This is a genomic window from Clostridium sp. D33t1_170424_F3 (assembly GCF_015667585.1).
Lineage (GTDB): Bacteria > Bacillota > Clostridia > Oscillospirales > Acutalibacteraceae > Anaeromassilibacillus.
Genome location: NZ_JADPEG010000008.1, coordinates 57,672 through 114,158 on the forward strand (window position 1 = coordinate 57,672; position 56,487 = coordinate 114,158).

Annotated in this window: 56 protein-coding genes (1 of these 56 cut by a window edge); 18 read left to right on the forward strand and 38 right to left on the reverse strand. The window is 56.0% G+C overall.

Translation table 11 applies throughout. The features are described 5' to 3' along the window. Positions 1-8: 8 nt before the first annotated feature. A complete protein-coding gene (locus I4V53_RS06870) occupies positions 9-791 on the reverse strand; it encodes a DUF975 family protein (protein WP_286167067.1) in 783 nt (260 codons plus the stop codon). A gap of 105 nt (positions 792-896) precedes the next feature. Continuing rightward, positions 897-2,252, reverse strand: a complete 1,356-nt coding sequence (locus I4V53_RS06875; RefSeq protein WP_195984854.1) for a DUF975 family protein — start codon at positions 2,250-2,252, stop codon at positions 897-899. A gap of 279 nt (positions 2,253-2,531) precedes the next feature. Here I4V53_RS06875 and I4V53_RS06880 point away from each other — a divergent pair, with 279 nt between their 5' ends. Continuing rightward, positions 2,532-2,708: a hypothetical protein gene (locus I4V53_RS06880; protein ID WP_195984856.1), complete on the forward strand. Its 177-nt coding sequence runs from the start codon at positions 2,532-2,534 to the stop codon at positions 2,706-2,708. An 86-nt stretch (positions 2,709-2,794) separates the two neighbouring features. Here I4V53_RS06880 and I4V53_RS06885 read toward each other — a convergent pair whose 3' ends face one another. From I4V53_RS06885 to I4V53_RS06910, 6 genes are all read right to left on the reverse strand, one after another. Continuing rightward, entirely contained in the window at positions 2,795-3,466 is a 672-nt protein-coding gene (locus I4V53_RS06885; RefSeq protein WP_195984858.1) for a hypothetical protein, read from the reverse strand. A gap of 22 nt (positions 3,467-3,488) precedes the next feature. Further along, a complete protein-coding gene (locus I4V53_RS06890; protein ID WP_195984860.1) occupies positions 3,489-5,150 on the reverse strand; it encodes a hypothetical protein in 1,662 nt (553 codons plus the stop codon). Between the two features lie 408 nt (positions 5,151-5,558). Then, entirely contained in the window at positions 5,559-6,566 is a 1,008-nt protein-coding gene (gene ilvC / locus I4V53_RS06895) for a ketol-acid reductoisomerase (protein WP_195984862.1), read from the reverse strand. A 166-nt stretch (positions 6,567-6,732) separates the two neighbouring features. After that, a complete protein-coding gene (ilvN, locus tag I4V53_RS06900; protein ID WP_050699346.1) occupies positions 6,733-7,233 on the reverse strand; it encodes an acetolactate synthase small subunit in 501 nt (166 codons plus the stop codon). Between the two features lie 12 nt (positions 7,234-7,245). Next, positions 7,246-8,868 carry a biosynthetic-type acetolactate synthase large subunit gene (gene ilvB, locus I4V53_RS06905; protein ID WP_195984864.1) on the reverse strand — a complete coding sequence of 541 codons (1,623 nt, stop codon included), beginning with the start codon at positions 8,866-8,868 and terminating at the stop codon, positions 7,246-7,248. A gap of 429 nt (positions 8,869-9,297) precedes the next feature. Further along, the gene (locus I4V53_RS06910) at positions 9,298-9,630 is read right to left on the reverse strand and encodes a DUF2500 family protein (RefSeq protein WP_195984866.1); all 333 of its coding nucleotides are present in this window, start codon (positions 9,628-9,630) and stop codon (positions 9,298-9,300) included. Positions 9,631-9,863: 233 nt separating this feature from the next. Here I4V53_RS06910 and I4V53_RS06915 point away from each other — a divergent pair, with 233 nt between their 5' ends. The 9 genes from I4V53_RS06915 to rbr all read left to right on the forward strand — a co-directional run bounded on the left by I4V53_RS06915 (position 9,864) and on the right by rbr (position 17,708). Continuing rightward, positions 9,864-11,189, forward strand: a complete 1,326-nt coding sequence (locus tag I4V53_RS06915) for an aminotransferase class I/II-fold pyridoxal phosphate-dependent enzyme (protein WP_195984868.1) — start codon at positions 9,864-9,866, stop codon at positions 11,187-11,189. Between the two features lie 52 nt (positions 11,190-11,241). Next, a complete protein-coding gene (locus tag I4V53_RS06920) occupies positions 11,242-11,565 on the forward strand; it encodes a cyclic-di-AMP receptor (RefSeq protein ID WP_050699353.1) in 324 nt (107 codons plus the stop codon). After that, positions 11,562-12,440 carry a DNA polymerase III subunit gene (locus tag I4V53_RS06925; RefSeq protein ID WP_195984870.1) on the forward strand — a complete coding sequence of 293 codons (879 nt, stop codon included), beginning with the start codon at positions 11,562-11,564 and terminating at the stop codon, positions 12,438-12,440. The genes I4V53_RS06920 and I4V53_RS06925 overlap by 4 nt, the downstream gene beginning before the upstream one ends. Before the next feature lie 48 nt (positions 12,441-12,488). After that, positions 12,489-13,382, forward strand: coding sequence for a PSP1 domain-containing protein (locus I4V53_RS06930; protein ID WP_195984872.1), 894 nt, complete (start codon positions 12,489-12,491; stop codon positions 13,380-13,382). Between the two features lie 101 nt (positions 13,383-13,483). Continuing rightward, entirely contained in the window at positions 13,484-13,654 is a 171-nt protein-coding gene (fdxA, locus tag I4V53_RS06935; protein WP_195984874.1) for a 4Fe-4S ferredoxin, read from the forward strand. A 1,302-nt stretch (positions 13,655-14,956) separates the two neighbouring features. After that, on the forward strand, positions 14,957-15,712 hold the full coding sequence (locus I4V53_RS06940) for a tRNA1(Val) (adenine(37)-N6)-methyltransferase (protein WP_195984876.1): 756 nt from the start codon (positions 14,957-14,959) through the stop codon (positions 15,710-15,712). Continuing rightward, on the forward strand, positions 15,709-16,548 hold the full coding sequence (gene rsmI / locus I4V53_RS06945) for a 16S rRNA (cytidine(1402)-2'-O)-methyltransferase (RefSeq protein WP_195984878.1): 840 nt from the start codon (positions 15,709-15,711) through the stop codon (positions 16,546-16,548). Before I4V53_RS06940 ends, rsmI begins: the two co-directional genes overlap by 4 nt. A 37-nt stretch (positions 16,549-16,585) precedes the next feature. Further along, positions 16,586-16,978, forward strand: coding sequence for a GNAT family N-acetyltransferase (locus tag I4V53_RS06950; protein WP_286167061.1), 393 nt, complete (start codon positions 16,586-16,588; stop codon positions 16,976-16,978). 190 nt (positions 16,979-17,168) lie between these two features. Beyond that, a complete protein-coding gene (rbr, locus tag I4V53_RS06955) occupies positions 17,169-17,708 on the forward strand; it encodes a rubrerythrin (RefSeq protein WP_195984880.1) in 540 nt (179 codons plus the stop codon). 341 nt (positions 17,709-18,049) lie between these two features. On the opposite strand, the gene I4V53_RS06960 is transcribed toward rbr, so the two are convergent. Then, positions 18,050-18,313: an AbrB/MazE/SpoVT family DNA-binding domain-containing protein gene (locus I4V53_RS06960; protein WP_195984882.1), complete on the reverse strand. Its 264-nt coding sequence runs from the start codon at positions 18,311-18,313 to the stop codon at positions 18,050-18,052. 537 nt (positions 18,314-18,850) lie between these two features. On the opposite strand from I4V53_RS06960, the gene I4V53_RS06965 reads away from it, so the two are divergent. Beyond that, the gene (locus I4V53_RS06965) at positions 18,851-19,078 is read left to right on the forward strand and encodes a helix-turn-helix domain-containing protein (protein WP_502709362.1); all 228 of its coding nucleotides are present in this window, start codon (positions 18,851-18,853) and stop codon (positions 19,076-19,078) included. A 104-nt stretch (positions 19,079-19,182) separates the two neighbouring features. Here I4V53_RS06965 and I4V53_RS06970 read toward each other — a convergent pair whose 3' ends face one another. The 6 genes from I4V53_RS06970 to I4V53_RS06995 form a co-directional block, all read right to left on the reverse strand. Then, on the reverse strand, positions 19,183-19,959 hold the full coding sequence (locus tag I4V53_RS06970) for a YdcF family protein (protein WP_195984886.1): 777 nt from the start codon (positions 19,957-19,959) through the stop codon (positions 19,183-19,185). 28 nt (positions 19,960-19,987) lie between these two features. Continuing rightward, positions 19,988-22,066 (reverse strand): LCP family glycopolymer transferase, encoded by a 2,079-nt coding sequence (locus I4V53_RS06975; protein WP_195984888.1) that lies wholly within the window; start codon positions 22,064-22,066, stop codon positions 19,988-19,990. Then, the gene (locus tag I4V53_RS06980; protein ID WP_286167062.1) at positions 22,063-22,533 is read right to left on the reverse strand and encodes an RNA polymerase sigma factor; all 471 of its coding nucleotides are present in this window, start codon (positions 22,531-22,533) and stop codon (positions 22,063-22,065) included. Before I4V53_RS06980 ends, I4V53_RS06975 begins: the two co-directional genes overlap by 4 nt. Before the next feature lie 127 nt (positions 22,534-22,660). Next, entirely contained in the window at positions 22,661-23,041 is a 381-nt protein-coding gene (locus tag I4V53_RS06985) for a type II toxin-antitoxin system death-on-curing family toxin (RefSeq protein WP_195984890.1), read from the reverse strand. Beyond that, positions 23,038-23,277 (reverse strand): type II toxin-antitoxin system prevent-host-death family antitoxin, encoded by a 240-nt coding sequence (locus I4V53_RS06990; RefSeq protein WP_207747861.1) that lies wholly within the window; start codon positions 23,275-23,277, stop codon positions 23,038-23,040. Before I4V53_RS06990 ends, I4V53_RS06985 begins: the two co-directional genes overlap by 4 nt. 125 nt (positions 23,278-23,402) lie before the next feature. Next, the gene (locus tag I4V53_RS06995; RefSeq protein WP_195984894.1) at positions 23,403-23,615 is read right to left on the reverse strand and encodes a helix-turn-helix domain-containing protein; all 213 of its coding nucleotides are present in this window, start codon (positions 23,613-23,615) and stop codon (positions 23,403-23,405) included. Positions 23,616-23,758: 143 nt separating this feature from the next. Here I4V53_RS06995 and I4V53_RS07000 point away from each other — a divergent pair, with 143 nt between their 5' ends. Further along, positions 23,759-23,956, forward strand: a complete 198-nt coding sequence (locus I4V53_RS07000) for a YlcI/YnfO family protein (protein ID WP_050699368.1) — start codon at positions 23,759-23,761, stop codon at positions 23,954-23,956. Between the two features lie 1,003 nt (positions 23,957-24,959). Next, a complete protein-coding gene (locus I4V53_RS07005; protein WP_195984896.1) occupies positions 24,960-25,481 on the forward strand; it encodes a ClbS/DfsB family four-helix bundle protein in 522 nt (173 codons plus the stop codon). Between the two features lie 190 nt (positions 25,482-25,671). On the opposite strand, the gene I4V53_RS07010 is transcribed toward I4V53_RS07005, so the two are convergent. The 5 genes from I4V53_RS07010 to I4V53_RS07030 all read right to left on the reverse strand — a co-directional run bounded on the left by I4V53_RS07010 (position 25,672) and on the right by I4V53_RS07030 (position 31,762). Beyond that, positions 25,672-26,385, reverse strand: a complete 714-nt coding sequence (locus I4V53_RS07010; protein WP_195984897.1) for a nitroreductase family protein — start codon at positions 26,383-26,385, stop codon at positions 25,672-25,674. A 288-nt stretch (positions 26,386-26,673) separates the two neighbouring features. Continuing rightward, complete coding sequence (locus I4V53_RS07015; protein ID WP_195984900.1) at positions 26,674-27,462, reverse strand: alpha/beta hydrolase; 789 nt, start codon at positions 27,460-27,462, stop codon at positions 26,674-26,676. Positions 27,463-27,616: 154 nt separating this feature from the next. Beyond that, positions 27,617-28,543, reverse strand: a complete 927-nt coding sequence (locus tag I4V53_RS07020) for a DUF7916 family protein (protein WP_195984902.1) — start codon at positions 28,541-28,543, stop codon at positions 27,617-27,619. Positions 28,544-28,671: 128 nt separating this feature from the next. Beyond that, on the reverse strand, positions 28,672-30,366 hold the full coding sequence (locus I4V53_RS07025; protein ID WP_195984903.1) for a phospho-sugar mutase: 1,695 nt from the start codon (positions 30,364-30,366) through the stop codon (positions 28,672-28,674). An 898-nt stretch (positions 30,367-31,264) separates the two neighbouring features. Beyond that, the gene (locus I4V53_RS07030) at positions 31,265-31,762 is read right to left on the reverse strand and encodes a metallophosphoesterase (protein ID WP_195984904.1); all 498 of its coding nucleotides are present in this window, start codon (positions 31,760-31,762) and stop codon (positions 31,265-31,267) included. A gap of 145 nt (positions 31,763-31,907) precedes the next feature. On the opposite strand from I4V53_RS07030, the gene I4V53_RS07035 reads away from it, so the two are divergent. Genes I4V53_RS07035 through I4V53_RS07045 form a run of 3 tightly spaced genes read left to right on the forward strand, consistent with a single transcriptional unit; the run spans position 31,908 to position 33,053 of the window. After that, positions 31,908-32,087 carry a hypothetical protein gene (locus tag I4V53_RS07035; RefSeq protein WP_195984905.1) on the forward strand — a complete coding sequence of 60 codons (180 nt, stop codon included), beginning with the start codon at positions 31,908-31,910 and terminating at the stop codon, positions 32,085-32,087. Positions 32,088-32,115: 28 nt separating this feature from the next. Then, positions 32,116-32,484, forward strand: coding sequence for a hypothetical protein (locus I4V53_RS07040; protein ID WP_195984906.1), 369 nt, complete (start codon positions 32,116-32,118; stop codon positions 32,482-32,484). Positions 32,485-32,537: 53 nt separating this feature from the next. Beyond that, positions 32,538-33,053, forward strand: coding sequence for a hypothetical protein (locus tag I4V53_RS07045; RefSeq protein WP_195984907.1), 516 nt, complete (start codon positions 32,538-32,540; stop codon positions 33,051-33,053). 127 nt (positions 33,054-33,180) lie between these two features. Here the strand turns inward: I4V53_RS07045 and I4V53_RS07050 are convergent, their stop codons facing one another. The 3 genes from I4V53_RS07050 to proB are packed head-to-tail and all read right to left on the reverse strand — an operon-like array spanning position 33,181 to position 36,302. Further along, on the reverse strand, positions 33,181-34,167 hold the full coding sequence (locus I4V53_RS07050; RefSeq protein WP_195984908.1) for a hypothetical protein: 987 nt from the start codon (positions 34,165-34,167) through the stop codon (positions 33,181-33,183). 34 nt (positions 34,168-34,201) lie between these two features. Beyond that, positions 34,202-35,446: a glutamate-5-semialdehyde dehydrogenase gene (locus I4V53_RS07055; RefSeq protein WP_195984909.1), complete on the reverse strand. Its 1,245-nt coding sequence runs from the start codon at positions 35,444-35,446 to the stop codon at positions 34,202-34,204. 55 nt (positions 35,447-35,501) lie between these two features. Further along, the gene (proB, locus tag I4V53_RS07060) at positions 35,502-36,302 is read right to left on the reverse strand and encodes a glutamate 5-kinase (protein ID WP_195984910.1); all 801 of its coding nucleotides are present in this window, start codon (positions 36,300-36,302) and stop codon (positions 35,502-35,504) included. A gap of 518 nt (positions 36,303-36,820) precedes the next feature. Here proB and I4V53_RS07065 point away from each other — a divergent pair. Beyond that, positions 36,821-38,122: a cation:proton antiporter gene (locus I4V53_RS07065; RefSeq protein ID WP_195984912.1), complete on the forward strand. Its 1,302-nt coding sequence runs from the start codon at positions 36,821-36,823 to the stop codon at positions 38,120-38,122. 142 nt (positions 38,123-38,264) lie between these two features. Here I4V53_RS07065 and I4V53_RS07070 read toward each other — a convergent pair whose 3' ends face one another. After that, on the reverse strand, positions 38,265-39,035 hold the full coding sequence (locus tag I4V53_RS07070; RefSeq protein WP_195984914.1) for an EFR1 family ferrodoxin: 771 nt from the start codon (positions 39,033-39,035) through the stop codon (positions 38,265-38,267). Between the two features lie 178 nt (positions 39,036-39,213). Beyond that, positions 39,214-40,203 (reverse strand): TasA family protein, encoded by a 990-nt coding sequence (locus I4V53_RS07075; RefSeq protein WP_195984916.1) that lies wholly within the window; start codon positions 40,201-40,203, stop codon positions 39,214-39,216. Between the two features lie 383 nt (positions 40,204-40,586). On the opposite strand from I4V53_RS07075, the gene I4V53_RS07080 reads away from it, so the two are divergent. Further along, positions 40,587-41,102 carry a helix-turn-helix domain-containing protein gene (locus I4V53_RS07080; RefSeq protein WP_195984918.1) on the forward strand — a complete coding sequence of 172 codons (516 nt, stop codon included), beginning with the start codon at positions 40,587-40,589 and terminating at the stop codon, positions 41,100-41,102. 170 nt (positions 41,103-41,272) lie between these two features. Here the strand turns inward: I4V53_RS07080 and I4V53_RS07085 are convergent, their stop codons facing one another. The 13 genes from I4V53_RS07085 to I4V53_RS07145 all read right to left on the reverse strand — a co-directional run. Beyond that, entirely contained in the window at positions 41,273-41,947 is a 675-nt protein-coding gene (locus I4V53_RS07085) for a hypothetical protein (protein ID WP_195984920.1), read from the reverse strand. A 313-nt stretch (positions 41,948-42,260) separates the two neighbouring features. Next, positions 42,261-44,504: a polyribonucleotide nucleotidyltransferase gene (locus I4V53_RS07090; RefSeq protein WP_195984923.1), complete on the reverse strand. Its 2,244-nt coding sequence runs from the start codon at positions 44,502-44,504 to the stop codon at positions 42,261-42,263. A gap of 176 nt (positions 44,505-44,680) precedes the next feature. Next, a complete protein-coding gene (gene rpsO / locus I4V53_RS07095; protein ID WP_050699387.1) occupies positions 44,681-44,944 on the reverse strand; it encodes a 30S ribosomal protein S15 in 264 nt (87 codons plus the stop codon). Positions 44,945-45,136: 192 nt separating this feature from the next. Next, positions 45,137-46,057: a riboflavin biosynthesis protein RibF gene (gene ribF, locus I4V53_RS07100; RefSeq protein WP_195984925.1), complete on the reverse strand. Its 921-nt coding sequence runs from the start codon at positions 46,055-46,057 to the stop codon at positions 45,137-45,139. A 104-nt stretch (positions 46,058-46,161) separates the two neighbouring features. Further along, positions 46,162-47,064, reverse strand: a complete 903-nt coding sequence (truB, locus tag I4V53_RS07105; protein ID WP_195984927.1) for a tRNA pseudouridine(55) synthase TruB — start codon at positions 47,062-47,064, stop codon at positions 46,162-46,164. After that, complete coding sequence (locus tag I4V53_RS07110; RefSeq protein ID WP_195984929.1) at positions 47,061-48,032, reverse strand: DHH family phosphoesterase; 972 nt, start codon at positions 48,030-48,032, stop codon at positions 47,061-47,063. Before I4V53_RS07110 ends, truB begins: the two co-directional genes overlap by 4 nt. A 170-nt stretch (positions 48,033-48,202) precedes the next feature. Further along, positions 48,203-48,574, reverse strand: a complete 372-nt coding sequence (gene rbfA, locus I4V53_RS07115; RefSeq protein ID WP_195984931.1) for a 30S ribosome-binding factor RbfA — start codon at positions 48,572-48,574, stop codon at positions 48,203-48,205. A gap of 60 nt (positions 48,575-48,634) precedes the next feature. Then, the gene (gene infB, locus I4V53_RS07120) at positions 48,635-51,172 is read right to left on the reverse strand and encodes a translation initiation factor IF-2 (protein WP_195984933.1); all 2,538 of its coding nucleotides are present in this window, start codon (positions 51,170-51,172) and stop codon (positions 48,635-48,637) included. A 20-nt stretch (positions 51,173-51,192) separates the two neighbouring features. Continuing rightward, positions 51,193-51,525 (reverse strand): L7Ae/L30e/S12e/Gadd45 family ribosomal protein, encoded by a 333-nt coding sequence (locus I4V53_RS07125; protein WP_195984934.1) that lies wholly within the window; start codon positions 51,523-51,525, stop codon positions 51,193-51,195. Beyond that, a complete protein-coding gene (gene rnpM, locus I4V53_RS07130; protein ID WP_050696541.1) occupies positions 51,522-51,785 on the reverse strand; it encodes an RNase P modulator RnpM in 264 nt (87 codons plus the stop codon). Before rnpM ends, I4V53_RS07125 begins: the two co-directional genes overlap by 4 nt. 74 nt (positions 51,786-51,859) lie before the next feature. Continuing rightward, positions 51,860-52,972, reverse strand: a complete 1,113-nt coding sequence (gene nusA / locus I4V53_RS07135; RefSeq protein ID WP_195984936.1) for a transcription termination factor NusA — start codon at positions 52,970-52,972, stop codon at positions 51,860-51,862. After that, positions 52,969-53,475, reverse strand: a complete 507-nt coding sequence (gene rimP / locus I4V53_RS07140; RefSeq protein ID WP_353616492.1) for a ribosome maturation factor RimP — start codon at positions 53,473-53,475, stop codon at positions 52,969-52,971. The genes nusA and rimP overlap by 4 nt, the downstream gene beginning before the upstream one ends. A 529-nt stretch (positions 53,476-54,004) precedes the next feature. Then, positions 54,005-56,487, reverse strand: the 3' portion of a protein-coding gene (locus I4V53_RS07145; RefSeq protein ID WP_195984940.1) for a leucine-rich repeat domain-containing protein. The gene runs 1,948 nt beyond the window's last position; 2,483 of the gene's 4,431 nt are visible here — the last part of the coding sequence; its start codon lies off the right edge, out of view — the gene reads right to left on this strand; the stop codon is at positions 54,005-54,007.

Sequence of the window (56,487 nt, forward strand, 5' to 3'; positions counted from 1 at the left end):
GTTTTGTTTCAGATGGTATCCACCGGCGGTTTGGAGAACGGGTTCTCCACCGCGGGTTCCGTCAGCAGCAGGCCCAGCTCCTCCGGGCGGACGGCGCCGTTCTGGATCGCGCGGTCCCGCAGGAAGATGTACAGCTCCGCCATCGACGCTTCCACATACGGCTCGACAAACAGCGTGCCAACGCCGAGGCACAGCATGCCGAGGAAATACCAGCCGATGAAGGACAGCTGCAGAATGAAGATGTTCATCTTCTCGCCGTCCGTCATCGCGCGGCTGATTTCCCGCGCACGGTCGCCCGGAAGGTTCGGGTTGTCGGAGAGGATATACGGCACCAGATAATATTGGTACGACTTGTAGATGCCCGGAATGAGGAACAGCAGGCTCCACAGGAAAATATACAGGTCCGTAACAAACATCGCCGCCACGGAGTTCTTGTAGTTCGCGCCAAAGCCGCTGAACAGCGTCTCCATCCGCACATCGCCAAAGTGGTTCTGCACAAAGTACCGCGCACGCCCAATCGACAGAACATTTACAACAAAGATACTCAGCAGCAGGCCGATCAAAGAGAACGGCACGGACCACGCGAGAAACTGCTCCGCCAGCATTTGCAGGTAAGCGCTGTTATAAAGAAAGCCATAATTCATAAACTGCTGGCCTAGGTTGCTGAACGTGGTCCCCATACCCGCGAGGCCCGCCAGCAGGGATGCGACCAAAGCGACCGCAAACGCACGCCAATACCGCCCTCTCAGTGCAATCTTAGCGTTTTCCTTCAAAATACTTCTGCTCCACATCACACATGCTCCCCTTCTCGTTCGTTTCCCGGATTCCTGATCCTGTTATGATTGTATACGCCGCATATGTCGTTTTGATGTCTTTTTCAGCCGCTTTTCTACAAATTAAAGGGAGGTCGGAACAATCGGGGGCTGCGGCGGCTCCTGTGAATCATCGGACGGGCTGCCGGGTTCCGTTTTTTCCAATTGAATCCGGGGCTGTTCCGCGTACGGTTCCGGCTTCTCCAATTGGACGCCCGGCGCTTCCGCTTTTTCCAGATTGACAACCGGCCTCTCCGGAGCGGGGGCAGCCGGAGGCTGTACCGGCGCGCCGTATGGCGGCATGTTTTGATTTACAGGCGGAACATACGGGGAAACCGGCGGCGTATACGGCGCGGTTGGCGGCGCATACGGGTTCGCCGGGGTATACGGCACATAGGTGGTCTGCGGCGGCGTGTAGACCGGCGCGGACTGCGGATTGAAGGGTGAGAACGGCGTAACCGGCGGCACGCCGCCCGCCAGGTTCAACTCCGCGGGATCAATAAAGCCGTTTTGAATGGCGCGGTCGCGCAGGAAAATATACAGCTCCGCGACGCTCGCCTCATAGTACGGATTGACGAACAGGCCGCCCAGGCCGAAGCACAGGGAGCCCAGCAAGTACCAGCCGATAAAGGACAGGTCCAGCGTAAAGATGGCGCCCTTTTCCCCGCTGGTCAGCAGGGAGCTGATCTGCCGCGCGCGGGAACCCGTCAGCGTCGGGTTATCCGCCAGCAGATATTTGACGAAATAGTATTGGTAAACCTTGATCACATACGGAATGACCAGGAACAGGCTCGCAAAGATCAGAAGCGACATCGCATATGCGCCGCCGAGGATGGCAAACAGGCTGAAAATCATGATGGCCATCATGATATACAGCCACATATCCACCAGCAGCGTCGTGGTGCACAGCGCGCCTACCGTGCTGAGGTAACCCGATTTGAACGCGCCGAACAGGTGCTCAAATTTGGTATCCCCAAACCGGTTGTGGATAAAGAACCGGCATTTCCCCATCGCGATGGGGTTGCCGACAAAGAATTGGAAGGCGAGCGCCAACCCAAATACAATCAGCAGGACGACGCCGATCACAGACAGGACCGCCATTCCGCCGTAGCCGAGATCGTCCCAGAAGTTATAGGAAGAAAACGGGCCGTCGCCGTAATAGTCGTACCGCCCGTTAAAATCATGAAAATCGTCGTAGTACCCGTAGTCGTCCCAGTTGTCGTAATAATCATAGTGTTCACTGTAGCCGCTGTACGGGTCGAGCTGGTCTTCAATATTGGAAAATGCGCGCTCCGCACCGCCCATGTTCCAGATGTTCATGCGCCCCAGGCCGGACGTCCCCGCGAGAATACAGGCGATCAGCGCCACCGCAAAGCAGAGCCAGTAACGGCCCTTCAAAGCCGTTTTCGCATTTGATTTTATAATCCTTCTATCCCACATAGGATGTTTCCTCTCTTTCAAGCAAATTTCTGTGACTTTATCCAACAAGTTGATACTCATTATAAACTTTTTTGCGAATATCTGCAAGGGAATTTGCACAAGAACCGTTTCCATTGTATGGGTTTCCATGCAATATTAGAAGGGAGCCCTGGGTGGAATGGATTTTTTATTTCTTCAATCTGCGATATAGTCGTTATATCGAACATAGACAATCGCCTGAAGGGGAAGTAAACTGTTCTTCAGATAACGGATTATTTATGGCAGAAAGGAGAATTCCCATTGGAAGCACCACAGCAGGAAAACATTTGCCAGGACTGCAAATACTACATACAGCATTATACCAAATGCGGGAAGGGCTATATGGAGACGTATTGCGGGCATTGCCGGTATCCCCGCCTGAAAACCCGAAAGCCGGATACAGAGGCCTGCCGGCATTTTCGGAAAAAACAGGGCTGAGTTTTCATGGACCGATAAAAAGCAGGGGTTTCCGTTTACACAGAAACCCCTGCAAAAATAAACCTGTTTTATACGCCGCCTGTCCCTCACTCCGCATATTTCCGCAAACATTGCACTACATACGTTTCCGCCTCGTCCAATGTGCAGTCGGGATGCAGCGCATATGCCCCCTGCTGGAATAAAACTTTACCATCGCTCTCCAGAAAGATTCCATAACGGCCTGTGAATTCATATTCCGCCAGGTCTGACAGGTACAGCTTTTCGCCGTTGACTTGCATCTGGAATTCATCCGTTATCTGATATGGAATCCAGATGCCCTCTGTACCGGTTCTGATTTGGCTGATGATTGACGTATCCCCTTCTAAGTCGTTACGCACAATTGGAAAAGGAACCAACACCTGGACAAGATCGCCTTCTTTTATCTCGCCCGCAAATACCTTTTCTGCTTTGATCGCAGCCAAGGCCATATATTTGCCGTACGTCCCGCCTTCCGTTGTCAGGGAAATATTCTGAACAGAAACCACCTTTCCCCGAAATGCAGGCGCATGATAGCGCTGAAATGCCTCCTGTTCAGTCAACTGCGCCGAGTCAAAAAGTGCGTACGGCGCAGTTCTCCAGTAATCCTTTACATAGCGCGCGGTTATCTTAGATGAAGATTTCTGCAATGGAATGATATTTCTAACAGCCAAATGTGATGATAACCCTATGGAGCCAAGTCCTATAAGAAAATAAATTAAAACAATATGCTTTTTTTTCATTTCTTAGATACCCTGCAAATTATTATATGTGAGTATATAGATAATTCAAAGCGTATTTATCATGGGCAGTTATATACGTTTTTCTATTACTTGCAAATGAGTCAGATACCATTACCGATTGATCTAAGCACTCAGACTCTCCTAACCCTAATGCATGTCCCATTTCATGGGTAAACGTAGATCTCCGTTGTTCAGCTGTATGTTCTTCCCAACCATATGGATTAAAAGTGTTTAACGCTATCTCTACTGTTCTTGAAACAAAGTATCGTCCCCCTTCCCCTAATGAAGTTCCTGCACTAGCCCCAAGATCTTCGTGTGTTACACGGGCTATCATTTTTATATCTGCATCTGGTTCTTCTGTATTCGTTATCATTGCAGTAATTTTAATTTTACGTCCACTTATAGTAACGTCATTCCATTTTTGTAACGCTGCTATAATCTCGTAATCCTTTACTCCAAATTGACCAGCGTATTGTAAAGCTGAAGGGCAAATAGCTACTGTTAAATCTGCAAGCTTATCAACAGACCATATTTTTCCATTAAACTCTAATGCGTATTCAACTTGGTACGTACTCGACCTTTTTGTATTATTGCTTTTATCGTAATCATCATTATAACTGGCAATCAAATTAAAATATGCATTACTCGTTTTTAAACCGACTGTTATATCTATAACAATCTCCAAACTATAATTTGGCTCTAAACTAGTCGTATATACAGCAATTGTATTCCCAAATTTATCAGATGTTACTACCGTATATTCTTGGACCCCCGCTCTTCCGAGATTATCAATTCTACCAAAAAATTGCTTTGTCTCTAATGCATGAAAACTTCTTGTCCCATCTTTAATATCAAAATAGGATGGATATAGGTCTGCATAATCCTTCCAATTCCGTGTTATTGAACCCACATTATTAACATAATTACTTTCTTGCATAGGTGGAATATTTCCTTGGTGTTCATTTAAAACAAATTTTATTGTATGTTTTCCCTCTGACCAATGAAATGGCATTTCCCACTCATAATAATATCCGGGCTCTAATGGATCAAGTTGCATATTCAAATCGGCAGAAATTTTTATATCATTCACATACATGTCTAAATAGATAAAATTAGCAACCGCAGTCCCTATATTCTCAATTTTAAAATATATTTGTGTATCCTTATGCGTTGGGAATGGGTATTTTTCATACGGTGCTGTTATAGAGTAATCGCTAATACATATATCTGGAAGCCCTGCTGAAGATGCTAACGGCATAGGAGAATCATAATCCTCCAAAGGCAATTTTGTATATGTTGCCTCTTCAAAAAAATCTTGACATAAACTGTACATCTCGTCTACGCTTAATTCATCTGCTTCTAAACAAAAGCGCGATAATCCAGAATCATCCTCATTGTCCTCTATTGGTACCTTAGCAATTTTAATACTTTCAACTGTACAATCCGGACTATCTTTAATTGTAAGATTAGAATCCATTTGTAAGACAGTTCCACATTCATTTTTTTCATAAATTAATTCAAATTCATCTCTGTTATCCTCTAAATCTAAACTATGCTGTGCGCTGTCTGGTCTATTGGTATCAATCAGATCATCAGAAGTATCAGCTGCATAGGCAGGAATTGAAATGAACATTACTGCACACGCTAATACAATAGCAGTCCATGTATATTTAAACTTTTTCATATTTTCCTCCTCGTTCGTAAAAATCGTATTGGCTAATTTAAATGAACTTTCCTACCTAAACTGCATTGGAATCACCTCTTACATATTAAAATTCAACATAATTACTTCTGAGCATAGATCTCTAATATTCATCAAAATAATAATACATTATATTTTTTCTCTAGTCAACATAAATCTAAGCTATTTGACTATAATTATTTTAATAAATTAGTTTTATTTATCTAAATTATTGCAGTGTTTTAATAAAGCTATCACAGCAAGCAGAAAACTTTTACTTCCAATATTACCGTTACAACCAAATGCTTAAAACTGCGCTCATACTCTGTGACAATTAAACCTCACCTAAAACACATAAAAAGCCCTTCACCGCATTTGCGGTGAAGGGCTTTCACTCTATCGCTATGTAACTTAGTCGGCGTACTTGTTCTCGCCGTTCCAGGAATACATCTTGCGCAGCTCCTTGCCGACGGCCTCCAGCTCGTGGGAAGCCTCGATGCGGCGGCACGCGTTGAAGTGCGGGCGGCCGTTCTTGTTCTCGGCAATCCAGCGCAGGGCAAAGGTGCCGTCCTGAATCTCGGAGAGGACCTTCTTCATTTCCTTCTTGGTCTCCTCGGTGATCAGGCGCTTGCCGATCTCGTAGTCGCCGTACTCGGCGGTGTCGGAGACGGAATAACGCATCATGGAGAAGCCGCCGCTGTAGATCAGGTCGACGATCAGCTTCATCTCGTGGATGCACTCAAAGTATGCGTTCTCCGGCGCATAGCCCGCTTCGACCAGCGTCTCAAAGCCGGCCTTCATCAGGGCGGTCACGCCGCCGCAGAGGACGCACTGCTCGCCGAACAGGTCGGTTTCGGTCTCAATCTTGAAGGTGGTCTCCATGATGGCTGCGCGCGCGCCGCCCAGTCCCGCGCCGTAGGCCAGCGCGATGTCGAGGCAGTGGCCGGAAGCGTCCTGGTACACCGCGACGAGGCAGGGCGTGCCCTTGCCTTCCTGGAACTCGCTGCGGACGGTGTGGCCCGGCGCCTTCGGGGCGATCATGAACACGTCGATGTTTGCCGGCGGCACGATCTGGCCGAAATGGATGTTGAAGCCGTGCGCGAACGCAAGGGCCTTGCCCTCGGTCAGGTAGGGAGCGATATCCTTCTTGTACATATCCGCCTGGCGCTCGTCGGGAATCAGGATCATGATAATATCGGAAGCCTTGGTCGCCTCCGGAACGGTCATGACGGTCAGGCCGGCTTTTTCCGCTCTGGCGCGGCTCTTGCTGCCCTCATAGAGGCCGACGACGACGTCCACGCCGCTTTCCTTCAGGTTCAGCGCATGTGCGTGGCCCTGGCTGCCGTAACCGATAATCGCAACTTTTTTGCCTTTCAGGACGTTGATGTCACAATCGGCTTCATAATAAATCTTAGGCATGATTACATTTCCTCCTTGCCGGAATCGGCAATAAATTTATTGGGCCGCCCGGCGAACGCCCGGCGGAAGTTTGGTACAGGCCTGGGAACGGCGGGTCCTTCCGCGCGTTTCCCGGGAAATCCCGCGCGCGTCGGTCCGGAGCCCTCCGGCCTGGCAGACTGTCTTGTTAGCTGCCCTTTCTGCGGGCGATGGCGGAGCCCTTCTCAATGGCGAGGGCGCCCGCGCGGACAATTTCTTTGATCCCATAGGGCTTTAACAGGCTGATGAGCGTTTCCGTGCGCTCCGTGCTGTCTGTAAACTGGAGCGTCAGGCAGTCGGTTGCGACGTCCACAATCTGGGCGCGCATCAGCTCCGCGATTTTCATAATTTCCGCGCGCTGCTGGGCGTTGCTGCTGACTTTAATCAGCGAGAGATAGCAGCTGTAGAAGGATTCCGGCTCCAGCACGCGGACCTTAATGACCTGAATTACCTTATTGAGCTGTTTTTCCACCTGCTCGACGATGTGTTCGTCGCCGTTGACGACGATCGTAATGCGGGAGATGGTGGAATCCTCCGTCTCGCCGACGGCGAGACTGTCGATATTGAACCCGCGGCGGGCGAACAGGCCGGAAACCTTGTACAGTACGCCGGGCTGGTTCTCCACCAGAATGGAAATCGTATATTTCATGGCGGTTCCCCCTTATATGGACGGTGTTTCCGGGTCTACGCTGCACACCAGGATAAAGGCTTTTTTGCTGTCCAGCATCTTCCTTGCCAGTTCCACCGCCTGCGCGTTGTTCTCCGCGCGCGCGGCTTCGATGCCGTAGGATTCTGCCAGCCTGACAAAGTCCGGGTTGCCGTTTTCCAGCACGGTGCCGATGTGGCGGCAGCCGTACAAACGGTCCTGAAACTCGCGGACCATGCCCAGGCGGTTGTTTTCCATGATGACGATCTTCACCGGCACGTCGTTCTGGATCAGCGTGCCCAGCTCGCACATGCACATCTGGAAGGAGCCGTCGCCGCAGACCGCGACGACCTGCCGCTTGGGCTTGGCGATCTTCGCGCCGATGGCCGCAGGGACGGAATATCCCATGGTCCCCAGACCGCCGGAGGTGAGGAAGCGCCCCTCCTTGACGTTGAAATTGCGCGCCGCCCAGATCTGGTTTTCACCGACGTCGGCAACCAGAATCGCGTCCTCCTGCATCATTTTGGAGAGGTCGCGGATAAAGACGCGCGGTTCCACAAAGTCCTCGCGCGCTTCGCCGCGGGGCGGGTATTTCTCTTTGAGGGAAAACACATGCTCCACCCATTCCTGGGGAACGGTGTTTTCCACCTTTTCCGCCAGCGCGCCGAGCACCAGGCGGATGTCGCCCACGATCGGAATGTGGGCTGTCATATTCTTGCCGATTTCGGCGGGGTCGATGTCAATATGGATGATCCGGGCCTTTTCCGCCAGGCTCTCCGGGGCCGCGACCGCACGGTCGCCCACGCGCGCGCCGCAGAGAATCACGAGGTCGGCCTCGCTCATCGCCTTGTTGGCGCTGGACCGCCCATGGGAACCGATCATCCCCAGATAGTACGGGCTGTCCATCGGCATCACGCCGATGCCCATCATCGTGGCCGCCACGGGAATGCCGCTGTTTTTGGCAAACGCGACCATCTGGTCGCGCGCGCCTGCCAGCACCACGCCGCCGCCGCAGCAGATAATGGGACGTTCCGCGTCCTTGATCGCCTGCAGGGCTTTTTTGACCTGGATCGGGTGTCCCTGCGTGCGGGGCTTGTATCCGATAATATCCGCCTTCGCGGGATAGTTAAACGCTTCGATTTCCTGCAGCTGGATATCCGTGGGGACGTCGATCAGCACCGGGCCGGGACGGCCTGTGGTGGCGATGTGAAACGCCTCCTTGAATATGCGGGGCAGTTCCGCTGCATTGTTGACCAGATAGGAATGCTTGACAAACGGCTGGCACGCGCCGGTGATGTCCGCCTCCTGAAAGACGTCGCGGCCCAGCAGCCAGGAATTGACCTGCCCGGTGATAGCGATCAGCGGGATGGAATCCATGTACGCCGTCGCGATGCCGGTGATCAGATTGGTTGCGCCGGGGCCGGAAGTCGCCACGCAGACGCCCGGTTTTGTGCTTGAGCGGGCATAGCCGCTGGCGATATGGGCCGCGTTCTGCTCCTGACGGACCAGAACATGCTTGATCTTTGTCCGCGTGATGCAGTCGTAAAACGGGCAAATTGCGGCGCCCGGATAACCGAATATGTAGGAAACGCCCTCATTTTCCAGGCATTTCACCATGATTTCCGCTCCGCTGATCATAGACCCACTCCTTTATCTCTCAAACCGATGACAGCCGCACAGCGCACTGTCAAAATTCGTATGTTTCGGTCGCTTTCGTTATTTAAAATATTATAGTATTTATCCCACGGCCCGTCAAGACCTTCAAAGGGACGCAAACTCGCTTTTCCGCAGCGGAACCGGCTGGAAATTTGATGCAGGACGGCGGGAAACCGCCTGCATCCCGCCGGGGCGGAGCGCCTTTTCTGTCGGAACCGCACAACAGACCTCCGCCGGGATGTGAATTTCATTAGTTAATACGCTAAATTGTCACAGAATGAAAATCTATGCAATTATTTTGTATTTTTATCCTTTTTACTGGATGTTTCATGGACGAACCTGCTGTATCCGTATGGCGCCGGATTCCGGTTTATGATAAAATGGATACGATTTTTTCCTAAGAAAGCCGCGTCAGCGATCCTTCTGAAAATCGACGACGCGGTCCCCCTGATAGTACAGCATGCCCTGCTCCCCGGCTTGCAGCCCCGCGTAGAAGCCGGGGCCGGCGGCGAATGTCTCTGCCTTTCCGTCTATGGAAAAGGTAATCAGAAAATCGTTTTGGGTCTCCATAACGGCTCTTCTCATGGAATAAGCCTCATAGCGGACCTCTTCTTTGTGGAGAACCGTCGCATGTTTGCATTTGGGGCACTGTTTCCGTTCCCTCACGGTCAGAATCCAGTATAAAATCCCGCAGACAACGGACGCACCCCAGAGGACCAAAAATAAAATTGCGACTGTCTGCATGTTCATCCCCTCCAAAACAGATGCGTTAAACGACCGGCGGCAAGTTTTTATAACGCAATTGACCCGGGGGTATTTCTTCTGTTTTCCATATCCGGCTCCCTCCTCTTGATTGCACAATATAAAAGATCAGAATTCTAAATTTACAATGATATAATAACACTTGATTGCCGCCAACAGCAAACCTGTGTTGAAAATTTCACCTGATTTCATTTTGATTGGAAAGGACCCTCGCCATGACTGAAACACCCCTCTATACCGCCCTTTTAACCCACCAGTCCCTCCGCCGCGCGTCATTTCACACGCCGGGGCACAAGAGCAATCCCTCCGCATTGCCGCCAAACCTTTTGTCCCTCGACTACACGGAACTGCCGGATACGGACAGCCTGTTTGAAGCGGAAGGCCCGATTTTACAGGCGGAGGAAGCCGCCGCCGCGCTGTTTGGAACCAAACGCACGCTGTTCTCCGCCGGAGGCTGCACGCTCTGCATCCAGGCGATGCTCCGGCTGGCCGCGCCCTGCGGCGGACGCGTCCTATGCAGCCGCGTGCTGCACCGCTCGGCGGTCAACACAATGGCCCTGCTGGGATTGACGCCCGTCTGGGCCATGCCGGAGGACCTCTGTGCCGCGGTGGAACAGCATCCCGACGTCAAAGCCGTCTACATCACCAGCCCCAACTACTACGGCGAGCTGGCGGACGTCCCCGCCCTTGCGGCGGCCTGCAAAAACCACGGCATCCCCCTGCTGATGGACAACGCCCACGGGGCACACCTGTTTTTCACCGATCCGATCCTGCACCCCATCGCGCTTGGTGCGTCGATGACAGCCTGCTCCGCGCATAAGACGCTGAACGTGCTGACCGGCGGGGCCTGGCTGCATATTGCGGACGAGCGGTTTGCAGACGAAGCGAAGGGCGCTATGAGCCTGTTCGGCTCCACCAGCCCGTCGTACCCCATTATGGCCTCGCTCGACCTCTGCCGCGCATGGCTGGAGGAACACGGAAAAGCGGCCTTTGCCCAGCTGCAAACGCGCGTATGCAACCTGAAAGCGGCTTTGCAGTCCATGGGCCTGCATGTGCTGGGGATGGGCCCGGACGACTCTCCCCTGCGGTGGGACCCCACGCGCATCACGGTGGGCACCGCCTCCATCGGCCTGACGGGGACAGAGGCGGCGGAACATCTGCGCCGGGCAGGCTGCGAGCCGGAATACGCGGACAGCCGGTGCGTGGTCTGCATTGTGACGCCGTTCAATATGGAGGGGGATTTCGCGCGTCTGGAAGCGGGCTTCCGTGGATTGCTCCGGCATGCGGGCGCGCCCCTTTCCGCCGGAAACACGATCGCGCAGCTGCCACCCCTTCCGCCAGTGCGCGCTTCCCTGCGGGAGGCGGTCCTGGCGAAGGCGGAGTCCGTGCCGCTGGCCTCAAGCGCCGGCCGCATCGCGGCGGAACCCGCCTGCCCCTGCCCGCCCGGCGTGCCGGTCGTGATGCCCGGGGAAGAAATTACCAGGGAGGCCGTGGAGTTTTTGCGTTCCTATGGCTTTTCCTCTATAAAAGTGCTAAAATAAAAACGATCCGGATGGCCGGATCGGATTACATAGAGAATGGGAGGCAATCATTATGAAGCTGGTTCTTGCCATTGTGAATAAAGACGACAGCAGCATGGTTTCCGCTGCGCTGACCCAGGAGGGGTTCCCGGTTACAAAGCTTGCCACCACAGGCGGTTTTCTGATGGCGGGCAACACCACGTTTATCTCCGGTGTGGAGGACGACAAGGTCGACCAGGTCATCCGCATCATCGAGCAGCAGAGCAGCCGGCGCACACAGCTTGTGCCGAGCACCTCCACCATGGACATGGGGATGTATACTTCCATGCCGGTAGAAGTCACTGTGGGCGGCGCGACCATCTTTGTGCTGGACGTCGACCGTTTTGAAAAGGTATGAATTTCGAAGGAATTTTCTGCGGCGAGGGCGTCAAGCAGAGCCTGTCCCTCGCCTTTTCTGAAAACCGGCTGCCGCACGCGATCCTGATCGAGGGACCGGCGGGCAGCGGCAAAGAAACGCTGGCCCGTTGGATCGCAAAAGCGGCGGTCTGTACCGGGGAAGGAGAGCGCCCCTGCGGGCATTGCCCCGGGTGCATCAAGGCTGCGGCGGGTTCCCATCCGGACATCACCATCGCGGGGGGCGGAACGGCTGCCCGGTCGTTCCACGTGGACGCGGTCCGCACCATCCGTTCGGACGCGTACATCAAGCCGAACGAAGCGCCGCGCCGCGTGTTCCTGCTGGAAAACGCGGAAACGATGTCCGAACAGGCGCAGAACGCGTTGTTGAAGGTCTTTGAGGAACCGCCGGACCATGTATTGTTTCTTTTGACAGTCACATCCGCATCGGCGATGCTTCCCACCGTGCGGTCCCGCGCACAGCTGTTTACCCTGGAAGGGGAAACAGCCGCCGCGCCGGAGGACGCCGCGCTGTGCGCGTCTATTTGCGCCGCGATCCCCGCGGCGGCGGAAGCTGCGCTTCTGGAGCTGACCGCGCCGCTCATCCGGGACAAGGACCGCCTGCGCCGCATTTTCAAGCAGCTTTACCTGCTGTTTCGGGACGCCTGCGTCCTGCGGGCGGGCGGGGATTCCTGCCTTTCCGGCCAGCGGGAAGCGGCGGACACGCTCGCGCACGCGCTGACGCGGGACAGGCTCCTTGCCCTTTTGGAACAGGTAAAAAAGGCGCAGCGGGCACAGGAGCAAAACGCCAACGCGGCGCTTTTGGTCACCGCTTTCTGCGCGCGGCTCTGCACCGCGGCGCACGGGCGTAAAAAATAGGTAAAATGGGTATCCTAACCATAGAAAAACATCGTACGGGAGGTTTGTATGGCCGAGGTTATAGGCGTTCGTTTTAAAAACATGGGCAAGGTGTATTACTTTGACCCGGACGGCAACGAATTAAAACTGGGCGACAACGTGATCGTGGAAACCGCGCGCGGCGTGGAATGCGGCGAAGTCGCCATGGAGAAAAAAGAGATCACCGAAGAGGAAATCGTACAGCCGCTGAAAAAGCTGATTCGCGTGGCGACGAAAGACGACCTGAAGCGCGTGGCGGAGAATTCGATCAAAGAAAAGACCGCGTTCGGCATCTGCCTGAAAAAGATCGCGGCGCATAAGCTGGATATGAAGCTGGTCGACGTGGAATACACCTTTGACAACAGCAAGATTTTATTTTACTTTACGGCGGACGGGCGCGTGGATTTTCGCGAACTGGTCAAGGACCTGGCGTCCGTGTTCCGCACCCGCATCGAACTGCGCCAGATCGGCGTGCGCGACGAGGCAAAGATGCTGGGCGGGCTGGGCATCTGCGGGCGGCCGTTCTGCTGCGCCACCTTTTTAAGCGGGTTCCAGCCGGTTTCCATCAAGATGGCCAAGGAACAGGGCCTGTCCCTGAACCCGGTCAAAATCTCCGGCACCTGCGGCAGGCTGATGTGCTGCCTGAAATACGAGCAGGAGGCCTATTCCGACCTGCTGCGCCGCACGCCCTCGGTCAATTCCGTGGTGATTACGCCGTCCGGCAAGGGCGTCGTGGTGGACCAGAATATCCTGACCGGCAAGCTGCAGGTGCGGCTGGATTCCGCGCCGGAAGCCGCGCCGCAGACCTTTACCGTTAAGCAGGTCAAGCTGGTGCGCGGCGCACGCGGCGGCGGCGAGAAACCAGCGGAAAAAGCCGCTGACAAAACAGAGCCCGAACAGCCGATGGAATCGGAAAAGAAGTAAGGTTGAATCGCTGGAATTTTTTATGAAACACACAATAAACTGTTGCTTTTTTGTCAATCTGTGTTAAAATAAGCTTGTAAAAATTATTGGAGGTGTTTCCTTTGGCATACGTAATTAGCGATGAATGTATTTCCTGCGGCGCTTGCGCAGGTGGCTGCCCGGTTGGCGCAATTTCCGAAGGTGACGGCAAGTACGTTATCGATCCCGAGACCTGCACAGAGTGCGGTGCTTGCGCAGAGGTTTGCCCGGTTGGCGCTCCTGCTCAGGAATAATTTCATCTATGCAAGCTAAAAGGCGAAGCGCCAAGCGCTTCGCCTTTTTTGCACCTCCAGACCTGCGCGCACAGCACGTTATACAGCATCATAAAAGAATCACATTTACACAGTGGCTGAACAAGACGTACAACGTCTGACGCGCCTGCGGCGGCATTCTCAGTAAGAAAAGAGAGTCACAAAGAGCATAAAGATTTCACCCAACAACGTTCAAATATAGAATGATGGAAAACCAGCTAAGGATTTCACCAAATCCAAAAGAGAAAACAAAAACCAAAGCTCTGCCGTCAATGAAAACCACGCCGCCCGCCCTGAGCAACTTAGGTGTATGGGGATACCGGGGGTGAAGGGGGGCGCGAGTCGTACCCAGCCGGAGCCCAGCTCTCACGCCCCCCTTCGCGTGCTTTTGCTTACTTTTGTGGCAAGACGGACACGCTGTGTCTGACGCGCCTCCGGCGATGGTCGTTTGGAGCATCGAGCGAGGCTTTAGCCTCTAGCGAGCGTCCCCACCGGAGGTGCCGCCCGGCATGAGGGCAAACCAGCGGGTTTCTCCCGCTTTATCAAAAGCGAATAAGCGGTAAAGATTGCATGTGCAATCAGTTTGTTTGATTTATATTAAAGTGTGTGAAGTCCTATAAAGACATTTAGACTTTTGATATAATATTGTTAATGCAACAATATAAGAATAAGATGATATTGAAATAAAATAGAAATTTTATGAAATGTTGTCTGTGCAACAAAAGCTCTTTTGTTTTCTAAAAGCAAGGAACCCATTGCTTTACAATAAATAAAATTTGCTTTTGCTCTTTAAAAGCAAAAAATCACATTGCTTCCGCAATGTAAAAATTGTTTAAATAAAATTTGTTTTACTTTCTTAAAGTAAAAAGTCTTTGCTGTCGCTTTTCAAAGCGACGTATAATTCCCGGCGAAAGCCGGGGAACCAAAGAAAAGCCCCATAGGCAGCTTCCTGCCTCGTAAAGGACCCTATCACTCGTTCCCACTCGCTCTTCTCAGGAAGAGAGTTCCGTTCTCTGCGGAGAACGGCAAAGGGCCCTGCCCTTTGATCCCGCCGCTTTTCAGAAAAGCGGAAAAACGCGTTTCAGCCATTACCCTGCAAGGTGAAAAAAACCGGGAGCTTGTCCCGCCACAGCGTTTTATTAAGGATATAAAGACACCTTGTAGGGTGGATTATAAAAGATCATCTTTTATAGAAACCTACTGGGAAAATCGCCGGAGGCGCGAAAGACGTTACACGTCCGGGCCGTCCCGACCGGAGGTCCCGCAGGTCTGGAGGTTACCATATTGCTTCCCAACGAACATTTTGAACCCCTCTCCGGGGGAATCTCCCTGCTTGTCTCCCCCGTTCATCGGTTTAATACCGACACCGTGCTTCTCGCGTGGTTTGCCGCGCCGCGTAAAAATGAGGCCTGCGCCGATTTTGGAACCGGCTGCGGGGCCATTCCGCTGATCTGGTGCGCCAAAGCCCGGGCCGGCGAAGGCTCCATGCCCGCGAAAGTATACGCTGTCGAAATCCAGGACGACGCCTGTTCCATGGCGGAGCGATCCGTTCTGGAAAACGGTTTGGACGAAACCATTTCCATCGTACGCGGGGACCTGACGCAGCTCCCCTATCTGCATGCGCCGCGCGGCCTGGACCTGGTCTGCTGCAACCCGCCGTATAAGCCGGAGGGGACCGGCATCCGGAACCCGCACGAGGGATTGTCCATCGCGCGGCACGAGGTGGCGTGCGGGTTCGCGGACATCGCCAGAGCGGCGGCGTATCAGCTGCGGTTCGGCGGGCGGTTCTGCTGCTGCCTGCGGCCGGAACGCCTCTGCGGCGTCATGGAGGACCTGCGGAACGCCGGACTGGAGCCAAAACGCCTGCGCTTTGTACAGCAGCGGCCGGACAAGCCGCCGTTCCTGTTTCTTCTTCAGGCGGCGCGCGGAGGCAAACCGGGGCTTCGCGTGGAACCCGTTCTGTTCGTTGAGGACGCATCCGGCGATTTTTCTCCGGAAATGATTCAAATTTACGGCGCATACAAGGAGGGCCATTTATGACCGGCACATTGTACATTGTGGGCACGCCCATCGGCAATCTATCGGACTTTTCCCCGCGCGCGGCGGAAACGCTTTCGTCCGTCGATTTCATCGCGGCGGAGGATACCCGCGTCACACTCAAGCTGCTGAATCATTTCGGCATCAAAAAGCCGCTGGTCAGTTACTTTGAGCACAATAAACGCGAGCGCGGCGATCTGATCTGCGCCCGGCTGGAAGCGGGGGAATCCTGCGCGCTGGTTTCCGACGCGGGAATGCCCGCCATCTCCGACCCGGGCGAGCTGCTGGTGGCCCAGTGCGCCGAGCGGGGCATCCCGGTGCTGGCGGTGCCGGGACCCAGCGCCGTTGTCTCCGCGCTGGCGATCTCCGGCCTGCCGACGGGCCGTTTCACCTTTGAAGGCTTTCTGAGCGTCAACAAAAAGAGCCGCCGGGACCATCTGGACGACGTAAAAAATGAACGGCGCACCATGGTCTTTTACGAGGCGCCGCACAAGTTGTACGCCACCCTGCGCGACATGCTGGCCGCGTGGGGCGACCGCCGCATCGCGATCGTGCGGGAGCTGACCAAAATCCATGAGGAGGTCGTGCGGACCACCCTCAGCGAGGCTGTCAGGCGCTGCAAGGAGGAACCCTTCAAGGGAGAGATCGTGCTGGTGATCGAGGGCGCGCCTAAACCGGAAGCCGATGGCTACACGCTGGAAGAGGCCGTCGCGCTGGCAAAGGAGCTGATTACGGAGGGCGCCGCGCCGTCCGAAGCCGCCAAACGCGCCGCACAGGAGAGCGGGCTGGCCAAACGCGACATTTACCGGGAGGTGCTGACCCATTCAGATACAGATTGATCCCGTCCTGACGAATAAAAAGGACTATCTGCCCCTCTTGCTGCTTGCGGACCCGTGTGAAGCGATGATCGACCGCTATCTGGAATCGGGCAGCATGTACCTGCTGCGGGAAGACGGCGTCCCCGCCTGCGTCACGGTTCTTGCGGACCTGGGCGGCGGCTCTTGCGAATTAAAAAATCTGGCGACGGAGGAGGCTCTGCAGAATCGAGGATACGCCGGACGGATGCTGCGGTTCCTGATGGAAACCTGCGCGCGCACCTATCAGCGCATGTACGTCGGCACCTCCGGACAGATGGTTCCCTACTATGAACGGTTCGGCTTTTCCTACTCCCACACGGAGCGGGAATTTTTCACCAGAAACTATCCGGAACCCATTTGGGAAAACGGTTTCCAATGCGTGGATATGCTCTATCTCAAACGGGACCTGTAACCCAGATTTTCACAATTTTTCACAAAATGTTCTTTGTTTCTCCGTTGATTATAATTTCTTTGGCATGTATAATAGTTGGTAGGAGCTGGAAAACTAGTATTGCTCCGGCAGGCGGACAAACCGCCGAATGATCCCGGAATCAAGCGACGGAATGCACGCTTGAAATGATACATGCAGGAGGAAAAAAGCTATGGAATTAAAAGGCAGCAGAACAGAAGCGAACTTAATGGCCGCATTCGCGGGTGAGTCCCAGGCACGCAACAAGTACACCTTCTACGCATCCAAGGCGAAGAAGGAAGGCTACGAGCAGATCGCAGCCATCTTTGAGGAAACCGCGCGCAACGAGAAAGAGCACGCGGAACTGTGGTTCAAGGCGCTGCACGACGGCGGCATCGGCACCACGCTGGACAACCTGAAAGACGCCGCCGCGGGCGAAAATTATGAGTGGACCGAGATGTACAGGGAATTTGCAGACGTCGCGGAAGAAGAGGGCTTTACCGCGCTCGCCGCACAGATGCGCCTGATCGCTTCCATTGAGAAAACCCATGAGGAGCGTTACCGCAAGCTGGCACAGAACATCGAAGAGGACATCGTCTTCAAGGCGGGCGAGGAAACCGTATGGGTATGCCGCAACTGCGGATACATCCACATCGGCAAAGCCGCCCCGGCGATCTGCCCGGCGTGCAAACATCCGCAGGCCTATTTTGAGCGCCGTGCGGTAAACTATTAATTTTCTGCTGAACATCAAAAGGACCGTCCATGCGCTGCACGGACGGTCCTTTTTTGTGTTCTATTCTGATATAACGGCCCCGCCCGCTGTACACATACCGCTTTTTTCGGCCGGGCGCTCAACCGGTATGCGGGAGAACCAGCGGGCGACGCTCTCATATATCCCGCTGCCGGGATACGGTTTCATTGTAGCACGCGGCTTTTTTACAGACAACCTGTGACAGCTTTTGTGACACAAAAAATAGAAAACACGCCGGTCGCCGCATTTCCTTCCCCGCTTACCCTTTCGAGGAAAGATATATCCATGCAGCGTCCCGGCGTGTTTAAGGTATATGAACTCCCTTATGCTTCTTTCTCTGCGTCCGCCATCGCAAAAAGCGATCTCGCGCAGTTCGAGCACACAAAGTGTTTTTGATAGTGCAGAAGATCTTCGCTGTCCCCACAGAACATACAAGTTTTTCCCTGTTTGCGCAGCAGGATTCCATCCTCCCGCATCACAATTTCCAGCTTGTCTCCGGTCTGCCAGCGGAAGCTCTCTCGCACCTCTGCAGGAAGTGCGATGCGTCCCAGCTCGTCCAATTTGCGAACCTGTTTCATTTGCATCATATACTGCCCCCTCTTTCCTTTTTGTCTTACTCATAATAACATAATATGTAAAAATTGTCAATTCATAAATCACATATTATTAGGCTTCGTGAGATTGAATTTTTGGCAATATGCAGTAATCTCGTTCAATCATTCACATATTTTCCTATAAGTCAATTTACTTAAGACAAAATTCACGTATTTTCTCATAAATTTTATTTACATTTGTGATCCCTCCCCTTAAAAAATACCATTTTGCCTCTAAATAGAAGATGATTTTAATTGAATTATCTGGAAATAATGGAATTAAAATGTGATTTTTATTCACGCGACAAATAATCGTTCTTTATTTTTGCTCTCTAATCCTTTTCTTTTCCACAGAAACGGTCGATCGTACGCTATTTAGCCTGAAAGCAGTCCAAAACCCTGTATTTTTTATCCATTTCTTCCGTCAATTTTGTTCACGCGCATAATACGCTTTCATTATACACAGAATCTGCGTATAACGCAATCCCACATTTTAATCTACCCTATTATAACCTTGGTGATAATATGCGCTTGAGACTGCGAGAGCTCCGTGAAGATAACGATAAAAAGCAGCAGGAACTGGCTGAATACCTCGGCTGTTGCCAGCAGACATATTCCCGTTATGAAAACGGTAAAGCTCAACCCTCTCTGGAGGTAATGGAAGCGCTTTCCGTATTTTATCGCGTCAGTGTGGATTACCTGATGGGCCTGACGGATGATTCCAGACCCTATGAGCGCAGCCGCAAAATAGAATTGTAATCCCCCGCCCTGCCTGAAACAGCGCGGGCCTACGGTTTCGACCATATGAAAAAAGATGACATGTGCCGGGCACATGTCATCTTTTTCTGTTATGCGTCCACTGCTCACAACCTGGGGAAGACAAAGAACTTTGTCAGCGCGAGCAGTTCCCTCCCGTAACTGGCAGATAAAATATACCAGGGGGTCTCCGCGGGCACGGCGCTGGCAGACAGCCCCTGTCTCCGCGCAATCTGCACCGCGCGATACTCATGATATTGCTCCGTCACGATTATCAGCTCACGGTCCAGTCCGTTCTTTTCGATGATCGCGCGCGTAAAGGCAATATTCTGTTTGGTATCGGCACTGTCGCCCTCCACGTAGACGCGGTGTTCTTCAATCCCCCGGTAGACCAGCCCGCGTTTGATTGCTTCCCCCTCGGAGAGCTGCAAATCGTCGTCGAAGCCGCCGCTGGCCACGGCCTTCAGCTCCGGATGCGCCCGCAGGTAATCCGCCGCGCGGTCAATGCGCGCGTTCAGTGCGGCGCTGCCGATTTTGCAGCCCAGCACGACCACCGTGCCGTTCGGTTCCTCCGGCGGCGCGGGCTGAGGCGCCGCCATGCAGGCAGTCAGGAACGCAAACCAGACCATACAGAGCGTGAAGCAAGTCCACAGGAACCGGCGCAGGAGGCGGAACCCCCGCGCATGCACCGCTTGTTCCATCCAGTTTCGAACAGGGACATACCAAAGCGCCCCCGCCATCAGCAATAAACTGAAGCAGATGCCCATTCCATTGCCGATGTGAAACACACCCCAGAAAATGGGGATGCAAAACCAGACCAGGAGGCCCGCTCCCAGCAGGAACAGAAGCACCTGCCCGATCATCTTTCGCGTTTTTTTCTCCATTCCGACCTTTTTCTCCTTTTCCATGCGGTTATCTGGAAGACGGGTCCGGGAATACCTGCCCGTCTATCGTGGTATAACCCTGTACCGAATCCGCATTTCTTTCTTTAATCTCCACCTTTTCCGATGAAACGCTGTTTATATCCGTTCCATCATAGGCGTTCGACATAAAGGAAACGCCCATCGGCTCCCGGGGATGTTCGGGGTCGTTCAAGTCCATCCGCCAGGTGATGGTCTTATACGCGTTTGTATAGTACAGGCTGCCGTCCGCCTCGCAGAGACGGAAAATCGCCTCCGATGCCTGGAACAACGTTTCTTTGTTTGTCAATGCCTTGCCGTTCCATTCCGCGCGGTAAAGCGCGCCGGATTCTTCCTGCCAGTAAACGGCGCCGTTCACCGCCAGCATGCTGGTGATCCGCGCGGAAACAATCCGGGCGGTTTTCCCATTCTCCCACCGGTTGAGTCCATCCTCATTGGTAAAGTACAGCGCGTCCCCATCCCAATGGAAAAAGCAGCTGTCGTCCATCGGGCGGTTAAATGCGCAGACCAGCGCAATGCTTTTGTCCGCATTGAGCTGGTACACGTTGATCTGCCAGGGAAGCCTTTCCTCTTTGGCAAACACGTACAGCGCGCCGTTGTTCCATTGCAAATCCAACAGGGAGCCGATGCTCCATTCCAGAATGGCCTCTTCGGGAACAACATTCATCATCAAGCTGGTTTCAACCATTCCGGTTTCCATCCGGTACACCGTATTGCCGCGCGAATAGTAGAGATATTCCGGCGTGACCACCAGATTTTCATGCGGTTCCATCCCCACCGAGACGGGGATCCGGTTCTCGCCAAGACTGTCCATGCGGTAAATCCCGCCGTCCGTCTGGCTGATAAAGTACAGATGACCGTCCAGGGCATTCAGCGAACTGCATGGGTTCTGCGTCAGCACCGTCTGTGTACCGTCCTCCGGATCATACAGGCAAATGCTGTTGTTGCCTCTGTGGTCGATAAAATAGAGGCGTCCGTCCTCCGCCGCCACGATTCCGCCGTTCGCCAGATTGCCCGGAGTGTTGCCCGCCCGCGTACCGTTTTCCGACGGCGTGGCCGGCGCGACATACGCGCCGGAATTGTCGGGAAGCTCCTCATAAATAAACTCCGCCAGCTTTTTTCCACAGTCTTTCAGGCTGACGTCCTCTTTTTCCTGCGAGTCCGGCACCCGAAGCATCTGTATCGGACTGTTCAGAAAGACGGGCAGTCCCAGCAGCAGATCCGTCGTCTGCGAAACGGAAAAATTGGTCTTTGCCACGGAAAGGACGGTATTCGCCAGCGCCGCCAGGTCCTGATCCTTCACCTGCTCCGCAAACGCCTGAAAGAGTTTTTCCCGCCGCAGCATCTGATCATGGTCGTCGCCCTGCCGGATACGGAGATAATAAAGCGCCTGCGCGCCGCTGAGCTCATAGGTTCCGGCATCAAGCCCGGGCAGGCCGATCTCCATCATGCTGCTCAAGGCAAAATACATGGCCTCTTCCGAAGAGAGCTCCAGTGTCACGCCGCCCATCGCGTCGATCACGGTTGGCAAATCCGCCATATCTATCTGGAGATACCCGTCCACGCCGACGCCGGCGGCGGCTTCCACCGCCGTAACCGCCTCGCCCGGGGAAAGATTTTTTCTGGACAGTCTGTTCAGGCTGCGCGTTCCGCCTTCCGGCAATTCCACGTTCAGGTCGCCGCGGAAGCTGCTGCACTTCAAAACCTCGCGCCGCCGGTCCAGAGAAACCAGCATTACATTGTCGTCATACCCGTTTTCGCTGTCCGTGCCCAGCACCAGCAGGTTGGTCACCTGGCTGTCGCGGTAGACGCCGTCTGTTATCGTAACGCCCTCGTCTCCGGGAGCGGACAGACCGGAGGTCGTGCCTTCCTGATTCAGGACGCGCTGCATCGTAGGCAGCCCAAGACCGAACAGCAGGATCAGGCAGGCGGCGACGGCCACCGGGGCCATCCAGCGCGGGCGCGCGGGGTTCGGGTGGACGCGGTAATCCTCCAGGTTCTGCACCAGGCGCTGTTTAAAGGCCTTATCGGCATACAGCTTGCGGTAGCCGGATTGATATTCCCGTTTCATTCGATCTCCTCCTTCAGGGCCTGTGCCAATATCCCCCGTGCGCGGCTCAGGCGCGACGAGATGGTGTTGGGCCGGCTATGTAAAATCTCTGCGATCTCCTTTGTGGAGTAACCTTCAAAATAGTACAGGTGAACGACGGTGCGGTACTTGGCCGGCAGCGCCGATACCGCATGAAGCACCTCATTTTCCACCGGGTCCAGCGCGGGGATACTCTCGTCCAGCTCAGTCCGTTTGCGGTTCCACGCACAGGCAAGGCGGTTGCGGCAGTGGTTGATCGCCACGCGGAGCAGCCAGGCCTTTTCGTGCTCTTCACTGGTGAACGCCGGCGCTTTCTCGATGTATTTCAGCAGGACCTCCTGCACGGCGTCCTCGGCCTCCGCGCGGTTGTTCAGCTGTGAGAACGTCACGCGCAGCAGCATGGTGGCGTATTCCTCCACGACGCGCTCAATTTCCAGGTTTGTTCGCAATCCCCCTCACCTCCCCTCTTTTTATAACACAAAGCAAACGGGGGTTTGCTTGCATGGCAGTTCTATTATAACGCAAAAAAGCCCCCAGAGGGGGCTTGGAAATGATTGGTTTACAAAGAACTAACGTCTATGAATTCCTGTGTGCATTTATCCACCGCAGTATATCATCATATTTCATTTTTCCATTCGCTACAGCCAATCCCAAATCAATCAATTCCTGTTGCGTATATTGAATACACACATGATTTAATTTTAAAGTCATAAGCATGGTCAACATGCCGATCCGCTTATTTCCATCCAAGAACGGGTGGTTCATCGTGAGAGCAAACGCCAGCCTTGCAGCCCGTTCGACAGGCGTTGGATAAACATCCTCTTCTCCAAAAGACTGCATAGAACTGTAAACCGCAGATTCCAACATTCCTATATCACGGACACCCGATAAACCGCCTGTCTTCCGTATAAGCCTTTCCTGCAGATTTATAATTTCTGCAACTGTTAAATTGATCATTTAGCTAACTCCTGAAAGGCTTCCAGATTCTCTTCTATCAACTCATCTGCCATTTTTTCAATCGTTTCTTTTCTGTATTGCTGAAAGCGGTCATACTCTGAAAATTCAACCACAGCATATTTCGGCTTATTATTTTTTAGAATAATGACCGCACCCTGTTCATCCACAAGCCGGACAACCTTTGAAAAGTTTTGGTTCGCATCAGTCATTGGAACTAAAGCATTTGTGTTGATCATCACATTTATCACCTCATATTTATTATACACACTTCTAGGATAAATACAACCTATACAATAAAATCTTATGATACCAACTGATACGTCTTTACTTAACTTTCACGAGGAAAAATTTTTTCGTCTATTTAACGAAACTCGTCCCGCACCAGCTCGTCCAGCGTCAGGTCGTAGCGCTGGCACAGCCGGAGCAAACAGCTGATTGGCGGAACGGTATATCCTTTTTCATAGCAGTCATAAACCGACCGGTGGATTTTGAGATAGTCCGCCAGCTCTTGACGGGTAGCGCCTGCGCGGCGGCGGAGGATGCGAAGATTATCGGCAAGGGGGGTGATTTGCATTTTCATTCACTTCCTGAACTTTTTCTTTATTGTAACACTATCCCTCAAAAGTTGCAAGACAAACGTAATACATATTTCCTTACCGTCTTGTCGCATACTATATATGTAATACAAATGTAGCACTTAAGAAGAAGGCGATTAGTATGAAAAAGTTCAAGATCCCTCGCATTCCGCCGACTACAAGCAAAAGCGTTCGTTTTCCAAATGATATGATTGAGGAAGTTGAAAAGGCCATTGTGGGAAAAGAATGTAATTTTTCTGCTTTTGTAATTGAAGCGGTAAGAATCGCTTTGGAAAACTTGAAGGAAGCCGAAATGGAAGAAAAAGAGCATACAGAATGAAACAGGATGCACCAAGTCGTACGGTACATCCTGTTTTCTGTTTTTATCAATGAAATTACATGAAGTGTACTATACAGTTAACGGCTAAAATGCGTTTTTCCGCTTTTCTGAAAAGCGGCGGTTTCCAAAGGCCGAGCCTTTGGTCGTTCTCCGCAGAGAACGAAACTCTCTTCCTGAGAAGAGCGAGTGGGAACGAGTGATAGAGTTGTTTATGAGGCAGGGCGCTGCCTCTGGGGCTTTTCTTTGGTTCCACGGCTTTCGCCGGGGGTTCGTCGCTTTGAAAAGCGAGAGGAAATTTTATTATCATTTGTAAATTGATTGCGCGCGTAATTTTACTCCTTACTCGCTTTTGCAAAAGCGGGAGAAAACCGCTGGTTTGCCCTCATGCCGGGCGGCACTTACTTTTCGTCTTGCCACAAAAGTAAGCAAAAGCACGCGAAGGGGGGCGCGAGAGCTGGGCTCCGGGAGGGTTCGACTCACGCCCCCCTTCACTCCCGGTATCCCCATATACCTAAGAGTCTCAGGGAAGGCGACGTGGTCTTCATTGCCGGCGGAGCTTTGGTTTTTACTTTTTTTGGGGTCTTAGTATTATTATCGGCTAAAATATCACACGGGAGATTGTTCTTTCCGTCGCGGACATCCGTGGTTGCTATTATGAATCAACGTCCGCCCGCGCCGTCCCGACCGGAGGTCTGTAAGCTGAGAAGGACCCCGGCGGAATGAAAACCGCCGGGGTCCTTCTCAGCTTTGGAACCTATATTACTAAGGAGAAGATGTAGGAGCAAATAACCTGTTTTATTCTTCATAATGGGTGTTTCTTTTTGCCTTTTTCGGCGCCGGTTCGAAATTTATCTAAATTATAATCTTTTTGTGTAAATAAGTCAATATTTTTCACCTAATCTGTTTTATTTGTTTTTTGCCTGTTCGCAGAATTGCCCAGCCTTGCGTTTTTATCTCATATCCTTTAAAATGAGAAAAAAGGACTGCATGGGAGGAATGCGACATGCCAAGACCGTCCACAAAACCCGGCCTGATCGAGGCGGCCGGCGAACAGTTCACCAAGCTTTGGGCACTGATTGACAGCCTGCCGGAAGACGAACAAACCGCTGTGTTTCAATTTGAAGACCGGGACAAAAATCTGCGGGACATCCTGATTCATCTATACGAGTGGCACCAGCTGCTTTTAAAGTGGATACAGAGCAATCAAAACGGCGTTCCCGCGCCCTTTCTGCCCGCGCCGTACAACTGGAAAACATACCCGGCGATGAATGTCGGCTTTTGGGAAAAACATCAGGATACCCCCTATGGCGCTTCCGTGGAAATGCTGAAAGAGAGCCATGCTCAGGTGATGCAGGTGATCGAAGGCTTTACCGACGAGGAATTGTTCGAGAAAAAGCACTTTTCCTGGACAGGTACGACTTCGCTGGGCAGTTACTGCATTTCGGCAACCTCCAGCCATTACGACTGGGCGATTAAGAAAATCAAACGGCACCATAAGACGTTTAAAGAAGCCAACCCTGCATAAGGCGGGGGTTCGTTCATGGGCGTATGGGGGCTTGTTCGTTTTTCTGCTTTCTTGCCGTTTCTGAACCGACCGTTTTTCTAAATTGCATGCTTTCGCTGTAAATATTCACCGTCTTTTCCAGACGGCGGCACAGCACATAAAAGCCGTGGTTTTCAAACTTGAAAACCACGGCTTTTGGTCATAAGGGACTTTATTGGAGAACACCGAACGGATAATAGCCCGCCTTGTTCGGGATTTCCGTGGTGCGGGTAAAATGAAACGGCTTGCCGGTTTCTTTACAGGCCAGGGCGTAATGGCACAGGCCGATTCCCATATCGGTATCCGAATGCTTATAGAGCAGGGAAACCGGCAGTCCCAGCTTTCGCTGATAGACCAGGGTTTTGCCGTCCTGTTTTTCAAAATACCATGGCTGCGTGTTCAGGCCGGACGGGGCCAAATGGGCCACCTGGATGCAAATATCGTCCGGCGCGTTGGTGACGTCTGCAATCGGCTTGCGCTTGAATTCCCCTTTGGTCCGGTGTACCGACTCCGGCGAGCGACCAAACGCGATGGTAATCATGTCCCCTTTGGAGTCTTTTGCGTTTTCAGCGTCCTTTGACTCGCCGAGCCAGACGCAGCCAAGCTCCATCGCGTCAAACCACAGGACAAGCTGTTCAAATACAAAGCCGATGTTTTCCGCTTCCCCCGGTTTCCCCTGTCCGCTGATAATCACATAATGCGGCGCCTCCACATGGTAAAGGCCCTTCACCTTCCGGGTAAAACGGTATTGCACAGGCAAATCGGGATAAAGCGGTTCAAACCCCCTGATCGCCTCCTCAACGGCGGCCAGTTCCTCCTGTTTTAATGGCTGCATGTCGTATTTCCGGCAGGATTTACGCTGTGCGATGGATTGATATAAGTTCATGGCAAACGCTCCTTTACTGCAAAAAATCACGGGTTTGACAATGGGATAACAGTCCCGATCGGCTGTTAATCTTCGCAGCAGTCTCCGCTGTCTTCTCTGATAAGTATGCCCTCTCATTCGATCATTAAAAATCCAGCCGCTGATTTGACTGCCGGACAATATAAAATGTCTTTGGGCTCCATGCTGCATTTTCTTTTATCCAAACAGCACGATTTCTTCCGTCTCCCAACTTCTATGCATAGGATTTACCGGCGATTCGCTTGCATGTTGCCTTTCCTTATTTTTTCTTTACGAGCTGTAAAACTTTAAATATTTTTCCAGATTTGCTTTTATGTAGGCAACGTTATGATGTCCCGAAAAGATATGATTCTGCACTGTAATTCCCTTTGCCCGCAAAATGTCCTGCAAAATCGCACAGCCCTCGTAAAATCCACCCTCATCCTGATCTCCCGCGTCCAGATAAACCGTCAGGCCATCAGGCATCAAAGGGCTTTTGGCAATCGATATGGGATCATAGGCTTTCCATATATCCATATTCTTAAAAAAAGGTTTATCCTCTTCCTCAAGCTGCAATTCCACGGCGGGCATGTGCCCGCCTACTCTGGTAAACAGCTCCGGGTGCCGGAATGCGTTGTGAAGCGCCGCATAGCCGCCGCCGGAAACCCCTCCGATATACCGTCCGCTTTTGTCCGGAATGACATGGTACGTGCGGTCGATCAACGGAATGACTTCCTCGATCAGGTAATCCTCATATCGGCCGATTTGTATGCGGTTCTCTCCATCCGAACCCACTACATTTTCAAAAACAGGGGCGGAATTCATCCCGCGGCTGTTTTCTATCCGCGGACAAACAATGACCAACGGCTTGATCTCTCCGTTTTGTATCATTCTGTCCGCCAATGTATCCATCTCCAGCACAGACAGGATCGTTTCATCTCCGCTTCTCCCGTGCAGGAAATACAGCACGGGCAAGGGCGGCAATTCGTCGTAATCCCGGGGCAAATACACCATTGCCCGCATGTCTTTCTTTAATCGTTGACTGTAAAATGAGAGCGTTTCTACTTTTGATGCATGCAAATGATCTCCTCCTTCCAGAGGCAGCTTTCCACTTTGAAAAGCCGTTCCGTTCTAATATTTCACATTCCGGCCGCAGATACCGGAAGCGGGTCCTTTCCGTCGCGGCCTTCCGTGGTACTGTGCTTTATTCAACTTCCACCCGCGCCGTGCCTGCCTATCGGTTGATTGAGCGGGCCATGCGGCGGTAGGTGTGGCGGATTCCTTTGATCGCGGTTGAATAGGCGGTGATGTTTTCCGGCAGGGCCATTCCGATATACCCCGCGTCGCCCAGATGGTGCATATCGGTCCCCGCCATTTTACACCAGAGCGCAATCTGCCGGATCGTCTGCTGGTCCGCGCCCTCCTGCGAGGTCCCGACCGCGGTCAGCGTCAGCAGGCCGAGGGAATGCGCGTATCCGACCAGCTCGCGGATATATTCCATCGTAATGCCGGGCACCGTCCCCGGCGCGGGCATCAGAATCACGTCCGCGCCCGCGTCCGCAAACTCACCGATGTCCTCCCGGGTAATCATTCCCTGCCCCGCCTCTTTCAGAATGCCGGACGCGTGCATCTTGCCCGCCACCAGAATAACGCGGTCGCCCAGCTCCGGTGCAATTGCTTTCAGAGATTCTGTAATCAGCTTGTTTTGCACGCCGATTCCCGGGTTTCCCGTCAGAATAATCATATTCGCGCCCATCTCCACGGCGGCCTTTGCGTTTTGCAGGCTCGCCCTGCGCCCGTTGGTCAGGCTCCAGATGTCCTCATCCGTTCCCTTGGAAAAGGATTGCTCCGCCGGTTCGAGGTTGACGGCGACCAGCCGCCCCGTCAGCCGCTTCACCTCACGGATGGTATCCTTTGGCTCCACCTTCGGCAAGCCCCAGATCTGCGGCTCAACCACGTCAAACATGTTCAAAATCACGATGTCCGCGCCCATTGCGGAGACAAACTCCGCGTTCGTGATGTTTCCCAGCATCGGCTGCACCGCGCCGATGGTCTCGCACGCAAGGATCCGCCCCTCGCTCATCGCAATGGATTTTAAAATCTGATCCTTGTTCATGTTTTCCAGATCGGTGGTATTGCAATCCAGCAGACGTTTCAGCATCTTATTTCAACCTCCTTGTATTTTCATCGTTGTCAAAAAGCCGGTCTTTCAAATAAGCAGAAAGGGGCGGATTCCCATCCGCCCCCATTTGTTTGCCATTTTATTTTGCCCCAAAAGGGGAACATGCGTTAAATACCCAGCAGCGGTTTGGCAGCCGCTTCCAGCTGGCCGACGATCTCGTTGGAATCCGCCTGGGTCGCGCCCTTCGCGGAAAGGTAAATCTTGATCTTCGGTTCTGTGCCGGAGGGGCGCACAATGACCTTGCTGCCGTTCTCCAGACGGTATTCCAGCACGTTGGACTTCGGCAGGTTGATCTCGCTGACCACACCGCCGTCCGTGCGTTTGCTCGTTTCATAATCGGACCAGCCGGAAACCTTATAACCCGCAATTTCTGCCGGCGCATTCGCGCGCAGCGTATCCATGATGCGGTTCATGGTCTTCATGCCGTCCTCGCCTTCAAAGCCGAAGTTGAGCAGGCCGTTGCGGTAATAGCCGTGTTTTTCATACAGGGCGTTGATGGCGTCCACCAGCGTCTTGCCCTGCTGTTTGTAGTAATATGCCATCTGGCAGATCAGCATGCTGGCGTCCACCGCGTCCTTGTCGCGCACATAGCCGCCGGACAGGTAGCCGTAACTCTCTTCGAAGCCGAAGATGTAGCGCTCCGGATGGCCCGCCGCCTCCAGAGAAGCAATCTGGTCGCCAATGTATTTGAAGCCGGTCAGCACGCGGCGCATCTCAATGCCATAGGAAGCCGCAACGGCGTCCGCCATATCGGTGCTGACGATGGTGGTAACCGCCACCGGGTCCTTCGGCATTTTGCCATTCTTGATCCGTGCCTGCGCGATAAAGTCGATCAGCAGCACGCCGACCTCGTTGCCGCTCATGAGCACATATTGACCGTCGTGGCGCACCGCGATGCCGCAGCGGTCGCAGTCCGGGTCGGTTGCGACAAGCAGGTCGCCCTGCACCTTTTCGGCAAGTTCCAGGCCCTTCTGCAGCGCTTCCTTGACCTCGGGGTTCGGGAACGGGCAGGTGGTGAAGTTGCCGTCCGGCATCTCCTGTTCCGGAACGACGGTCACGTCGTCCACGCCGATCATATCCAGAATGCGGGTGACGCACACGCGGCCGGAACCGTTGAGCGGGGTATAGACCACTTTCAGTCCCTTGCATGGCTCCGGAATCACACTCTGGTTGAGAACCTCCTGCAAAAACGCGTTGATGACCTCATCCTTGATGTAGACGATGCGGCCTTCCCGGACGCCGTCTTCAAAGTCCATGCGTTTTACGCCGGTAAAGACGTCGGTTTTGGCAATGGCGGCGGAAACCTCGTCCGCAGCCTCGCTGGTGATCTGGCAGCCGTCGCTGCCATATACTTTATAGCCGTTGTATTTAGACGGGTTGTGGCTCGCAGTCACGCAGACGCCCGCGTCACATTTCAGATAGCGGGTCGCGAAGGAAAGCGTCGGCACCGGGGAAAGCCACGGATAGATGTGCGCGGTGATGCCGTTGGCGGCGAGGACCGCGGCGGTCTCCTTTGCAAAGACGTCGGACTTGATGCGGCTGTCGTAGGCAATGGCCACATGGGCGTTGCGCACATGGGCGTTCAGATAATCCGCCAGTCCCTGGGTCGCTTTGCGGACAATATAGACGTTCATACGGTTGGTGCCGGCGCCGATCACGCCGCGCAGACCCGCCGTACCGAAGTCGAGATTGCAGTAGAAGCGGTCGTTGATTTCTTCCGGCTGGTTGCGGATGGATTCCAGTTCCGCCGTCAAATCGGGGTCATCCAGCTTCTGGGCCAGCCATCTTTCATATTCACTCATGTTTAAATCCCCCTTCAATACCTATAACAAATTTATATGGAATCCGAAAAGGCTGTTCCATCGAATTCCATTCAATCAGCATTTCTATATATAGAGTACCATTCAATTCCGCCCCTGTCAATGGACGTGCGGTCAGCACGGGACGTGGAACATCTTATACGCCTACGGCAGTTATCCCAGTAAGCTAAAATAAAAAGAAAACCATTTATAACCCACCTTACAGCGTAATTTTTACTTAAACATAAAATAAAGCGGCGGGACGAAAAGAACCATCTCCCGTGTGGCATCCCAGCCGACAACTTGCTAAAAATTTAAAGAAGAAAATTCAGCTAAAGCTCCGCCGGCAATGAAAACCATGCTGCTTGCCCTGAGCCACTTAGGTATATGGGGATACCGGGGGTGAAGGGGGGCGCGAGTCGTACCCTCTCGGAGCCCAGCTCTCACGCCCCCCTTCGCGTGCTTTTGCTTACTTTTGTGGCAAGACGAAAAGTAAGTGCCGCCCGGCATGAGGGCAAACCAGCGGGTTTCTCTCGCTTTTGCAAAAGCATAAACGGTTATATAATTGCACGTGCAATTAGTTTATTTAACTTAGTAGGAAGTCCTATGAGGATACTTATACTTTCGCAATGAGAAATTTGTTTTACTTTTTTAAAGTAAAAAGTCTTTGCTGTCGCTTTTCAAAGCGACGAATCCCCCCGGCGAAAGCCGTGGAACCAAAGAAAAGCCCCAGAGGCAGCTCCCTGCCTCATAAACAACAATATCACTCGTTCCCACTCGCTCTTCTCAGGAAGAGAGTCCCGCTCCTTGCGAGGAGCGGCCAAAGGCCCTGCCTTTGGAAACCGCCACCTTTTGGAAAGGTGGATAAATACGTTCTGCACCTTACCTGCAAGGGAAACGGTCACCGCCACCCGCCGCGGCCGGAAGACCCACCGTTCAGCGAGACAATATTCGTTACAACTCCCGCCTTGGTGATGTCGATGATCCCATACGTCCCCAGCGACCCGTGCAGGCTGCCGGGGTTCATCAGGTACAGCCCGTTGTCATATTCCGTCAACGCCTGATGCGTATGTCCAAACAGCAGAATATCCGCGCCTTTTTCTCTCGCGGCACAGCAAATCTGATACAATCCGTATTTAACATTATATGAATAACCATGCGTATAAAAAATTCGCTTGCCTTCCAGCACAATTTCCCCGTCCGCCGGGAGCGTACTCCCCCAGTCGCAGTTGCCGCGCACCTGTAAAAACATTTTCTCCGGAAACTTTGCCTTGACCAGACTGGCTTCGTCCGCGCCGTCGCCCAGATGGATCACCACTTCGGCCTTTGTCTGGCGCAAAACCGCCTGTTCCAGGGAATATTGGTCCCGGTGCGTATCCGAGACAACTAAAATTCGCATGTCTCCTTTTCCCTCCATAAACGCCCGCATGGACGCCTTGTATGCGCCAAATCCGGGCCGCAATCATATACTGTGATGATAAAACATATATTAGTATGACCAGTAACGCGGGAAAAGTCCCGCCTGCAAAAAAGGAGTGGTCTTTATGCCAGCAAACCAGCCGAATGCAGATCAACAGCAGCTGCTGAATAATCTGCTGAAATCCCTCAGCCCGACAGATACCGAAAAGCTGAACAAAATCCTGAACGACAAGGATGCAACCAGTAAGATCCTGAGTACGCCGCAGGCGCAGCAGCTTCTGCAAAAATTCACCAGCGGGAAATAACGCCGCGCCACGGAAAGGAGGGGAACCCATGGACGATCTCGCCGGAAAAATCGGCGAACTGCTCCAAAACCCTGCCATTGCCAATCTGTTGGGTCAGTTCGGCGGGCCGCAGGAGGAAGCGCCGCAGGCGTCTGATATGCCGCAGCAGCCGCAACCGCAGTCCGCGCCGCAGGGAAACCCTCTTTCCGGTCTTGGCATCGACGGAGATACCATCCAGACCGTAATGAAGATCGCGCCGCTGCTCTCCAACATGAACCAGGAGGACGACAACACGCGGTTTCTTCATGCGCTCCGTCCGCTGCTCAGCGACGAGCGTCAGAAAAAGCTGGACGAGGCGGCAAAGATTTTACAGTTGATGCGCATGCTGCCGATCCTGAAGAGCCAGGGCATCCTCTGACCCGCCCACGGCAAACAATCGTTTAGAAACCTTTTGGGAAGGGGGGAACCGCTATGGCCGTGCTTGACAGTGAAATGAACCGCATGCAGCAGGACGCCATCCGGCGCATGCGGGAGATGCAGACGCGCGCCATCCCGCAACAGCCCGGCAACCAGCAGGACACGCGCACGCGCGGCGACCGCACACAGCCGCGGCAGTCCGCAACCGCGGCCCATTCCCCCAATGCCGCACAGCACAGCGCCGTCCGGAACGAGCCGCGCGCGCCAAACCGGCATCCGGAACCCGCACCGCGCCAAACCGCGCCGCATCCCCCGCAGGGGACCGTCCATTCCAGCCGTTCGGAACCGGCGCACACGGAATCGCACCGCACACAGCGGGCCCCGGAGCCGGTCCGGCAGGAACCCACGCCGCAGGCTGAGCCGGAAAAGCCGGCCAATCCGCTGACCGGATTTTTTGAAATGCTGTTTAAAGACAGCGACCGCACATTGATTCTGGCGCTGCTGCTGATCCTCTATGAGGAAAAGGCCGACCCGTCGCTGCTTTTTGCCCTCATGTATATTGCTCTATAAAGACGCTCCACAGTATGGGGCGTCTTTTTTATTACATCAAAAAAATCGTCGGACTTTCCACTTGTAAACGTGGCAAAAAACCTTTCTGCCATGTTACCCAGAGAGCATTAAAAGACACAGCTATTTTTTATTCCTCTCCATCCAGTGAACGGATGGCAGAGATATAATATTTCTGCGTGGAGGTATCCAGGGATAGCTCGTACTCCATGTATTTGGTCGGCGAGGGACGTTCCAGGTCGCTGGTGGTCTGGTTGCGCCACTCGTCGCTGGGAGACACATATCCCACGCGGAGCAGGATTTTATCGCCGCTTTTCCGTATACTTTCCGTATAAGGCGTGTAGCTGCTGTCCGAACTGTATAGAGCCACATGAAATTGATTGGCAGAGGAATCGTATTCAAAGAAAGTTTCTTCCACGGGTGTACGCGGCTGCAGCTGGCAGTCCGGGCCGAACAGCTCGCGGCAGGATTCCACCACGTCGCCCAGCGGCACCAGTGCACGCCCGGCGTCGTCATATTCGGAATAGTTCGTACCGTTATTGGCGGTAATCGTCTTCCACAGGGATGCGTTGAGCACAAAATTTTCGTCCGCTTCCTGCGGCGACTCAAACGGCGAGGGGTCCTGCATGACAACCGGACCCAGGAACGTATCGTACTCGCGGAGCTGGGAATCGTCCGTTACCGTTTTATAAATCTGGTTCCCGATGGTCCCCGCGATGAAGCCCACGCCGACCAGCGCCAGCAGCAGGACCAGTGCGCCAACCGCGATGCCGTACCGGCGTTTGCCGCGGCGGCGAACCGGCTGTTCCGCGACAGAAGGGATTTCCTCCGGCTCCTCTTCCGACCACTTGGCCAGCAGGCCGTCGTCTTCGTCCGCCTCCGGATAGAAGTCGTCGATCTCCGTCTCGTCGTCCTCCGCCGGAACATCCGGGGCAGGCGGCGGCTCCTGTCCGTACAGGCCGCGATAGTCGGCGGAAAAGCCCTCGACCTGGTGGCTCTCCTGCCGCCGGGACGCGGAATATTCCAGAATTTCCTCTTCATCCGTCCTGCGCCGCTCCTGTGCGGGCGCGGGGCGTTTTTTTCCTCGGTTTTTTCGATTTTCCAGATTGTTACTCATGTATGCTCTCCATATCGACAAACGGATTTTTTACTTACCGGATCTGCCCGTCCCCCGTAATGATGAACTTGGTGGAGGTCAGCTCCCGCACGCCCATCGGGCCGCGCGCGTGCAGCTTCTGCGTCGAGATTCCAATCTCCGCGCCGCAGCCGAACTCGCCGCCGTCTGTAAACCGGGTGGACGCGTTGACATAAACCGCCGCGGAATCGACCTGCGCCGTGAACTTCCGTGCGTTTGCATAATCGTTCGTGAGGATGGCTTCGCTGTGGCCGGAGGAATACTTTGCGATGTGCGCAACCGCTTCATCGAGGGAATCGACCACCTTGACCGCAAGGATATAGTCGAGGTATTCGCGGCCCCAGTCCTCTTCCTCCGCGGGGAGTACGCTTTCGCCCAGAATAGCGCGCGTCCGCTCACAGCCGCGCAGCTCCACCTGCTTCTCATCCAGCTTTGCTTTGATCGCCGGGAGCGCAAGCGCCGCGATGTCCTTGTGGACCAGCAGCTTTTCCATCGCGTTGCAGACAGAGGGCCGGGAGGTCTTCGCATTGAACACAATATTGGCAGCCATATCGACGTCCGCCGAAGCGTCCACATAGATATGGCAGTTGCCCACGCCTGTTTCAATCACCGGTACACGGGAATGCTCCACAACAGAGCGGATCAGCCCCGCGCCGCCGCGCGGAATCAACACGTCCAAATAGCCGGTCAGGCCCATCATTTCCATGGAAGAAGCGCGCGTCGTATCCTGCACCAGCTGGATGCAGTCTGCGGGCAGGCCCGCCTGCTCCACCGCGCCGCGCATCGCGTTCATAATCGCCGTATTGGAATGGATGGCCTCCTTGCCGCCGCGCAGGATCACCGCGTTGCCCGCCTTGAGGCAAAGCGCCGCCGCGTCCGCTGTGACATTCGGCCGCGCCTCATAAATGATGCCGATGACGCCCATCGGCACGCGCACGCGCTGAATCTGCAAGCCGTTCGGGCGGACAAACCCGCTGACGACCTGCCCCACGGGGTCTTCCTGCGCCGCCACGCCCCGCACACCCTGCGCCATACCCGCCACGCGGGCCGGGCTGAGCGCCAGACGGTCGACCAGGCTTTCCTTCATGCCGTTTTCCCGGGCGGCCTGCAAGTCCTGCTCGTTCGCCGCCAGAATTTCCGCTTCATGCGCTTCGATGGCGTCCGCCATCGTCAGCAGTGCGGCGTCCTTCTTTGCGCCGGCCACCGCCAGCACGCGCGCTGCTTCCTTTGCCTGTTGTCCCATTTGTTCCAATACGGTCATGGACGATCCACCTTTCTGTCTGCGGCGCGGACGGCAGCCCGCCCGTGCCCTTATTTTACTGCTTACCGGTGCCGAAAACTGTCCCAATCTGCTCGCCGTCGAAAAGATGGTACAGATTTTTGGGATTTGCGCCGCTCATCACACAGCAGCAGATACTTGCTTCGTTGGCGATTGCCGCCGCGCTCACCTTGGTGCGCATGCCGCCCGTGCCCCGGTTGGAGCCCGTGCCGCCCGCCAACGCCAGCACCTCCGGCGTCACCTCGCGCACAAACGGGATGCGCTTTGCGCTGGAATCCGCGCGCGGGTTCGCATCGTACAGGCCGTCGATATCCGTCAGGATTACCAGCAGGTCCGCGTCCACCAACTTTGCCACAATGGCGGAAAGCGTGTCGTTGTCGCCGATCTGATTGCCGACCAGCTCGTCGACGGAAACGGTGTCGTTCTCGTTGACCACCGGGACAATCCCCATGCCGATCAGCTCGCAGAATGTGTTGACGACATTCTGTTTGCTGTGCTCGTTGGAGACGACGTCCCCGGTCAGCAGCACCTGCGCGACCATGCAATTGTATTCCGCGAAAAATTTATCGTACATAAACATCAGCTCGCACTGGCCGATCGCCGCCAGCGCCTGCTTTTTCTCCGTCTCCTGCGGTCGTTCCGTCAACCCCAGCTTGCCCACGCCGACGCCGATCGCGCCCGACGTGACCAGCACGACCTCCCGGCCGGAGTTCTGCAAATCGCTGAGCACCTTGCAGAGCGACTCCATACGCCGCAGATTGATCTTCCCGTTCTCATAGGTCAGCGTGGAGGTCCCCACCTTGACCACGATCCGTTTTGCCTGTGTAATGGCAGACATTTTAATGCCCCTCTTTTCCCTTATCGCGTGTGCATTCGCACCGCTTTTCCATAATATATTTCCACATTCTCCGCGCAGGCCAATTGTTCCGCCTGCCTGAAAATGTCGATTATTGTAATTATTCAGCCGTCGGGAGCTCTGCTTCTGCCTACGGCGTGAGGATTCAATCCTTCCCCTTCTTCCTCTCTGCTTCCGCTTACGGCGTGAGGTTATTATAACATACCACATTAAAAGAAGAAAGTAAAAAATAACCAGAACCGCCCTGCCTCCGTCCGGCGATCCATGCGGGGAACCCTCTAACGCATTTTATTCTATTGGGGCGCACCTTTACACAACTTTAACCTGTATTTTCCTTCTCGCTCATCTCTTTCGCCGGTGTGGAAATTCTCCTTAAAATTGCCGCGCGCAGTTTACTGAAATTCGTCGAAACATCCCATTGTCACATGCAAGGATTCGGACTATAATGGGTACTTGTTCATTTAAAATTCACAAATCATTGCAGAAAAGAGGCGCAGAAGATGGAAGGATACGGCTTTTTGTTTGACCTGGCTCTCATCCTCCTCAGCACAAAATTCTTCGGGCTGCTGACCCGAAAATTCAAAATGCCGCAGGTGGTGGGCGCTTTAGCCGCCGGCCTGATCCTGGGACCGGCCATGCTCAACATCTTACAGGAAACAGACTTCATCAACAAGCTGTCCGAGGTGGGCGTGATCGTCCTGATGTTTGCCGCCGGTCTGGAAACCGACATCAAAGAGTTGAAACGGACGGGCAAAGCCTCCTTCATCATCGCGCTGATCGGCGTGATCGTCCCGCTGGGCGGCGGCTTCCTGCTGGCGCATTTCTTCAATAACGCCTCCATTGCGGGGCCGGACGCCAACCTCTTTTTACAGAATATCTTCATCGGCATCATCCTGACCGCCACTTCCGTGAGCATCTCGGTGGAGACGCTCAAAGAGATGGGCAAATTGAACACCCGCGCGGGCAACGCGATCCTGGGCGCGGCGATCATCGACGACATTCTGGGAATCGTGGCATTGACGGTGGTCACCAGCCTGGCGGACTCCACGGTGAACCTCTGGATCGTCCTGCTCAAGGTGGTACTGTTCTTTGTGGTCGCCATTGCCGCCGGCATCCTCTTCTATATCCTGTTTAAAAAATACCAGGCGCGCTACAACAGGGACATGCGGCGTTTTGTGATTCTGGCGTTTGTTTTCTGCCTGGTGCTGTCCTTCTGCGCGGAGCGCTATTTCGGCGTGGCGGACATCACCGGCGCGTTCATCGCGGGACTGATTATCTCCAACACGGAACACAGCTCCTATATCGCGGCCCGGTTTGAAACGCTGTCGTACACCTTCCTTTCCCCGGTCTTCTTCGCCAGCATCGGCTTGAAGGTGGCCCTTCCGGACATGACCGCCACGATCATCCTGTTCTCCGTACTGCTGGTCGTCGTCGCCGTGCTGACCAAGATCATTGGCTGCGGATTGGGCGCGAAGCTCTGCAGATTCAGCAACCGGGAAAGCATCCAGATCGGCGCTGGCATGGTGTCGCGCGGCGAGGTCGCGCTGATTGTCGCGAGCAAGGGCGCGGCGCTGGGGCTGATGTCCTCCGTATTTTTCGGCCCGGTTATCATCATGGTGGTGGTCACGACGATCATCGCGCCCATCCTGTTGAAGATCGCGTTCCGCAAGGAGAAGGACTCCACGCCGCCGGACGCGCCCGCGGAGGAACCGCTGGAAAAGAATTACCGCGTGCTCACCGGCGACAACATGGGTTCCAATTCTGAAATGTATCCGGAAGTCCCCAGCCTGCGCGGTCGATAACGCGTTGCGGCGGCAAAGCGAACGCTTTGCCGCCGCAGTTTTTTACAAACAATCCGCAATACAACATTTGATCTCATATTTTCATAATAATTTAGATTCATAGAAGGGGGAGCGCCAGCTGGCGCTCCCCCTTCTCCCTTCCTCATATAAACCACTCCGGTTCCCTTCTTGCCGCGCACTTCTGATAAAATGCCAGTGCAGCGGCCTTATAGACCGGGCCGCGAAAGTCCCGCGCGTGCTGCGGGCAGACACGGATACACGCCGCGCAGGAAATACAGTTGTCCTTATCCGTTTTACGCGGGTTTTTCGGGGAAATCGCCTGCACCGGACAGATGCGCGCGCATGCGCCGCACCCGTTGCAATCGCCGTTTGCCGAAGGTTTGACCGGTACCGCGCCCGGCGTTTTATACGGGCGGTTTCCCCTGACCGCGAGGGCCTCCCAATGCGCCCTTCCCTGCGCCCACTTCCGTGCGCACTGCGCGGCAAACGTATCAATTTTTTCCAGATCCGAAGCGTCCGGGCGGCCTTTCCCCACCTGCGGGAAAATCGAATGCTGGGCGACAAATGCCGCCGCGCCAATTACAATAAAGCCGTTTTCTTCCAACAGGTCCTTTAATTCCAGCAATGCGTCGTCATAATCGCGGTTGCCGTACACGGCGAGGGCGACTGCGGGCGTACCGCTGCCCTTCCATTTTCGCAGCCGCTCTGCGCACACGGCGGGCACGCGGCCCGCATAGACCGGGATTCCCACCACGAGGAGATCGTTTTCTCCCAGACGCAGTTCCTCTTTCAGCGGCTGTTCCAGCAGCGCAACCGCCCTTCTCTCTCCCGGAAATCCGGCGGCGGCGCGCTCCGTCACCTGCTTTGTCGTCCCCGCGGGGCTGAAATACACGCTGTAAACGGTTCCGTCCATTTCCTCAGTTCCTTCCCTGTTCGATTTTCACAAACGGCGGCGTTTCTCTCCCTGCCGCCGGTCCTTCTATCTCTATTATCCCCCCTCTGTCAATATCTGTAAAAAGCAAGGGCCGCCGGCATACCGGCGACCCTTAAACGACCAATGATATCTGGCAGCGGGCAATCCCGCTGCGCGGTTATTTCTCTGTCAGCTCAAACAGAAGCTCCGTTTCACCGTCCGGCAGAACCGCCGCCCCGGTTTCATCCGCTTCAACGATGTACGTCGCCTTCGGGTCCGCCAGCGCATATGCGCCACTGTCAAACTCCTGCAAATCCGGATGGACCCACACCTCGCCGGGAAGAAGATTCGCCAGCGTGCGCTTTGCCGCCGCGCGGTACAGCACCGAACCGTCCGCATCCCTGTAAACATAACTGACCGGCAGGTCCCGCACCGTGACCGTTTCCACCGGGCTGCTGTCCGTCTGGATTGCATTCGCCACAATCTTCGCGTGGAAATGCTGCCCAAAGAGCTTGTCCTCCGTCGTCTCCGGCAGCTGCGCCGCCAGGATATATTCCTTTGTCTCCCCTGACGCCAGCGCCTGCGGCAGCGTATAGCTGATGGCTTGTCCCTCTTCCCAGAGCGCGACCGCCTGCCCGTTCTGCTCCACAGGCTTCAGGGAACCGTCCGCCTCGCAGGTATACAGCAAAATCCGAATGTCTTCCCGCAGGGCATTCTGGCAGTCCACTCGCTCCGGCTCGCCGAGCGTCAGCCCGCCCGCGCCGTTGTCCTCAAAGTTCAGAACCTGATCGCCGTACGGGGACGCGCCGGCGCTCGTGTCCGCCTCCTGCTCCTCGATGGACAGCGTTACAAAGCTTGCCAGCGAACCCGCGCTGGTAAGCTGAACCGGCTGGAAATAGCACGCTTCCCCTTCGGCCGGCTGGCTCCCCTGCTCCGCCCAGCATTCTTCCAGCTGTTCCCGCGTCAGCGGGCGCAGGCCGGAAAAATACAAACCCTGCCCCACCTGCATTCCGTCCGGCGTGAGCACCAGGTCAAGCGTTCCCGCTTCAAACACCGCATCCACCCGCACGGTATCGGAAAGCCACGCAAATGTGCCGCCCGCCGCAAGGGCCAGCACAATAAAAAGGGAACACGCCGAGAGAAGCAACCGTCTGGATGTTCTGCCCATTTGTCCTCACGCTTCTTCCTCTTGTGATATGCAACCGCATTCTGGTTCGTTATTCCATTATATTATACAGTATTTGGATATGTATACACAAGTCTTCCTCCGAAATATACACAAAAAAGCTGCTTTTCCCCGCTTCCAGGGATTTTTCGGCTTCGTCCGGGTTTTCGTTCCCTCCAAAGGCTGCTAAGCCAGCTGTTTTCCTGATGCAATAAAAACCTCGCCTTCTTTGCCGCTGTGAAGCGAAAACAGAGTATTTTTGCACGCAAAACGCCTGCTATTCCGCAATGCGCGTGAATCGGGCGCAAATGCCAACGAAAGTTGCTGGAAAATGGCGGCGATTTCCCCTATAATACAACCAAAACACAGGAGAGGAAGATGCAAAAATGGGTATTGGAGAAAAAATTCAAAAGCTGCGCAAGGCCGCCGGGTGGACGCAGGAACAGCTGGCGGACAAGCTGGACGTATCCCGGCAGACGATTTCAAAATGGGAGCTGGAAACCTGTATGCCGGATCTGGACAAGGTGGTCCTGATCAGCCGGATTTTCGCCGTCTCCATGGACGAGCTGGTCCGGGAGGAAGGCGAGCCCGCGCCGGTGGACTCTGAAAAAATGACGATTGAAGACATCGTCCGGATGAACAGCCGCAACCGGAGGATGATCTTTTTAGCCGCGAGCGCCGCAATCTTTCTCCTCATCGGGATCATCGCTTTCTTTGTAATCTCCATCATGGACAGCGCACTGGTCAGCCTGGAATACATGCTGTACCGGTACATCACCGTTGGAGAATATGCCTATGCGCCCGCCGACTATTTTCAGGCTTATGCAGCCGCGGTTGTCTGCGGGATCATCGGCGTGGTTTTACTGGGCGTTTACATACTCCGGCAGAAGAAGACCTCCTAACCCCGTCAACCGGAAAGGCGCCGTATTCCAGAAAGGACGCATAAAATACGAACGGCTCCCCCGCCAAAGGCGGAGGGAGCCGTTCTGATACTGCCAACGCAAAATGCGCGCTGCGGGTAATTTATTAAAATTATCGTCCATTCCCTGACCACTCAGGGTTCCAGCCGGTGTTACGGCTGCGCATACCGGTTTAAACACGCTTTTACATAAAGCTCCGCCTGCGCCAACGTGCATTTGGGGCTCAGCGTCGCATATGTATTTTGATTAAACAGCAGGCCCTTATGGGTTTCCAAAAACACCCCGTAGTTCCCGCCGCCCAGGGAGCAATCCGCAAGTTCCGACAGATAGAGCGTTTCTCCATTCTCATGCCAGGACGCGTCTTCGTCATACAGAATATTGGGAATAAAGATGCCTTTCATTCCTATCCGGAAGGCAGAGATCACTTCTGTTCCCTCCACCCAGGTATCCAGGTAAATCGGCCGCGGAAGAAGCACTGTAATTTGTTTCCCCTGCGCCAAATCCCCTGTAAAAGGCTCGTCTACCCTGATTTTGGCAATGGAATAGTATTCCTTTTCCCCGTTAAAATCCACCTCAATATCCCGGATACGCACGATTGTCCCTTTAAAAGCGGGCGAGGCATATTTTTGGAATGCCTTTTCTTCTGTTAAATACGCCATCTCACTCTGATACGCGGGGAGGGGGACGGAGGACCTCAAATATCTGACCGTGACGCCCTGCGACGACCGGGTCAGAGGAATCTTGTTCACGCTGGGCAACTGCCAGCTGATGCCAAATACGACAAGGGCAAGCGCGATATACGCGAAAAGTACGTTTCTTCTGTTCATTGATCTGCCTCTTACCAGTTCTTATAAAGACACTTCCGTTGGTATTTGTCACGATCTGTTCTGGAAGTTCTTCTATCTTCTTCAAGGGGTTCAACCACTATAAAATCTCTGCCTTCTCCATTGGAGCCACCGCCTTCTTCGCAATTAACATACTTTTATTAAAATCATTATATGCCTTTATCGTTCCTCTGTCTATCTCATACTGAACATACGCCATCCTGACCCAACCGTCATAATAAAAGCGCCTTTGGAAACAAAACCTCCAAAGGCGCTTTGTCCTATCCAATTAGGCCGGTTCCATTTGCGACGGTTCTTACTCCGGCTTCTTGTTGGTATTGGCGATAAAGCCGTTGCTGGCGCGCGGACGGTCGTCACGGCGATCATCGCGGCGGCCAAAGCGTCCGCCGTCGCGGCGCTCCGGGCGGCGCGGCGCGTCGGAGATGGTGTTCTCCGGCACCAGGCCCTCGATCTCGATCAGCGCATCGCGGCGGGAGAGGTTCAGGCGGCCCTTGTCGTCGATCTCCAGGACCTTGACCATGACCTCGTCGCCCACATTGACCACATCGGTGACCTTTTCAGTGCGCTTGACGTCCAGACGGGAGATGTGCACCAGGCCCTCTTTGCCCGGCGCGATTTCCACAAATGCACCGAAGTCCATGATGCGGGTAACTTTACCGTTATAGAATGCGCCCGGCTCCGGATCGTTGACAATGGTCTCGACAATCGTCAGAGCGCGCTGGCAGTTGTCCTTATCCAGACCGGAAATATATACATGGCCGTCCTCTTCGACGTCCATCTTGACGTTGCACTCGGCGCAGATCTTCTGGATGACCTTGCCGCCGGAACCGATGACCTCGCGGATCTTATCGACCGGGATCACGGTGCCCATCATCTTCGGCGCGTACTGGGATAGCTCCTTGCGCGGCTCCGCGATGCACTTGCCCATGACCTCGTCCAGGATGTAGTTGCGCGCCTTGTGGGTTTTCTCCAGCGCTTCCTTGACCATTTCCGGAGTCAGGCCGCTGATCTTCAGGTCCATCTGAATGGCGGTGATGCCTTCCTTTGTACCGGCGACTTTAAAGTCCATATCGCCGAAGAAGTCCTCCAGGCCCTGGATGTCAACCATGGTCATCCAGCGCTCGCCCTCGGTGATCAGGCCGCAGGAGATACCCGCAACCGGCGCCTTGATCGGCACGCCCGCGGCCATCAATGCCAGCGTGGAGCCGCAGATGGACGCCTGGGAGGTGGAGCCGTTGGAGGAAAGCACCTCGGACACCAGACGGTAGGCATACGGGAACTCCTCAACCGGCGGGATAACCGGAACCAGTGCGCGCTCTGCCAGCGCGCCGTGGCCGATCTCGCGGCGGCCGGGGCCGCGGCTGGGCTTTGTCTCGCCCACGGAATAGGACGGAAAATTATACTGATGGATATACCGTTTGAATTCCTCTTCATCGATGCCGTCGAGCATCTGCTGGTCGCTGACCGAGCCGAGTGTGGCGACAGTGAGCACCTGCGTCTGGCCGCGGGTGAACATACCGGAGCCATGTACGCGGGGCAGCAGGTCGATCTGTGCGTCCAGCGGGCGCATGTCGTCCATCTTTCTGCCGTCGACGCGCTTCTGCTCGTCCAGCAGCCAGCGGCGCACCGCATATTTCTGGGTGCGGTACATGCACTCGTCGATCTTTGCGGCCTGATCCGGATAAATCTCGTCGAACTTCTCATGGACCTTCTCGTAGACGGGCTTCAGGCGCTCGTCGCGGACGTTCTTATCGTCGGTATCCAGCGCCTGCTTGACGTCCTCCATCGCGAATTCCTTGACGGCGGCGAGCATTTCTTCGTCCGGCTCGTTGCTCGGATAGCTGAACTTCTCCTTGCCGATCTCCGCCTGGATGCCCTTGATAAACTCGATGATCTTCTGGTTGGCCTCGTGGCCCGCCATGATGGCGTTGTACATCTCCTCGTCGGTCACGATGTCCGCGCCCGCCTCGATCATGGCGATGCGGGAATCGGTGGACGCGACGGTGACGGCCATGCGGCTCTTTTCACGCTGCGCCGCGGTCGGGTTGATGACAAATTCACCGTCCACCATGCCGACGGAAACGCCGGAAATCGGGCCATTCCACGGGATGTCGGAGATGGTCAGCGCGATGGAGGTGCCGACCATTGCAGCGATCTCCGGCATGCAGTCGTGGTCCACGCTCATCACGGTGCAGACGACGGAAACGTCGTTGCGCATGTCCTTCGGGAACAGCGGGCGGATCGGGCGGTCGATCACGCGGGAGGTCAGGATCGCCTTATCGCTGGGACGGCCTTCCCTTTTGAGGAAGGAACCGGGGATTTTGCCCACGGAGTAGAGCTTCTCCTCAAAGTCGACGGAGAGCGGGAAAAAGTCCACGCCCTCGCGGGGCTTGGCGGATGCGGTTACGGCCACATGCACCACGGTCTCGCCGTAGCGGACCAGGCACGCGCCGTTGGCAAGCTGCGCCATTTTGCCGGTCTCGATGACCAGCGGGCGGCCTGCAAAGTCGGTTGTAAAGGTCTTGAAGTTTTCAAACATGCTGTTTTCCTCCTGTTTCGGTTTGGTTGGGAGGGCGGAGGAAACAGGTTTAGCAATGAAACCAGCCCCGCGTTTGCGCGGCGTTCGTTTCACGGCTAAGTCCCGGTCCCCCATGCCTCCATCTGAACGCACAGAAGGGCAGACAGCGCGAAGCTGCCTGCCCAACCAGCGATTTCTTATTTACGGATGCCGAGCTTCGCGATGATGGAACGATAACGCTCAATGTCCACCTTCATCAGGTAGTTGAGCAGGCTTCTTCTCTGGCCAACCATCTTGAGCAGGCCGCGGCGGGAGTGATGGTCCTTCTTGTGCACCTTGAGGTGCTCGGTCAGGTCGTTGATGCGCTTGGTCAGCACCGCGATCTGAACTTCCGGAGAACCGGTATCGCCTTCATGTGTGGCATACTGCTCGATAATTGCGGTTTTTTCTTCTTTCAGCATTTGCTTTTCCACCTTTTCAAAAAATGTAGGGGGCTTGCCCCTTTTTTGAGATACGCCCATACTCACAGTAGCAGGCCGGTGAGTCCCCGTGACGGGGTTGCCCCTGCAACCGGGAATAGGGTACCATACCAAATGATTATATCATGCGGAATTTCATTTGTAAAGTTCCTTTTCCCGCGCTAACTGGAATTTTCAGGAATTCTGTTTTGCCAGATACGTGCGCATCATGCGCTCCGCCGTCCCGCCGTCCCGCAGGATGTTCTCCTGTAACTCCTCCACCCCGCTGAACCTGACCTCCGGGCGGATGAAGCCGATCAGCTCCACCTGGATATTCTCGCCGTAGAGGTCTTCGCCGTGGTACTCCGGAATCCACGTTTCGGAGAGCGGCGCATCCGCGCCGACCGTCGGCTTGACGCCCACGTTTGTTACACCGTAGTAGTCGCCGTCGTTCAGGCGGACCAGCGAGGCGTACACGCCGAAGCGCGGTAGGACGAACCCCTGGGTGAAGACCTGGTTGATCGTCGGGGTGCCCAGCGTGCGGCCCAGCTGCCGCCCGCGCACCACCTCAAAGTCAAAGCCGAACGGGCGGCCCAGCAGCCGGTTGGCCCGTTCGATCTCTCCCGCCTCCACCAACGCGCGGATGCGCGTGGAGCTGACCGGTTCGCCCGCGATTTCCACGGCGGGAACCACCTCGCAGCCGATCCCGCGCGGCGCGCAGAGCGTTTGCAGCGTCTCCGCCGTCCCCGCGCCTTTGTATCCAAATGTGAAGTTGAAGCCGCAGCAGATTTTCTCCGCGTGGCAGACCCGGACCAGCACCTCATCCACAAACTGCTCCGGGCTCAGATTCCGGATCGCGGAAAAGCGCAGGGAATACACCTGCTCCACGCCGAGCGACTCAAACAGCCGCAGCTTCTGCCGCTTGGTTGCGAGCTGCCCGCCGGACTTGCCGCCCAGTTCGCCGAGCGGATCGGCAAAGGTCAGCACGGACGGCGTCAGGCCGGGGCCGCGCGCCGCGGTGATTACTTTTTGATGCCCCAGATGCAGGCCGTCAAAGCAGCCCAGCGCGACCGCCGCGCGCGCCGCCCCGGGGGTTAAATCGTGATATACTTTCATAGATTATCCTTTGCTGGACCTGCGGTCAGCACGGCCCGCCCTTTCATGTTGCCTGAATCGTACCCGCGCTGTGGCGGGACAGACGGGACAAAATCCCGGGACTTTTAACAGAACAATTTCAATACCTTCAGTTCGTTCGCCGCCGCGTCCGCCTGCCCCAGTCCGAGAAACGCGCCCTCCTGCGTGCAGACGCGGAACACCGCGCCGTCCGCCGGCGCGTTCCGCGCCAGCGCCGTGCGGCCCAGGTCCAGCCCGCCGCCGTTCCCGAACCGGCGGGCCTGCGCCTCCGACACCCGCAGGGCGGGCCGGGATAAAAACAGCCGTTCCACCGGCAGGACGCGCTCTTCCAGCCGCCCCGCCTCCGCCAGCGCGCGGGCCTCGTCCAGCGGGCAGGCGTCCGCCAGCGTGAAGCCGCAGGCGGCGGTGCGCCGAAGGGCGGTCATCACGCCGTATGTGCCGAGCGCCTCCCCGATGTCCGCGCAAAGCGTGCGGATATACGTGCCTTTGGAGCAGCGCACCGTCAGCGCGCCGGTCTGCGTCTCCTCGTCAAAGCGGGTGCAGACCAGCGTTTCAATCGTAACGGGGCGCTTTTCACGCTCCACGGTCATCCCCTGCCGCGCCAGCTCGTACAGCTTTTTGCCGTCCTTGCGCACGGCGGAATACATCGGCGGCAGCTGGAGAATCTCGCCCCGGAACCGCGGCAGAACCGCTTCCAGCGCCGCGCGCGCCGCGCGTTTTTCGCTGCGCGCCAGAACCGCACCGGTGGAATCCTGCGTATCCGTCACACAGCCCAGCGCGAATGAAGCTTCGTATTCCTTGCTGGTATCCTCCAGCAGGGAGGCCGCGCGCGTCGCGCGGCCCAGTAAAATGGGCAGCACGCCCGTCGCCATCGGGTCCAGCGTGCCGGTATGGCCGGTCTTTTCCCGCCCGGCCAGCCGCCGCACCACGGCGACCACGTCAAAGGAGGTGTAATCCGCGGGCTTGTCGATCACCAGCACGCCGTTCACAGGCGGTCCCCCGTCTGCATGCGCGCCAGGTACGCGCCAACCGCATCGACAATCTGTTTTGTCGCGTGCTCCGCCGGGCCGGGCAGGGTGCAGCCCGCCGCGCCCGCGTGCCCGCCGCCGCCGAACAGCGCGCAGATTTCTCCGGCGTTGACCGGCTCCTGCGTGCGCAGGGAGACTTTATATTCCCCGCTCTTTTTCTCGCGCATCGTTATGCCGACCAGCACGCCCTCCACCTGGCGCGGAATGGCCGCAAGGCCTTCCAGGTCGTCCTCGTTCGCCTTGCTGGAGGAGACCATATCGCGCAGAATGTACGCGACGGCGCAGCGGTCCTGGTGATAGAACTGGATGGAATCCAGCACCATGCGCTCCATCTCCAGACGGGCGCGGGTTTTGGTGTCGAACATGCGGCGGTTGATGTCCGCCGCGTCGATGCCCGTCTCCATCATGCAGGCCGCCACACGGTAGGTGCGCGGCGTGGCGTTCGGGTATTTAAAACAGCCGGTATCGGTCGTGATGCCGGTGTAAATCGCCTCCGCGATCTCTTTTGTGATCTTCGCGCCCAGCCTGGTGATCAGCGCATAGATGATCTCCGTTGTCGACGCGGCGGTACTGTCCACAAAGGTCCGCTCCGCGAAGGGCCGGTTGGAGGCGTGGTGGTCAATGCACAGGTCCACCCTGCCCTCGTATTCCGCCTTCAGCTCGTCGCCCAGCAGGTCGATGTCCGCCACATCGACCGCGACCACGGTCTTCGGCGTGAACGCCTGCTTTTGTACGCCGCGGAACATGGAAGCGTATTTTTCACTGATTTCATGGCGGCAGCGCGTCATGACGCGCTTGCCCATGCTCTGCAGCGCCATGCACAGGGCCGCCGCGGAGCCGAAGGTATCCCCGTCCGGGAACTGGTGGCTTAATAGCACGATGTCGTCCGATTCGCGGAGGAATTCCGCCGCGTCGTCCAGCGTGATCATCGTTATTTCCTCCTCTTTCCGCGCCGGGACTTGTCCCGGCGGTTCCGGTTATTGCATGTAAAAACCCCGGGCGGGGACGCGCATGGGACGCCGCCGCGTTCCATGCGGGAGTGTCACTCCCGTCCGGGGACGCATTCCGCGCCCCCGCGCGTCTCCGCCCGAGGCTTTGGTCATTCGTCTGGTTCTGTCCGCGCCTCTTCCTTCGTCTCCAGATCGTTGAGCAGTTTGGAGATGTTGGCGCTGTATTCGATGGAATCCGTCGCCCGGAACTGCAGCTCCGGCACATGCCGCAGACGGAGCCGGTTCCCCAGCTCGCGGCGGACAAAGCCGGAGGCCGATTTCAAACCGGAAACCGCTTCTTTGGCGCGGTCCAGCCCTTCCATCGCGCTGACAAAAACCGTACAGTACGAGAGGTCGCTGGTGACGTCCACGCGCACGATGCTGATCAGCCCCTGTACGCGCGGGTCCTTCAGCTCCCGGAAGATCGCGGTCAGTTCCCGGCGGATATCCTCCGAGGTCCGTCCCATTCTATGGCTTGGCATATCCATTCACCTCCGCGCCGGGCATTGCCCGGCTGATGGACGGCCGGGAAGCGCTCCCGGTCAGTCCTCCTTGTATTCTTCCATAATGAAGGCTTCCAATACGTCGCCTTCCTTGACGTCGTTGAATTTTTCGAGCGTAATGCCGCAGTCGTAGCCCTCCGCGACCTCCTTGGCGTCGTCCTTAAAGCGCTTGAGGGAAGCCATCTTGTCTTCCGCGATGACGATGCCGTCGCGCACCACGCGGATCTCCGCGCTGCGGGTGATCTTGCCGCTGGTGACGTGGCCGCCGACAACCATGCCGACGTTGGTGATCTTGTAGACCTGGCGGCACTCCGCGCGGCCCAGCAGGACTTCGCGGAACTTCGGCGCAAGCATTCCCTTCATCGCGGACTCCATCTCCTCGATGCAGTCGTAAATGATGCGGTACAGGCGCATATCGACGCCGCTGCGCTTCACGTTGTCCTCCGCGAGCGGTTCCGGACGGACGTTAAAGCCGACGATAATCGCATTGGAGGCGTTCGCCAGCATGACGTCGGACTCGTTGATCGCGCCCACGCCGCCGTGGATGACCTTGACGCGCACTTCCTCGTTGGAGAGCTTCTCCAGCGACTGGCGGACCGCCTCAACGGAGCCCTGCACGTCGGCCTTGACGATGATCTGCAGTTCCTTCATCTCGCCCTGCTGCATCTGGTCGAAGAGGTTATCCAGCGTGACCTTCGTCTGCGAATTGAACATCTCTTCCTTCTGCTGGGTGCGGCGCTGTTCAACCAGCTCCCTGGCCAGGCGCTCGTCGGAGACGGCGTTCATGATGTCGCCGCCCGCCGGCACGTCGTCCAGGCCTGTGATTTCCACCGGGACGGACGGGCCCGCCTCTTCAATGCGGCGGCCGTTTTCATCGGTCATGGCGCGCACACGGCCGACCGCCGTACCCGCAACCACGATGTCGCCGGTGCGAAGCGTGCCGTTCTGCACCAGAATGGTCGCGATCGGGCCGCGGCCTTTATCCAGCCTCGCCTCAACGACCGTGCCCTTCGCGGCGCGGTCCGGGTTGGCCTTGAGCTCCTTCATATCGGCGACCAGCGCGATCATCTCAAGCAGGTCGTCGATCCCCTCCCGCTTCTTGGCGGAAACGGGGATACAGGGCGTCTCGCCGCCCCAGGCCTCCGGCACCAGCTCGTGCTCGGTGAGCTGCTGGAGCACGTGCTCCGGGTTCGCGCCGGGTTTATCCATTTTATTGATCGCAACGATGATGGAAACGCCCGCCGCCTTCGCGTGGTGGATCGCCTCGATCGTCTGTGGCATGATGCCGTCGTCCGCCGCAACGACCAGCACGGCGATATCCGTCACCTGCGCGCCTCTGGCGCGCATGGTGGTAAACGCCGCATGGCCGGGGGTATCCAGGAACGTGATGTCGCGGTCGTCGATCTTGACGCGGTATGCGCCGATATGCTGGGTGATGCCGCCCGCCTCGGATTCCGTGACGTTCGCATGGCGGATGGCGTCCAGCAAAGAGGTCTTGCCGTGGTCGACGTGGCCCATGACGACCACGACCGGCGCGCGCGGCACAAGGTTTTCGTCATTGTCCTCACTGTCGTCGATGATGCGCTCCTCGATGGTGACGACGACTTCCTTTTCCACCTTCGCGTGGAATTCCAGCGCGATCAGGGAAGCGGTGTCGAAATCGACGGTATCGTTGACGGCGGCAAATATGCCGTTCGTCATCAGCTTTTTAATGACCTCCGCAACGGTCGCCTTTAACCGGGACGCCAGCTCGCCGACGGTGATTTCCTCGGGAATGGAGACGGTCAGCGGCTTCGCCTTGCGCTCCATCGCGATGCGGCGCAGGCGCTCGGCCTCTGTCTCACGGCGGGCGTTGCGCGGCCTGCCGCGGTACTGGCTGCTGCGCTGCGTGATCTTCTGCTTCTGCACGATGTTCTCCGTCTTGACCTTTTCGGAGGCCAGGCGGTCGTATTTCTCGTTGTATTTATCCAGCTCCACATGCGAGGCGCGGGTATCCACCACGCGGCCCTCGCCGCGCTTGACGTTGGTGGTGTTTGGCGCGCCGGTCTGCATGGGGCGGTTCGGCGGGATCGGCGTGGCCTTTCTCTGCTGCTGCGCCTGCTGCTGATTCGGCGCGGGGCGCACCGGCGTGATCTTGCCCGGCTTCACCGCCGGACGGCGCGGCGCCGTACCCGGCTGGCCGTTTGCCGGCTGCTGGCCCTGCGGGGCGGGCGGCGCGGGACGCACCGGTGTGATCTTGCCCGGCTTCACCGCCGGACGGCGCGGGGCCGCGCCCGGCTGGCCGCCCGCGTTCTGCGGCGCGGGTGCGGGCGCTGCCTGCGGCTTCGGCTGCTGTGCCTGCGGGGCAGGCTGGGGCGCGGGCGTTTCCTTCTGCTTGTTGTCCGCAAAATATTCGTCCAGGTTCTCCACCTTGTTCTTCTGTGTAAAGTTTTCAAACACGAGGTCCAGCTCGTTTTCCGTCAGGGCCGTCATGTGTTTTTTGGTCTCGCCCGTATATTTCTGTAAGGTGTCAATGACTTCTTTGTTGGGTTCTCCCAGGTCCTTTGCCACCTCGTGAACGCGATATTTAATCATCATATAATGAATTCCTCCTCATTTCACCGTGTCTGCGCGCCGATTCCGGCTTTGCACAGCTCGTGCAGTTTTTTCGCGAACCCTGCGTCATTCACCGCAAGAACTCCGGTTCGCTTTCCTAGAGCCATGCTGATTTCGTCCATGATGGCCGCCGTCTGCACGACGTCCACCCCAGCCTCTTCCGCTGCAAACCGCACGCCGCCGGCGGAACGGGGGGAAAAATCCGCCGCCAGGATCACCAGCCGGGCCTGCCCTTTGCGCAGGGACTCGATCACCGGGTCGCTCCCCAGAGAGAGCCTTCCCGCCCTTCGCGCGAGTCCCATCAGGTTCAGAAGCTGTTTGTTTTCGCCATTCATTTTCCGATCTCCTCCTCCATACGGTCAAAGACCTCTGCGGGAATCTGACAGGAGAAGGCTCGTTCAAAACGCCTTGCCTTTCGCGCCGCCCGGAGGCAGTCCGCGCTTTTGCAAACATACGCGCCGCGCCCGGGCTTCTTACCCGTCAGGTCCAGGGAGATTTCCCCTTCCGGCGACCGGACCACCCGGACCAGTTCCTTCTTCGGTTTGCTTTCCCCGCATCCCGCGCACATGCGCAGGGGAACGCGCTTTTGATGCATGGCACACACCACCTTTCCCGACTGTGTTTTTCTGGCCTGCTATATGAAAACAACACGGTGATTGCCGCGCTGTGTTATCCCTCGGTTTCTTCCTGCGGTTCTTCCGCCGGTTCCGGCGTTTCCTGCGCGGGGGCAGCTTCCTCTTCGCCGTAGAAGCCGCTTTCCGGCTTGATGTCGATCTTCCAGCCGGTCAGCTTCGCGGCCAGGCGGGCGTTCTGGCCCTTGTTGCCGATGGCCAGAGAGAGCTGTCCGTCCGGTACGCTCACGCGGCAGGCGTGGGAGCCGTCCTCCGCCACGGTGACGGTGAGGACGTTTGCCGGGGAGAGCGCCGACGCGATGAACTGCGCCGGGTCGTCGCTGTACTCCACGATGTCGATCTTTTCGCCGCCCAGCTCGTTGACGATGCTGGAGACGCGCGCGCCGCGCGTGCCGATACAGGCGCCGACCGCGTCGACGTCCGGGTTGTGGCTGACGACCGCCAGCTTGGTGCGGGAACCCGCCTCGCGGGAAACCGCTTTTATCTCAACGGTGCCGTCGTAAATCTCCGGCACTTCCGTTTCAAACAAACGCTTGACCAGATCCGGATGCGTGCGGCTGATCATGGCGCGCGGGCCTTTTTCCGTTTCGCGCACGTCCGCTACATAGACCTTGATATGGTCGCCCTCTTTCAGCTCCTCGTTGCCGACCTGCTCGTTCTTCGGCAGGACCGCCTCGGCTTTGCCGATTTTCAGTGTGGCGGCGCCGGTGCGAGGGTCGATGCGTTCCACCAGCGCGGAGACCAGCTCCTGGTGCTTGCTCTGGAATTCCTGCATCATCTGGCCGCGCTCGCCGTCGCGGATGCCCTGGCGGATGATATTGCGGGCCGTCTGCGCCGCAATACGTCCGAACTCCTTGGTGTTGAGCGGGACATTGACGATGCTGTCCACCGCCGCGGAGGGGTCGATCTCGCGGGCCTTTTCCAGCAGGATTTCCCTGCCGGGATCTGTCAGCTCTTCCACCACGGTCTTGCGCAGGAACACCTCAAACGCGCCTTTACCCGGCTCCATATTGATGATGGTATCCTCGTTGCCGTAGCTGTTCTTGCATGCGGTTACGATGGCCTTTTTGATCCGGTCCACCATAAAGTCGACCGGGATGCCGCGCTCCCGTTCCAGCAGGCCCAACGCTTCAAAAACTTCGCTGTTCATTCCTCAATCCCTCCAAAATCGTCTTCCGCCAGGCGGACGCTGGACGCGTCCCTGCGCGGAATCGCACGTTCTTCTCCCTCAGCCGTCCGCAGAAGCATCGTGCTGTCTTTGTAATCCGCCAAAACGGCGGTCAGCTCCCGTTTGCCGTCCTCGCCCGGACGGATCAGCCTGACATGCACGGCGGCGCCCAGATAGGCGGCAAAGTGCTCGTCGCGCGTGAGGTCCCGGTCGATACCGGGCGAGCAGACCTCCAGGCAGTACGCCTGCTCGATCGGATCCAGCTCATCCAGGGGACCGTTGATGGCGCGGCTCATCGCCTCGCAGTCCTCAATGCCGACGCCCTCCGGCTTATCGATGAATATGCGCAGGAACCAGTCCGCCCCTTCTTTGACAAACCGGACGTCCCAGACCATCAGGCCCAGGTCCCGGGCGATGGGTTCCGCAAGCTGCCGCACCAGGGCGACCGTATTGCCGCCTTTCTTTTTTGCTGCCAATGATTTCACCTCATAATGCAAACAAAAGAGTGGGTTGCCCCACTCTTTCATCCTTCATAATATTACTTTTGTTATTGTACCACACCTCTCCCCAAAAAGCAAGACTTTCAGTCGGGACCTGCGGTCCGCACGGCCCGCCCCACGCCCAAATAAAATCGCATTCGAGCAGGGGCGGGACGGAAAGAACCATCTCCCGGGGATCTGCGGTCCGCCCCACACCCAAATAAAGTCGCATCCATGCAAGGGTGGGATGAAACGGACAACTTTTCGGGGCTTTGCGGTTGCCGCGCGGTACATATTCCCGCGCGGCAGGAAAGAAGGACTCTATAGAAGTAGTATAACCCGGTTTCCTGCCTTTTAAAAGAAAATCTCTTTGCAAAGGCTTTATTTCACGCAATTGCGCAAATTTACCCTGCTGTCCATTGGAATGGTATAGCAGAACTTCCTTTTCGCTTAACGGGCGCGGCATGGATAAATTTCAATGCCGCGCCCGAATGTTTTAAATTGGATCGTCAAGCCTCTGTGCGCGGCGCTGTTTTTAACCGATCGTTACGACGCACTGCTTTTGCGGCGCGCTGTTGGCCGCCGCGATATAAACGCCGGTGCTTTCGCCCGCCTTGCCGACCGCGTAGACAGTATAATAGTAATCGCTGCCGGCCTGTCTGACAAACTGCGTCTTGAGCACGCTGCCGTTGCCAACGGTAAACTGCGGAACCACGCCGTCTGCCGCGGTCACTTTAAAGCAATAGCTGCCGCCGTGCCGCAGCGTGAAGTCCGCAGTGGTATCGCAGCGGACAACTGCGGGAGCAAGCACGCTCTGCGCGGCAGACACCACCGCGTAGCCTTCTTTGCCGTAGGTATTCCGCGCAGGCATCCGGCTCGTCTGCTTTTTGCCCTTGGACGCTGGCAGTTCCGGCGTTGCGCCGGGGTCCTTCACCAGCAGGGTACGGGCGTTCCGCATCTGGGTGCAGGCACTCTGCACGTCCTCCTGTGTGGCGTTCGGGTTTTCATAGACCGTGCGCGCCAGCCGCAAAGCCGCGCGGTACATGGCGGCGCTCGGCGCGGTATACCCGCTCAGGTCGAGCTGTTCGCCCTCCGCGAGCAATTTTTCCAGCAGCGCCTTATCGGGCTTCACGCGCAGAGCCAGCATGGTTTCCAGCAGGCGAGCCGCCATCGCGTCCGTTTCGTTCTGCGTGGCGTTCTTATTTTCCAGAAGAAGCTTTGCGTCGTCCAGCGCTTTCAGGAATGATGCCTGTCCCTCGGGGATATACTGCTCCGCAAGCTTTGGCGCCAGCTCCTCCGCTTTCTCAACAAAACGGCGCAGGGTTGAGGTGTCCGCCGTATCGACCAGCCTGCGCATCGCATACGACAGGACGTTATAGGCGCTGTCGAGTTCTGCGTCCGTCGCGTCCGGGTCCTCCAGAATGGTCTGCGCCACAGTCAGCGCCGCACGGAACACGCTCCAGCTCGGCGCGGTATAGTTTTCCTCTCTCAGCAGGAGGGCGGCTTTGACGAGCGCATCCAGTTCCGGATGTGTGGGCGGTTCCACCGGTTCCAGCGCGGCCAGCGCCTGCGCCAGATCCTTCTGCGCGTTCTGCACGTCTTTTTCAGTTGCGTCTTCGTTCTCCATCACGCGGTTCGCCGCCACCAGCGCGCTTTGCAGACCGGCCCAGCTCTCCGCTGTATAGGCGGATGCATCCAGACCGGCTGTGCCCGCGATCATCTCTGCCAGCGGTTTTTTATCCCCCTTGAGGACAAGGGCTGCCATGGTCCGCTGCAGCGCTGCTTGCGCGTTGTTGACCTGCAGCTGCGCCGCTTCCCCGTCCGCAAGAACCTTTTCCGCTTCATCCAGCGCACGGAGGAATTCCGCTTTGCCCGCAGAAGTATACCGGTCGATCGCCTCTCTGACTGCCGCCGCCTCGGCTACGGTCAGTTGTAATTCGTCGGTATTGGCGCGTATTTTCAGGTTTTCCAGCGCGCTGTGCAATGCACCGTATGCGTTGTTGATCTGTTCCTGTGTGGCGTTGGAATTCTCATAGACGAGCTTCGCCTCATCCCAGGCCTTGACCATATCCGCCCAGGTAGCAGGTGTGAAATCCTCCTCATCCGCAACGTCGCAGAGCTCGAACAATTCTTCCAGACCGGATTTGTCCACCGGAACGGACAGCGTCACGGTGACTGTAACAGCGGAGGCCGGCATCGTGAACGTATAGGCTTCACCCGCGGCGACCTCCGTCACCTCTACGGAAGCACCGCCCGCGGCTGCGACCGCAATGCTCTGGAATCGCTTACCCGCTTCGACGTCCGCGATGCGCACCGTGACGGTCTCGCCCGCCGCCGCGCTTTGCCTGTCGGCTGTCACGGCGGCGCTGCCGCCGACGACGTCCGCGACAGTCACGGCATGGGCTTCCGGCTGCGGCTCCTCGTATGTCTCATACAGGCGGAATTCCGAAGCGCTGGCAAACCCGGCCATGCCCGCGTGGATTTCAAAGCGGATATAGCTGCCCGCCGTCGGCTCAAATTCCAGCCACTTTACTTCCGTATTGCCGGCGAGCGTATAATCGCCCACCTTGACGGCGCTTTCGGCGTCCGCGCCGACATAGACCGACAGGCTGGTGATGATGCCGTTCGTCTGGCTGTCCTGGCGCGGCACATACTGCACCTTGTGCAGCACATGCGGATTTTTGAGCGTGGCCTCTACGGTTACGGGATACTGGTTGACCTCGTCCCATTTGCTGTGCCATTTGGTGTCATTGTTGTTGTCAAACGCGTTTTCAATGTCGGTATTGTTGTTCGGCTGTGTGGAGCTGGCCGCGACGGAATCGATTTCCGTCCGGCTGAGCGGCGCGGACGCGTCATACAGGCGGAATTCCGAGGCGCTGGCCCATCCGCCGACGCCCTGTGTAATCTCAAATTTCACATAGTCCGCTTCGACGGCCTCAAAATTCATGACCTTGGTGGTTTTATCGTTCACGAGCGTGTAATCGCCCACCTTGACGGCGGATGCGGCGTCCGCGCCCG

What these genes read in the sequence shown, in the direction of transcription:
- I4V53_RS06870 (WP_286167067.1), bottom strand. Translation starts at nt 791, where the DNA reads ATGTGGAGCAGAAGTATTTTGAAGGAAAACGCTAAGATTGCACTGAGA.
- I4V53_RS06875 (WP_195984854.1), bottom strand. Translation starts at nt 2,252, where the DNA reads ATGTGGGATAGAAGGATTATAAAATCAAATGCGAAAACGGCTTTGAAG.
- I4V53_RS06885 (WP_195984858.1), bottom strand. Translation starts at nt 3,466, where the DNA reads ATGAAAAAAAAGCATATTGTTTTAATTTATTTTCTTATAGGACTTGGC.
- I4V53_RS06890 (WP_195984860.1), bottom strand. Translation starts at nt 5,150, where the DNA reads ATGAAAAAGTTTAAATATACATGGACTGCTATTGTATTAGCGTGTGCA.
- ilvC (WP_195984862.1), bottom strand. Translation starts at nt 6,566, where the DNA reads ATGCCTAAGATTTATTATGAAGCCGATTGTGACATCAACGTCCTGAAA.
- ilvN (WP_050699346.1), bottom strand. Translation starts at nt 7,233, where the DNA reads ATGAAATATACGATTTCCATTCTGGTGGAGAACCAGCCCGGCGTACTG.
- ilvB (WP_195984864.1), bottom strand. Translation starts at nt 8,868, where the DNA reads ATGATCAGCGGAGCGGAAATCATGGTGAAATGCCTGGAAAATGAGGGC.
- I4V53_RS06910 (WP_195984866.1), bottom strand. Translation starts at nt 9,630, where the DNA reads ATGCAGACAGTCGCAATTTTATTTTTGGTCCTCTGGGGTGCGTCCGTT.
- I4V53_RS06915 (WP_195984868.1), top strand. Translation starts at nt 9,864, where the DNA reads ATGACTGAAACACCCCTCTATACCGCCCTTTTAACCCACCAGTCCCTC.
- I4V53_RS06920 (WP_050699353.1), top strand. Translation starts at nt 11,242, where the DNA reads ATGAAGCTGGTTCTTGCCATTGTGAATAAAGACGACAGCAGCATGGTT.
- I4V53_RS06925 (WP_195984870.1), top strand. Translation starts at nt 11,562, where the DNA reads ATGAATTTCGAAGGAATTTTCTGCGGCGAGGGCGTCAAGCAGAGCCTG.
- I4V53_RS06930 (WP_195984872.1), top strand. Translation starts at nt 12,489, where the DNA reads ATGGCCGAGGTTATAGGCGTTCGTTTTAAAAACATGGGCAAGGTGTAT.
- rsmI (WP_195984878.1), top strand. Translation starts at nt 15,709, where the DNA reads ATGACCGGCACATTGTACATTGTGGGCACGCCCATCGGCAATCTATCG.
- rbr (WP_195984880.1), top strand. Translation starts at nt 17,169, where the DNA reads ATGGAATTAAAAGGCAGCAGAACAGAAGCGAACTTAATGGCCGCATTC.
- I4V53_RS06960 (WP_195984882.1), bottom strand. Translation starts at nt 18,313, where the DNA reads ATGATGCAAATGAAACAGGTTCGCAAATTGGACGAGCTGGGACGCATC.
- I4V53_RS06970 (WP_195984886.1), bottom strand. Translation starts at nt 19,959, where the DNA reads ATGGAGAAAAAAACGCGAAAGATGATCGGGCAGGTGCTTCTGTTCCTG.
- I4V53_RS06975 (WP_195984888.1), bottom strand. Translation starts at nt 22,066, where the DNA reads ATGAAACGGGAATATCAATCCGGCTACCGCAAGCTGTATGCCGATAAG.
- I4V53_RS06985 (WP_195984890.1), bottom strand. Translation starts at nt 23,041, where the DNA reads ATGATCAATTTAACAGTTGCAGAAATTATAAATCTGCAGGAAAGGCTT.
- I4V53_RS06990 (WP_207747861.1), bottom strand. Translation starts at nt 23,277, where the DNA reads ATGATCAACACAAATGCTTTAGTTCCAATGACTGATGCGAACCAAAAC.
- I4V53_RS06995 (WP_195984894.1), bottom strand. Translation starts at nt 23,615, where the DNA reads ATGCAAATCACCCCCCTTGCCGATAATCTTCGCATCCTCCGCCGCCGC.
- I4V53_RS07000 (WP_050699368.1), top strand. Translation starts at nt 23,759, where the DNA reads ATGAAAAAGTTCAAGATCCCTCGCATTCCGCCGACTACAAGCAAAAGC.
- I4V53_RS07005 (WP_195984896.1), top strand. Translation starts at nt 24,960, where the DNA reads ATGCCAAGACCGTCCACAAAACCCGGCCTGATCGAGGCGGCCGGCGAA.
- I4V53_RS07010 (WP_195984897.1), bottom strand. Translation starts at nt 26,385, where the DNA reads ATGAACTTATATCAATCCATCGCACAGCGTAAATCCTGCCGGAAATAC.
- I4V53_RS07020 (WP_195984902.1), bottom strand. Translation starts at nt 28,543, where the DNA reads ATGCTGAAACGTCTGCTGGATTGCAATACCACCGATCTGGAAAACATG.
- I4V53_RS07025 (WP_195984903.1), bottom strand. Translation starts at nt 30,366, where the DNA reads ATGAGTGAATATGAAAGATGGCTGGCCCAGAAGCTGGATGACCCCGAT.
- I4V53_RS07030 (WP_195984904.1), bottom strand. Translation starts at nt 31,762, where the DNA reads ATGCGAATTTTAGTTGTCTCGGATACGCACCGGGACCAATATTCCCTG.
- I4V53_RS07035 (WP_195984905.1), top strand. Translation starts at nt 31,908, where the DNA reads ATGCCAGCAAACCAGCCGAATGCAGATCAACAGCAGCTGCTGAATAAT.
- I4V53_RS07040 (WP_195984906.1), top strand. Translation starts at nt 32,116, where the DNA reads ATGGACGATCTCGCCGGAAAAATCGGCGAACTGCTCCAAAACCCTGCC.
- I4V53_RS07045 (WP_195984907.1), top strand. Translation starts at nt 32,538, where the DNA reads ATGGCCGTGCTTGACAGTGAAATGAACCGCATGCAGCAGGACGCCATC.
- I4V53_RS07050 (WP_195984908.1), bottom strand. Translation starts at nt 34,167, where the DNA reads ATGAGTAACAATCTGGAAAATCGAAAAAACCGAGGAAAAAAACGCCCC.
- I4V53_RS07055 (WP_195984909.1), bottom strand. Translation starts at nt 35,446, where the DNA reads ATGACCGTATTGGAACAAATGGGACAACAGGCAAAGGAAGCAGCGCGC.
- proB (WP_195984910.1), bottom strand. Translation starts at nt 36,302, where the DNA reads ATGTCTGCCATTACACAGGCAAAACGGATCGTGGTCAAGGTGGGGACC.
- I4V53_RS07065 (WP_195984912.1), top strand. Translation starts at nt 36,821, where the DNA reads ATGGAAGGATACGGCTTTTTGTTTGACCTGGCTCTCATCCTCCTCAGC.
- I4V53_RS07070 (WP_195984914.1), bottom strand. Translation starts at nt 39,035, where the DNA reads ATGGACGGAACCGTTTACAGCGTGTATTTCAGCCCCGCGGGGACGACA.
- I4V53_RS07075 (WP_195984916.1), bottom strand. Translation starts at nt 40,203, where the DNA reads ATGGGCAGAACATCCAGACGGTTGCTTCTCTCGGCGTGTTCCCTTTTT.
- I4V53_RS07080 (WP_195984918.1), top strand. Translation starts at nt 40,587, where the DNA reads ATGGGTATTGGAGAAAAAATTCAAAAGCTGCGCAAGGCCGCCGGGTGG.
- I4V53_RS07085 (WP_195984920.1), bottom strand. Translation starts at nt 41,947, where the DNA reads ATGAACAGAAGAAACGTACTTTTCGCGTATATCGCGCTTGCCCTTGTC.
- I4V53_RS07090 (WP_195984923.1), bottom strand. Translation starts at nt 44,504, where the DNA reads ATGTTTGAAAACTTCAAGACCTTTACAACCGACTTTGCAGGCCGCCCG.
- rpsO (WP_050699387.1), bottom strand. Translation starts at nt 44,944, where the DNA reads ATGCTGAAAGAAGAAAAAACCGCAATTATCGAGCAGTATGCCACACAT.
- ribF (WP_195984925.1), bottom strand. Translation starts at nt 46,057, where the DNA reads ATGAAAGTATATCACGATTTAACCCCCGGGGCGGCGCGCGCGGCGGTC.
- I4V53_RS07110 (WP_195984929.1), bottom strand. Translation starts at nt 48,032, where the DNA reads ATGATCACGCTGGACGACGCGGCGGAATTCCTCCGCGAATCGGACGAC.
- rbfA (WP_195984931.1), bottom strand. Translation starts at nt 48,574, where the DNA reads ATGCCAAGCCATAGAATGGGACGGACCTCGGAGGATATCCGCCGGGAA.
- infB (WP_195984933.1), bottom strand. Translation starts at nt 51,172, where the DNA reads ATGATGATTAAATATCGCGTTCACGAGGTGGCAAAGGACCTGGGAGAA.
- I4V53_RS07125 (WP_195984934.1), bottom strand. Translation starts at nt 51,525, where the DNA reads ATGAATGGCGAAAACAAACAGCTTCTGAACCTGATGGGACTCGCGCGA.
- rnpM (WP_050696541.1), bottom strand. Translation starts at nt 51,785, where the DNA reads ATGCATCAAAAGCGCGTTCCCCTGCGCATGTGCGCGGGATGCGGGGAA.
- nusA (WP_195984936.1), bottom strand. Translation starts at nt 52,972, where the DNA reads ATGAACAGCGAAGTTTTTGAAGCGTTGGGCCTGCTGGAACGGGAGCGC.